This window comes from Nocardia sp. NPDC127606 (assembly GCF_042671725.1).
GTDB lineage: Bacteria > Actinomycetota > Actinomycetes > Mycobacteriales > Mycobacteriaceae > Nocardia.
The window spans coordinates 1,054,342-1,110,149 of record NZ_JBHXWQ010000001.1 but is presented as its reverse complement, the minus strand read 5'-3'; the positions used below and the strand labels follow the sequence as shown (position 1 = coordinate 1,110,149).

Genomic DNA, 55,808 nt, shown 5'->3' with positions numbered 1-55,808 from the left:
GACGATCCCGCCGCGGACGCATTCTGGCTCGACCACGCCACACTGACCCTGACCACGAAGCCCTCGCTCGACCCACGCGTGGTGACTGTGCCATCGGTCGCCGATGCGCTCGACCGGATCGACCGTGCGTGCACCGAACGCCCACTCGCTGCGGCTGTCTGCGACGACGTGCTGCGTGCCGGGCAGCCCGGAGTGGGGGTCGACCAGGGTCTGCTCATCGAATCGCTGGCGTATTCCACCCTGCAGGGCGGGCCGGAGTTCGCCGCCTGGCTCCGCGAGCGCGAAACGAAACGCCGCACAACCGAATCCGGCGATCCGCTGGTAATCCGCCGCGAGGGTCAGACGCTGCACATCGGCTTCGATCGACCGCACCGGCACAACGCTTTCGACGATCGAACGCGCGCGGCACTGCTCGACGCGCTGGCCATTGCCCGCTGGGACGATTCGATCCGCGCGGTCGAACTCACCGGCAACGGACCCAGTTTCTGCAGCGGTGGCGACCTCGCCGAATTCGGGACCTTCACCGATGTGGCGAGTGCGCATCTGGCGCGCACCCGCTACAGCCCAGCTCGTGCGCTGCACGCACTCGCGCAGCGTCTCGGGCCGAATCTGCGGGCCCACATCCACGGCCGCACCACCGGCAGCGGGCTCGAGATGGCCGCCTTCTGCGGCACCGTGACCGCCCATCCCGACACGGTCGTCGGGCTGCCCGAACTCCGGCTCGGGTTGATCCCCGGCGCGGGCGGAACAGTGAGCGTGCCACGCCGAATCGGCCGTTGGCGTACCGCGTACATGGTGCTGAGCGGGAGCGTGATCGACGCAGCCACCGCGCTGGACTGGGGACTGGTGGACGAGATCAGCGGGGTCACGGCGCGCAGTGGCGAAACGTCGTGACAGCCGCGGACTGGGCGGGCTGCGGGGCGCTGTGGCTGACCGGTGATCCCGACGGCGCACCGGATCAGAGCCGTTCCGGAGTCCTCGACCATGCACGCGCGGTCGCCGACGGGTTCACCGCGCGCACCGGTGTGCCGATCGATGTGGGTGCCGAACTGACCCGGCGGGCAGCTCTGCTCGGGTTGACGCGCCGGGGGCGGATCTCCGCGGGCGGGGCATCGCGGCTGATCGCGACGCGGGACGGGTGGTGTGCGCTCACGCTGGCTCGGGATGTGGACCGGGAGGCGATTCCGGCCCTGCTCGAGACCACCACGGTGACGGACCCTTGGTCGGCGATTTCTCATTGGGCCGCAGACGTTTCCGCCGCGGAAGTCACGGCGCGCGCTCGACTACTCGGGCTGCCCGTGGCGGCGCTCGGTGAGCAGGCTCCCGCCCGGCCGGTCATTCGACGGATCGGGCCCGCCGGACCGCCGCGGAGCCCGTCCGACTGCCTGGTGGTCGACCTGTCCTCGATGTGGGCCGGTCCGCTGTGCGGCAGGTTGTTGCGGGAAGCGGGCGCCACCGTTGTCAAGGTCGAAAGCCCGTCCCGCCCGGACGGTACCCGCCGCACGCCGCGATTCTTCGACTGGATGAACGCTGGAAAGCTCTGCTACTCCCTCGATTTCGATGAGCCCGAGGCGTTGCGATCCCTGCTCGCTCGCGCCGACGTGGTCCTGGAGTCCTCGCGCCCTTCGGCATTGACCCGGCGAGGACTCGGCCCCGATCTGCCTGCCCGACCCGGCCGGGTGTGGGCACGAATCACCGCGCACGGCAACGGAATCGGTGCGAACTGGGCCGGATTCGGTGATGACGCCGCGGTCGCGGGCGGGCTGGTCGGTATTGCCGAGGGTGGTCCCTACTTCTGCGCGGACGCGATCGCCGACCCGCTCACCGGGTTGGAAGCGGCACGGTCGGTCGTCGAGGCGCTGGCTCGCGGCGGTGGTGAACTAGTCGAGGTGTCTTTGAGTGCGGTCGCGGCCGAATACGCCGCGATACCAACGACTCCCACACTCCCCCGCCACGTCGCCACCCGGCCGGCATCTCCGCGGATCAGCGGGCGGGCGTCGGCGCCGGGTGCGGACCGGGACGTGGTCCACGCACTCGCATCAGCGCCGGCTCAGTGAAAACGGGTACTCATTGGAGATGCTCGGCCATCACGGTGGCGAGCTCGATGCCGGCCGCACAGCCATCCCAGTCCGGGTGGGGATCCACGACGGCGTACTCGAACTGGAACAGTCCACCCGAGGCCACCGACACCCAGATCTTGCAATTGCGGTGGCCGCTGTCGCTGCGATCATCAATGAGGAACGCGGGTCGATCCGCGATGGTGAGCGTCCGGAAGTTCTTCTCGGTGCGATTGATTTCCTCGAGCGGCCCGAATTTCTGCCGATAATGGGGAAGGAAATACACTTTGACCTGGCGAAGGTTCCCCGCCGCAGTAATCCACCTACAGTACTTGTCGTGGCCCGACAGGTCGACCGCCCCAGCGTCGGCGAATCCGAAACGGGCGAGGTCGTCGGGCACGAGCACCGTGCACGGGTGATTCACCAGCTGGGCCAGCGTCCACGGCGGGGATACCGGCGGTGGGGTGTCCGGCCCCAGAACTGTCGGCGGGGACGGTGGGGCCGCCGGCTCCGTGGTGTCGCATCCGGTCGTGGCGGCCGCGATGATCGATCCGATCGCCGCGACCATGATCGTGCGCCGCCGACCCTGGGCTCGCTTCGGCATAACCATTCCTCCCGCACACGATCACAACACATCCGGCGCGGATACGCACCTACGCCACCAGAGGTTTCAGTGCCCGAATGTCGCTCTCGGCGCGAGAGAAGTGTATTCTCGCTGACGAAGAGCGTATCCGTTCGAGTGGCCCATGGTTGATCTCCGTGCGCCAGGCAGGAGGCCATCATGGGCCTTTCCCCGCTTCCCGAGGACCAGTGGGATGACGAGGTCGACAAGGCACTGGCGCGCATGCTGCCCGCGGAGCGGCGCAATCCGGCCCAGGCGGGCAATGCGCTGTCGGTGCTGGTCCGCCACCCGGCCCTGACTCGCGCGTTCCTCGGCTTCAACGTGCACCTGCAGTTCAGCTCCACCCTCGAGCCCCGCTTGCGCGAGCTGGCCGTCCTGCGCGTGGCACACCGCCGCGACTGCGACTACGAATGGCAGCACCACGCCGCGATGGGCCGCGCCGCCGGGCTCACCGACGCCGATATCGAAGCGGCACGCCGAAACGGCACCGCGGCAGACGAATTCGATCGCCTGGTGCTGGACGCGGTGGACGAACTGGACGAAAAGTCCGCGCTGTCCGACGAGACGTGGACGGCCCTCGGCGCCCGACTCGACGACCGTCAGCGCATGGACTTCGTCTTCACCGTCGGCTGCTACGCCACGTTGGCCATGGCGTTCAACACCTTCGGTGTCGCACCGGATCCTACAGCTGGTTACCCGTAACCCTGAGCGAGGGATGCGTGCACGGGGGCAGAGCCTTGTACCTGGGATGCTCAGTGGTCGATGCTGGCCATATTCGCCTCGTCATGCCGGGCACCGACGGCCGGTGTCAGCTGGTTGAGCCGCACGATCTGGTCGGCGGAAAGGACGACGGCGTCGGCAGCGGTGTTCTCCTCGACCCGGGTGACTCGGCGAGTGCCGGGAATCGGGGCGATATCGTTGCCCTGGGCCAGCAACCAGGCCAACGCGACTTGGGCGGGAGTGGCACCAACCTCGTCACCGACCGCACGGACTTCGTCCACCAGCCGCAGATTCTGCTCGAAGGCTTCCCCGACGAACCGAGGATTGGTCTTGCGCCAGTCATCGTCGGGAATGTCGGCGGGCGAACGGAGCTGACCGGTGAGGAATCCATGACCCAGCGGGGAATAGGGCACAAGACCGATGCCCAGTTCACGCAACAAGGGCAGGAGTTCGTCCTCGGGGTCGCGGGTCCACAGCGAGTATTCGGTCTGCAGCGCTGCCACCGGGTGCACGGCGTAGGCCCGGCGGATCGTTTGCGGCGCGGCTTCGGACAGTCCGATATGCAGCACCTTGCCCTCGGCGACCAGCTCGGCCAGCGCGCCAACCGTCTCCTCGATTGGGGTATCGGGGTCCACGCGATGCTGGTAATAGAGGTCGATACGGTCAGTACCCAGCCGTTTGAGGGAGCCCTCGATTGCGGCCCTCACATTCCCCGCACTGCTGTCGATGACTCCCGGACCACCGTTGGAGTGCGAGACAATGCCGAACTTAGTAGCGATGACGACCTCGTCGCGGCGGCCCGCGATCGCCCGCCCGACGACCTCTTCGCTGTGAAAGGGGCCGTAGATCTCGGCGGTGTCGATGTGGGTGACACCCAGATCCAGCGCGCGGTGGATGGTGCGGATCGACTCGTCGTCATCCAGGCCTCCGCCGGTTGTGTAGGTCCCGGCCATGGTCATGGCACCCAGCCCGATCCGGGACACCTGTAGAGCTCCGAGAGAAGCGTGCTTCATCAATCGACTCCTTTGATGGTGGTTGTGGACGGGACGACCATCTCGGCCTGCCGAGGGCAAAGTAGCGCGACCTCGGCGTTCTTCCCTGCCTCCAGACAACACCGCGTTGCGCAGTCGAGACAGATCCTGTCGAGGGAGGTACTCACAGTGACCCCTTCAGCGTCCAGCCTGCATATACGCTCGACAGCATGGACGAGAAGGAGGCGGCGCGCACTGCGGTTCGTGAATTCCTCAGCACGCGCCGTGACCGAGTCTCGCCCGCCGATGTCGGTCTTCCGGTGACCGGTACCCGCCGCCGGGTGAAGGGGCTGCGGCGCGAAGAGGTAGCGCTGCTGGCCGGGGAGAGATGTTCGTTACACACTCCATGTGCCGCGACAGCGCATCACGCGTGAAGTTATGACCGTGATTTGTGGCAAGCCCCGAAGGGGTGCGGCAGCGGCTCTGTTTGGACGGCGAGGCGGGCGCGTGGTCTGGGAAGTAGTCATCGCGTGCCCGACTGCCTCGCCGCGTAAACGAGCATAGCTCTCGCCGAATCGCGGCTCGTCGGCCACGTCCGGCCCTGAAGGGGTGTGGCAGATCCCCGATGCCACGCCGGTGGTTCGACTGCGGAACAGGCGCGGGGCTTGCCCACAGTCGAACCAGCGATCAGCCGATTTGCTCGGCTGCGTTGAGTGTCTCGGCGGAGATGACTGCTCGTGCGCCGATGACCTCGATCCCGAGCAACATGTCATCGGTTCCGAAGTCCAGCACGAGGTCCGCCACTTCCAACGTGACGGTTTGCTGCCGTACCGCTTCCCCCGGTTCGATACGGCCGTTGAGGTAGATCATCGCGGCGTTGGCTTCCGCGTCGTAGGTCATCCGCACGGGTTCGACTCCTGTCGGGTTGGTTGCATCTTTTAGTTCCATCCTGTCGACACGACTGCGCAGCTTCCGTTCAACACAACCCATACTTTGTCCCCGACGTATTTGATCGTGTCCTCGCCTTTGCGCTTGTACCTCTTGCCAGTGCGGTTGGCCTGGGCGATGGCTTGGTCCATCATGTCTTCGGAGATGCCTCGCGATTGTGCTTGCTGGCGACCGTGGTTGGTGAAGCTGGCCACGCTGTTGCACAGCGCAATGAACGACAGATCCTCGCGCGCGACCACTAGCGCCGATGCGCTCGTACCAGACGACGGGCTTGCCTGGACGGGCGCGCCCGTGACAACTATGGCCCCTGCCGCCGCGATGACGGCGGTGGCGGCCCATTTCATGATGTGCATCGGTTCTCCCCTCGTTCTTCCACACCAACGGTGTGGAAGTCCCTTCAACGGCTTAGACGCCGCGAAGGTGGTTTCGGTTCCCTCGCAGTGGATATCGGTACGGGTCGGGCTGCGGTCGGGTCCAGTAGGTGGAGTGGTCGACGGTGCCCGGTTCACGATGGTGCGGGGCGTCGTCGTTGCTGCTGCGAGCGTCTACGGTCGATGGAGCTGGCCTACTGCGGCATACGCGCTCAGCTCCCACGCCGCGCGATGTCGTGGCGTGGAGGCGGAAAGTGGGGGCACCCCGTTGCCGTCGCTGTCGATGGGCGTGGGTGTCCAGCGGTGCGGGGCGATCAGACCGGGCGCGAGTAGCTGGTACCCGGCGAGCATGGCCGTGATCTCGTCCCTTCCGCGTGGGTGGTAGGCGATGCCCGCGCGACGCAGGGTTTCGGCGGCGGCCCGGACATGGTCGGGATAGAACTCGTCGGTGACATGGGTGAGCACGAGCCATGTCCCGACCGGGAACCGGGCGGTCAACGCGGCGAGCACGGCGGGGGCGTCGGGAATCCATTCCGCGGTGCCCGACACGCACACCGCCAACGGTGCCGTCATGTCCATCACGGCGGCGATATCGCTCAGGATCGTGTCAGTGTCGGTGATGTCGGTATCGGTGAAAAACCGGGTTGGCGGGTCGTGCAGCTTCGCGCGACCGTGCGCGGCTACGACGATGTCGGAGTCGACGTACAACGCCCGCGTGGTGCTGTTGTGTTGTTCGGCGATGTCGTGAATTTCGGGGGTGTGGGGCAGACCGCACCCCAGCTCTACGAACTGCGACACTCTGTGATGGTCGGACAGGTGTTCGACCGCGCGTCGGGTGAACCGCCGGGATTCGGTGATCGCGGCCCTGATCGTGCTACTCGCCAGGTTCTCGGCTAGCGCCTGGTCGGGTGCGTAGTGGTCTTTCCCGCCGAGGAACACGTTGTGCAGGCGTGCGGCGTTGGGCTGGCCGGGGTCGATCACGTTGGGTGGGCGGGTGGTCACGGTGGGGGCTCCTGCCGCGTCGTATGCGACGGAAGGCCCCCGACCGACTCCGGGTGTCCGTGGCGAGGGGCGCACGGTGCCGGAGTTGGTCGGGGCCTTCCAGTTACCAGTCATGTGGGTGGTGTGGGTGCTCCCGGAGGCCGGGCGTTGGCGGCCTCCGGGAGCGTTTCCCCACCCTCGAACCGGCGCGGCTCGGGGGGTCGCGGGTGTGGTTCGAGGTATTCAGGTGGTCTTGTGCCGTCACGGCCGTGCTTATGGCGGGCGGGTGGTCGGGCTGGGCGGTGTTGCGAGGTCAGGGATTGAGGTAGTCGAAACCGGCGTCGAGGTTCTGCGCGGCGGCGCGGCCTTTGTCGGTGAGGACGTATTTCTGGTCGGTGCGGTCGGGGCCGATGACGACGTATCCGTCCTCGCCGGTCACGGGAGCGAGGTAGCCGTGTCGGTACAGCCAGCCGAGTGCGTGAGCGGCGCTGTTGCGTCGTGGCATGGCCAGTTGTGCGTAGAGGCGTTCGGCCCACTGTGGCTCGCCGTCGTGCAGTGCCTCGAGGACCGCGCGTTTGTTGGGGGTCCAGGGTGCCCGGCGATGCGCTGTGATGCTCACGTACTTGCTGTCTCCGTTCTCCGGTTGAGCGAGGAGGAAGGTTGGGTGGCCCCGGAAATCGCCAGGAATCGATTCCGGGGCCGCCCTCGCGCAGCGGGCCGGTGGGGCACTGGGAGGCCGACCGGGGCGCATCGCATCGAGGGCATTCGGTTGGTCGGGGAACATGCGGTGTTCGCACGGTCAGGGTTGGAGGTAAAGCCGCTCGTTGGGCAGCCTCGACAGGCCCGCGCAGTGGCTGGGATCGACGGTGACGGTGCCGGGTCGGCGGGCGGTCACCTCGCAAACGAACACCAACGCGGCCGTGAGACAGGCGACGAAATCTATTCGGACACTGGTGAATTGGACTGTGAGGTGGATGTCGGGTTCCTCGGGGCACGGTGACCGGGGCGCGGGTGTGTCGGCCTGCGCGGTGGCTGGTTGTGGGTGGTTCACGGTGCCCCCTGGGTGCCGGTGCCGGGTGGCTAGTCGGTGGTGTGGGTGGACAGGGCACGGGTGAGGATCGTGCGGGCGTCGTTGCCGTAGACGGCCTGGGTGACGAGGAGTCGAAAGCTGCGGTCGGCGTGTCCGGCGTCGCCGCTTCTGCGCGAGACCGATACCTCGAGGAATTCTTCGGTATCGACGAAGACCGCTTCGCCTTCCGGTCCCCAGATTCTGAAATTCCTGATAGGAGTGACGAATCGGGCGTCCAGTGGAATGATCCCGATCTCGATGTTTTCCTTGGTGGTTGCCGCGAGGAGCGCGTGTATCTGTTCGGTCATCACCTCGGCGCTGCCCACGGTGCGCAGCAACGCGGCTTCGCCGATGAGCCAGTGGTATCGGCTGCCGGGAAAGTTGAGGGGGTCTTGCTCTTCGAGGTAATCGGCAAGGGTTTCCTCGATGTCGGGGTTGTCCACCCCGATGGCGTGTCCCTCGGCGACGATGTAGGCGCGCAGGTAGCCGGGGGTGCGTAGCGGGTCCGGCACGAGATCGGGGTGGTAGGCGCGCTCGATGCGCGCCAAATTGCACTGGCACAGGTCGTCAAGGGTCGACATTGTTTCCTCTCGGCAGTCTCTTGCGGGCCAGGGGTCAGTAGGGGCCGTGGTTGCGCGGTTTCGCCGCGTCGAGGACGTGGCGCACGCAGGCCAAGACGGTGCTCCCGGACGGCCGGAAGGGCGTGGTCGCGGGGACTATCCACGTTCGGTGGGTGTGGTGGCCTGGGCTCGGTGTCGGCAACACGATGGTGCCGTCGCGGATCACGACCACGTGCGCGCGCCAGAGTGCGGCGAGCGCGGCGGGGTCACCGATCGGGCGCATGTCGGCAGTACGGATGAGGTAGGACCATGCCCGCGCCCGAGGGTGGCCGATGGTCGGGCACGGGCCGACGTTGCGGCGCTGCAACTCGACCTTGACCCGTTGGGCGAGATCGGTCGGCATCATGACCGCGCCGGTCGATCCGGCCGTCATCATGATCTGGCCTGTCACCGTGTCCACGAACGTCGGCAGGCTACAGATTCGCCGGTAGAACATGCTGCGCGAGAGCGGCGAATCATGCATGGCGGCAGGACTTTTCGCGTACGTCATCGCTACCCCTCGGGTGATGGGCGGCCTGGGGTCGCGGTGGCGAGTGCGACGATGCGGTGAATATCGGTGACTTCGCACCCGAAACCGGCGACCTCGAGCAGGTCGGTGAGTTCACCGACGGTGAGCGGCCATTCGCCGTAGGTGGACAGCAGCCCGACCGCTTCGGCGTGGGGCAGGTGCGGGTAGAACGTTTCGGCTACTGCCGCGCGCATCGCCTCGACCGACAGGGGTGGGTCGGGCTGGATCTGGTCGGCCAGGATCAGCATGCCGTCCTCGCCGAGCACGCGCCGCAGCTCCCGCAGTACCGCCAACTGTTGGGTGGGCGGTACATGATGCAGGGTGAACGTCGACACGACCAGATCGAACCCGCCGTCATCGAACGGCAGCGCGCACAGGTCGGCGTAGACGAACGAGAGCGACCCGCGTGCTTTGTGGGGTGCGTGGATTCTGGCTTGGTGCAGCATCGCTGGTGAGAGGTCGCAGCCGACGATGTCGGATTCGGGGTGCAGGCCCTGGATCAGTCGTGCCATGGTCCGGCCGCTGCCGGTCCCCGCGTCCAAAGCGATACAGGGCCCGGTGGGCAATTGCCGCGAGATCTGGTCCAACACCAGTTCGCGCACCGGGGCGTGGGTGAAATCGGTGTCGAACCCGTCCGCGCGGCGGTCCCAATGGGCCTCGCGCGCGTCGATTCCCGGATCGGCGGTCTGGGTGGTGTCGTATTCGGTACTCATGGCTGGGCCTCGAGATCGATCGGTGGCTGTGCGCCGAAGTGCTCGGCCAGCAGGGCCGCGAGTCGGCCCTTGGCGGTGGTGAGGTCGGCGCGGTCGCGGCCGGGGCCTGCGTGGATGATGAACAGGGCGTCGCTGGTCTGCGGGGTCGCTTTGGACTTCTCGCACTGACGGACCTCGAGACGACACAGCACGTCTTCGTCATCGAGGTAGGCATATTCCCCGGCGGGCACCGGTACCGGGCCGGTCGAGCCGAGGGGCACGAATCGTTCATCACCTGTCGTCATCGCCAACCGCACACCACCGGCGATCGATGCCAGATCGTGTGCGCCGAACGCGAACCGGGTTTCTGCCGAGACCAGGTTGTAGATGTCGACGAGCGGGTTGATGCGGGGCAACCGTCCGGCGCGGTGCAGCAACCGCAACAGTGTTTCCGGTGCCGCGATTTCGCTTTTCGCGGCCTTGCCGACCTGGGTGTGTACTGCCCGGAACGCTCTGAACTCGGGTTCGGTCTTGAGGGTCTTCGGATCGGTCGCGGCGAGTATGGACTTCTCCGAGGTCTCGATTTCATGGTTGAGCGCGGGGCTGGTCTCTGCTGGCACGGTGATGCCGGGAACGATGAACGCGATGGCTTGGATACCGAGATCGCTGACCTGTTGATCGATGCTGAACGACTTCATTTCGTCTCCTCGTTCGTTGGATGAAATGTGTTGCGGGGGTTAAGTACTCGTTGATCGCGCGGCGCGTTCGCATCGTCTGTGGGTGTGGCGGGTGTGGTGGTGATGAAACCGGCTTCGCGCATGGCGTCGAGTGCTCGGGTGAGGTCGGCGAAGGTGTGTTTGAGGGTGACGGGGATGAGGTCGGTCATCGCGCGGCCTGCCGTGCCGGGCGGCGCTGTCCGGCCGCGATCTGCCATTCCGCACGCCGGTTTCGGAAAGCGTCGCCGTTGTCACGCAGGGTGTGCAGGACGCGCACTACGCGCCACCTCGGGGCGTTCAGGTTGTGGGCGATCGTGTCGGCGGTGAGCAGTCCACCGGGTCGGAGGAGGGCGAGAACATCGGATTCGAGGGTGGTTGTCATCGGGTCACCTCGTTGGCTTGCCAGTAGTAGTCGCGGCATCTGCGGACAACCTGACAATCGCGCTGGAATGCAGCTATGGGCAACGCGCACAATGAATAACGCACATACGCGCGACGCATACCGGCAGGCTGAGCTGGTGATAGCGTCGACATATTCGCGTTGTGTGTGGGGCACCGATCGAGGGGAGCGGAGACGATGACGCACACCATCAACGGACGCACGTGCGCAACTTGCGGGGGTGTGCTGAGTCGGCTGAATCCTGGTCCGTGGTGCGGCAAGTGCGCGCAAACCGGGCCCGTGGACGGTCCCCCTGACATGCCGCCTGAGTTTTGGGCGCACGGCCCGTTGCGAGTGGCACTCGTGAACTGGCACATGGGCTCCGTCATCGAGGCGTATCGCAACCACCCCGCCCACGGGCAGCCACTCAGCCAGATTCAGGTGGCCCAGTGGTTGGGTCTGAGTCAAGCTCAGTTGAGCCGGATCGAGAACGGCCCGCCGCCCGAGATGCTGTCCAAGCTGATCAACTGGGCGACCATCCTGCGCATCCCGCCAGACTTGTTGTGGTTCAAGCTTCCAAACGCCGCTACCGTGGACGCCGTGGACCGTCAAGGATTTCTGCGGGCAGCCGCAGCTACCGCTGCAACAGTGGTGATTTCGCCGGACCGCCTGACCCAGATGCTCAGCGAAACTCGCGCAGTCGCCAACCCGACCCGAGTAGGCGTCGTAGAGATCAACCAGATTCGCGAGGCCGCGCAGCTATTCGCAAGGTGGGACGCCACCTACGGCGGCGGTCTTGTGCGTGACGTCGTTATCGCGCAACTGCGGGTCGCGGTTGCCTACCTGCGTGCCGATTGTTCATCCAGCGACCGTGCAGCACTACAGATGTCGGTCGGATCACTCGCGCACACCGCCGCGTTCATGGCCTTCGACGCGTGCACGCACAAGGACGCTGAATCCATGTTCGCGCTGGCGCTGGATTGCGCCGAGGAGTCAGGCGCGGTGAACCTACGAGCAAAGATCCTGTCCTCGATGGCCCGGCACGCGATCTGGACCGGTCGCCACCACGACGGGCTCCGCTATGTGCGACGGGCATTCACCGAAGCCGATCAGCTCACCGCGACAGAGCGCGCGATGCTGCATACAACGGAAGCGCGCGTACACGCCAAACTTGGAGACGTTGCCGCGACCCTGACCGCAGTTGCCAAAGCGGACCGCGATTTCAGTCGCTGCGTGCCCGGCAACGATCCAGCGTGGATGCGGTACTACGACAGTGCGCAGCACGCGGGCGATACTGGTCACGCCTTGTTCGATATCGCAGTTCACGGCAGTTTCGTGGGAGAGGCCCGCGAACGTCTGTCCGCTGCGGTCAACGGCCACGCCGACGCAGCAGCGCGCTCACGCACGATGTCAACAATCAAGCTGGCATCGCTGGTCATGGCGACCGGCGACCGTGACGAGGCTCTGTCGATCGCGGGCCAGGCGATCGGTCGCGCCCGCGAGCTCAAGTCCCAGCGAGCTGCCGAGGATATTGCCGAACTTCGACGTTATGCCCATCGCGCCGATGTCAAGATTCCGATGTCGCCACCAAAGCATGAATGAAGAGCAGCTTGCGGAGATTGCCCGGCGTGCGTGCGCGGCGGCCGGTCTGACCGTTAATGACATCGTCTCCATCAAGGTTGCCGAGAACGCGATATTTCGCGTGCCTGACCAGCAGTTGGTGGTTCGCATAGCTCGTGCCGGTCAGGACGAGGCAGCGCGCCGTGAACTCGACTTCGCTACATGGCTTCAAGGCCACAACATTGCGGCCGTTCAACCGATGGGCAGCCGTTGTGATTTCGCTGTTGTAGATTCGCGGCCGGTTACCTTGTGGAAGGAACTGCCACCGCATCGCAACGGGACCGAACGCGAGATTGGTCGAGCGCTTCGCAAGCTGCACAGCTTGCCGGTGCCTTCTTTGTTGTCGAATCTCGAGCCGTTCGTTCGGCTCGAACAGCGAATCGACGGTGCGTCGTCTTTGAGCGAATCGGATCGGCAGTGGTTGCGTGAGCGAGTCATTGAGCTGCGCGCAGGTTGGGGCGAGTTGCCGTCCGGCATGTTGTGGTCACCGATCCACGGCGATGCATGGGAGGGAAACGTGGTCACCACAGACGCAGGGGTGACCACGTTCCTCGACCTGGAAAGGGCTTCAGTCGGGCCACCGGAATGGGACCTAGTATCTACGGCGATAAAACACAGCTCGTTCGGTTGGGTCGCAGCTGCGCGGTACGCCGAGTTCTGCGACGCCTACGGCCATGATGTCGCTACATGGGGCGGGTTCGTACTTCTGCGAGACATTCGCGAATTGCGCATGTGCTGTATGGCCGCGCAAGCAGCCGGGACCAACCTGAAGCACGTATCGCAGGCACAGCATCGCGTCGACTGCTTGCGTGGGAGGGCTGGCGCTAGACCCTGGTCAGGCTGGGCCCCGATCGCCTAGCGAGCAAGCTCGGCATCTCGCCGTGGGTTACAAGTCGACTTCGTAGCCGGTGTCTGGTTCCCAACCGGTGGGTTCGAACTCGTCGGCGGTGGTGTCGGCCTCGGACCAGTCGGCGTAGGTGTTGCCCAGCGCGGCGTCTACTGCGTTGGTGATGGTTCGCGCTTGCGGGTCCGGTTCGTAGGTGTGTTCGGTCGAGTCGGGTCCGGCGTGGGTGGTGTCATCATCGGGTGCGGCGACGAGGTCGGTGTCGGTGATTTCCAGGCGTGCCCAGAGCGCGGCGGCGGGCATCTCGTCAGGCAAGGGGCGGGCGCCGGCGGCATCGGTGAGCTGGTCTTCTATGTCGAGGCCGGCGCGTGCGGCGGCGTCGATGTTGGTGGCGATGATCGGCCACGTGGGGTCGGTGCTGATGCGGGGGTCGATACGGTCGACGGCGGCTGCCCACCGGTGTTGCGGTAGGCGAGTATTGCCGTCGACTTCGAGGATGCGGCGGTGCAACTGTTGTTGGTGCGTGCGTTCGATCGTGATGTATCGGGCGGGCCCGGTCGGGCGGGGGTCGGACTCCGGGACATGCAAACCAGCACGCCAAACGGCAAGGTCGGCAATGAGTTCGGGATCGGTACCGAGCAAGGGTCGCGCCCATTTCGGGGCGGTAGCCGTGGTCCAGGCGCGGGCGGTATCGCTGATCTGCTTAGCGAGTTCGGCCACGATCCGTTCCCGCGCTCGCACAGGGGCGGTCTCTGCGTCGGCGGTCGGGACCTCGGTAGGCAGTCCGGGCGTCCACGCCAACGGTCCGGGTCCGGCCGAATGGTTGCCGCTCGGGTCCAGTCGCCAGTCCAACACGGCGGCCGGATCTGTCACCGTGTCGAGTTCACGCGCGGCGATCGCGGTGCGCAGTTCGGTGACCGGGTCGGCACCGGACAGGGCGAGCATCGCCAAGTGTTGGCGCAGGACCGAGTACGCGGGGCTGTCGGTCAAGCCCGGTACGAGCCGTTCGGCGATACGGTCGATGGTGTCGAGTCGTGTTGTGCCGATAGCATTTTCGGCGGTCATACCGAGTGTGTCGAGATAGATGTCTACCGCGCGGCCGATCCGGCGTGCGGGGTCGAGCGCGTCACGCAGTTCGGTATGGGCGGATGTACGCGCGCCGTCGCGGTCCAACACGTGGTGCAAGTGCTCGACTGCGGAACGTGGATAGTGCGCGGGCACGGTGTAGATGTCGCCTTCGTCGCCGTCGAGCGCGGTCGCGATGTAGGCGTGGTTGGCGTGGCGTCCGCGTGTCATCGCGACGTAGAACTGTTGGCGCGACTCACGCCCGGACATGGCGACGTGGCAGGAATCCGCGGTGATGCCTTGCGCGGAATCGATGGTCGCGGCATAGCCCAGGTGCAGGTGTTCGTGCACGTACTCGCCCGGCAACCGCACCACCGCGTCGGTCTCGCGGCCGTGTACGCGGCGTGCGACGGTGACCGCGCCATCGGAATGGACTTGCCGGATGGTCCAGGAGTAGCCGTTGCGCACCCAATCACGGGCACCGACCCGCAATCGGGGGTCGTTGCGGCGCGTGCGCACGATGTCACCGGCTGAGGCCACCAACCTGTCAGCAAGGAACACATGCGGGTCGGGTACACCGGCAGCCGTGATCGCGGGATCGGTGCGCGCGATCCGGTCCGCACGCGCGCGCACGTTCAACGCGGACACGATGTCGTGAGTCGGTGCCAACATCACCGCATCCCACCCGTGCTCGATGTCAGCCGCCCACGCCCGGTAAGCGTCCGCGTAGATAGTGCCGAGGTGTCCGGCGTGGATGCGGCCGTTGTCCAGATACCACGCCAGCGCGAGCGGATCGCCCTCACGCAGCCCGGTTGACGCCAGCGCTTCGCCGCGTTGGGCGAACCGCACCACCTCGGTGAGCGTCGGTGCTTGCTCGGGTGCGGCATGGGTCATGTCGGCATGGACGCCACCGGCATCGATCGCCGAGAGCTGCCGGTCGTCACCGATGCACCGCACGGTCGCGCCGCGCCCGGCCAGATACCGCAGCAATTGCAGGCGTTTGGTGGTCGGCAAGGTGACGTGTTCATCGACGATGACCAACGTGGTGGTGTTGATGTCGAGGACCCATTGCGGCAGAAACGGCAGGTTCTCGCTGGCGTTGTCGGGGCGGTGGGCGTCGATGACGTGGAGAAGTTTGTCGACGGTTTCGGCGCGTGCGCCGATCGAGTCGCCGAGAACGGACGCGGCGGCGGCTGTGGGTGCCATTCCGAGCACGGTTCCGCCGCTGGATAATTTCCAGGCGGTGGCGAGGACTTGCATGGCGGTGGTTTTGCCGGTTCCGGCGGGGGCGTTGGCGGTGTGGACACGCATTCCGGCGCTGGCGAACGATTCGATGACCCGAATCTGACCAGCGTTCAAGGGCTGATCGGGGTGAGTGGTGTTGTATTCGTACACCGCGAGCGAGACCAAACCGGGGTTCAAGATGACTCCGCCGGGCTCGACCGACAGCGCGATCAGCTCAGCTTCGGCGGCCAATGTGGATTCGGTGGTGTAGATCTGGGAGTTCGCGCGGGTGTGGATCGGGGTGCCGTCGCGGCGACGCAACCACGCCGGTACCGCGCGCAAGTCGGGTTGCTCGGTGACGTCGGGGTCACCGCGTGCGACCGATGACGACGGCGATAATGCTTGTGCCAGCACTTTTTCGGTGGCTTCGGCCCATTCGGTGGGGGCGATGTTCCCGCGGATTTGTCGTTCGACTTCGGCTCGGAGGTTGAACTCGCGCCAGGTCGCGCGCTTGTCCGACACGGCCGCTAGGGCTTGGTCGGCGAGGTGGGTGATGAACGCATGATCGAGTTCGCGGCGCGGGACGTGCGGGGCAGCGAGGGCACGCACGAAAATGTCGTCTACCGCGTCGGGCCCACCGAGCAACGTCTCTGCGTCCGCGCGCCAGAACGCGCGTTGTTCGGCGCGTGAAGCGGGCGCGTGCTTGCGGGGACGGGTTTCCAGGGTGGCGCGTTGGCCGAGGTCGTGCACTTCACTGGGGGTGGGTTCGCGCCCGAACGTGGTGTGGAACGCGGCGGTGAGGGTGTCGAGTCGGTCAGCGATCACGGCGGTACGTCGCGACCAGTGGTGAATCAACGACAGGGGAACGCCGACGATTTCGCGGACGCGGACTTGGTGGATATTGCGGTCGGGGCGGGTTTCGAACCGCACTCCGATCGCGGTTTCCAAGTAGTGCTCGAGGCGGGTGTCATAGATTTCGGACACCGTGACCACCGCTTCATGAACCACAGTGCCGTTGACGGTGCGCCATTTGCCGTCCTCGGTCCGCACCCTGTTAGCGACCAGAACATGGGTGTGCAGGTCCGGGTCACCCGCGCGCGAATCGCGGTGATCGAATGTCGCGGCGACCGCTCCTTGCACGTCGACGTGTCGAACCCCGTTGCGACCCAACCGGGTGAACAGCGCATTGTTCTCCAACCACGACAACGCGTCGGTGATCGCGGCGCGGTGCGCGGTCTCGATCTTGTGCGCAAGCTCCGGTGTCGCGATCGCCCATAACGCCGACACCGACTTGACGGGGCTGAACGTGAAATCGAAACCGGCCACCGCTGTGCGGTCCGGGCGCGAATTCTTTGCGACCCATCCCGACAGTTCGCGCGCGTCCAACGGGGCACGCTCGTACTCGGTGGTGAACATTTCGGTGGCGACGTCGGTGCGGATCTGCGCGCGGATCTGGTCGGGAATATGGGCGGTGACGCACTCGCCGTGGCTGGTGTTGTAGTCGCGGTATGCCTGGGCCGTGGCGGCGGGGAACCCCGAAGTAGTCGAATAGACGGCGAACTTGTTGCCGAGTTTGGTTGCTTTCTCGGCCAATCGGGCGGCATAGGCGGGACGCACCCCTGCCGCGAGGTGGTGCGCTTTCACGCGTTCGCGGACCTGATCGGCGTTCGGGTGCATCCCGGCACCGAACAGAAACTTCATCTGATCTTCGGTGACTTCCGCACCGGGGGTGATCTCGAGGGCGGAAAGTCCGCTGCCGTGCCAGGTTCCGGGAGCTTCGCCGTGCTCGTTGTAATAGTCGGACAGCGATGCTCGCCCGCGCGCTGTGGTGTCATTGGCGGCGGTATTGCGCAGGTAGTACTCGTAGCCGTTGCCTGCGGCGACCTTGTGCATGGTCGCGACCATGCCTCCATGAGACACCCCGAAACAGGCGAATTCAAGGCGGCCTAGTCTGTGAAGCCTTGCCGCAGACAGCGTTTCCGCAGGACGTTATCAACTCGTTATCCTGGGATGCAAGATGTCTGAATGTGAAGGAGCGGAAAATAGGGGTAGGGGGTATATGGAAGTAAGGGTGAGTTTAGTTGCGGGGGTTAGGCATTGATGAGGTGGGGTGAGATGTATTGCGGGGGTATGGGTGTGAATGGGATGTGTTGAGTACCGATGGGATGGGGTCGGTCAGGTTAAGGCGTTGAATCCGCCGCGCCACTGGATGACCCGCGCGCCGACCGGACGCGGCCCGCGAGCGGCGGCACCGAGCGGGCCCCGCTCGAGGTGCCGAAAATTGCATACCTAACCGACCTTCGAACAATGGCACACTAGAAAGCGGGAAAGAGCCGCTGGATCAGGGGACACGTCGATCAACTGAAAAGGAACGCAAATGTCCCTTCACAACAGAAAAGTTCGTCCACACACCGGCCGGTCCGGTGTCTCTCAGTCGGGCCGACGTGACAAGCAGGCTCCGCCGGTCACCGACTCCGACTCCCCGGCAGCATCGGCACCAGCCGACAACTCGGAAGCCTCGACACCGGCCGACAGTGCGACCACAGATGGCGCGGGCTCCGATGCCGCAGCGACGCACCGGCGATCCGCAGGCCGCAACAACACTGATAGGCACGGGCCCGCGCTGATCGGACCGACCAGCGAAGCCACCCGCCGCTGGGTCGCCGAAAGCCGGATGCGGCAAGGGCTCCCGCCTCGCATCACCGATCCCGTCGTACTCGATTCACTGGCGCTGTTCCTGCGCAACGCGATCGACTCCATCGACCGCGACGACAGCTGAGACGCTCACAACGGACGCCACACGATTTCGACTGAGGACGTATCGAAACGCCACACGCGCCCGTTCTGGTCTTCCCACTTCGCGGCGTAGATGTTCGCCGTCCGCACGATCACTTTCTCGATCACGCGGGCGGCGGCTTCGTGCCGCCATCGCGAACCCTTGGTCGTCCATGCCTTGCGCAACTCCCCCGGTGTGGAACCGATGTCGGCCAACACCGCCAGCGCCTGACTCGACCGCAACGAATCCTGTTCGGCCCGCATGGCCTTCAAGCTGGCTTTGAGTCCGGTGATGGTGCGGTCGATAACGCGCAAGTCGAACTCGTCGCCCGCACCGCTCAACACCTCGGTGCGGTGGTCGGCCTCGGCGTCGAGATTGCCTGCGGTGGTCTCGATCCGTTTCTGTAGTGCCGCGATCCGTTCGGCGTTGTCGTTGCCGCGATCCAGGCGTGTGAGGATCTCGGGGTTCTCGTACTCGGCGATCACCGCTTGCCCGACGAATGTCTCCAACGCGTCCGCGTCACGGAACACTCGCCCGCACGCGCACGCGATGTTGAACCCGTCTTTGGACCGGCACCCGTAGCGGCGCTGAACCACCGGGGGCCCGGTCTTGCGTTTGCGTTCCAAAGCTGAGCCGACCAACCATCCCCCGCAGTACTGTCCCGCGCGGTCGGTGTCGTCTTTCCACGTGCCGCCGCATTCGGCCAACCCGGTCAACCAATATTCGCCGTTGCGTTGGCGTGGCCGGTCGGGGTTCTTGGACCGGCGGTGCGCGGTCACTGCCGCGCGCATCGCGTCGTGTTCGGCGCGGGTGAAGATCGCGGGCCACTGCCCGCGATGGCGGGTGCCGCTGCGCTCGTGGACGCGGATGCCGTTGCCTTCGGGGTTGTTCAGGCATTCGCAACGGTCGCCGTTGGCGTCGGTGTGCTCGCCCAGGTCGTAGGCGACATAGGCTTCCAACAGCAATTGCTTGGACAGCTTGCCCATCCGCCACCGATCACCCTCGGACGTGGTCACACCCCGCTTGTTCCAATCGGTAGCGATCGAGGTCTGTGTCTCGCCGTTGATCAACCGGTCGCGGCCTTCGTGCAACACCGCGACTTCCTCCTCACGCAACGCGCACCGGTCCAGGATCTCGTCTCCGGTGATCGGGTGCATCCCGGCGACCTTGCCGTAGCCGAAGCGACGCGAGCCGCCCTGCATGACACCTTTGGCGGCTTCCTCGCTCATCCGCTCCAAAAGGTTTTCGGTGTTGACTTCGCGGTACTCGACCGCTTCGGCGACGGCGACCATGAAATTCTTGCGACCCGCACCGGTGGTCAGGTCGTAGTCGGTGGCGTTGACGAAGCAGTACCGCACACCCTCATCGCGACCGAGCTTCATCAACTCGTTGCCCAGGTCGTAGTCACGGGTCAACCGGGCCACGTCACGAGTAAGCACGACTTTGGCCGGACCACCGGTCACCAACCCCAACACTTCCCGCAACGCTGGCCGCTCCGTGTCGGCCCCGGACATGTCGTTGTCACACCAGATCCGCGCCAGCGCCAGCTTCTTGCGCTTGGCCAGTTTGACCTGGTTTTTGGCTTGCAGGTGCACGCCTTCGGCGCGGTCCTTCTCGTCGCGGGAGATTCGCACGTAGCCGTACACCAACTGAGCGGGGTCGACATCGGCCACCGCAGCCGCCAAACCAGTGTTGATTTCGGTGAGCCACGCGGGCTCTACCTGGGTCTTTACCTTCGATCGCGTCATGACTCAATTCTAGAAAGAGGAGTGCATAAGCACTACCTTTCGGGGGTGAGCCCCGAGTACTACATCCGCCTCGAGCGGGGCCGCGCCACGGGCCCATCACCGGCCATAGTGGAAGCCATTGCCACCGTGCTGAGACTCGACGAGGACGAACGCGCGCATTGGGAGCGGTTGCTGGCCGCTCTCGCTCCCGAGGCTCGTAAGCACCGCAAGGTGATGGTCGAGGACGACGTCAGCACTGGAATTCGGGTACTGCTCGACTCGATGGACCACCTTCCGGCCGTGGTGTTCAACAGCCGCCTCGACATCCTTGCCGTCAACGACCTCGGCCGAACCCTCTACACGACGGTCCTCGACACCGAAGGTCCAGTGAACACAGCACGTTTCATGTTCCTGGACGAGGATGCGGCCCGGGAACTGTTCCCCGAATGGGAACAGATCGCGAACGACACAGTCTCGATACTGCGCATCGAGGCCGGCCGAAACCCTGACGACCCGGCACTGATCGCCCTCATCGGCCAGCTCTCCACCCGCAGCCAGTCATTTCGCACCCGCTGGGCCGCACACGATGTCAAGACACACAGAGCAGGTGAGAAGACCTTCCGGCACCCCTTGATCGGAGAGGTCACCCTGCCGTTCGAGAACCTCACTGTTTCTGCGGCAAGAGATCAGGTGTTGACCGTGTTCACCCCGCAGCCGGGCTCACCGGAGAACGATGCGATCCGACTGCTTGCCAGCTGGAACGCTCACTCCCCGAATACCACGAAAGCCGAGTTTTCCCCCGATACCTGAGCGCTTCGTCCTTGTGCGGGCCGCACCGCCGCCACGGCGTGTGAAGATCTCGCCGACCATCTCGCGGAATACCACTGCTCGGGGTCAGGATCGGGGTAGGCCGAGGACTCGTTGGGCGATGATGTTGCGCTGGATCTCCGAGGTGCCGCCTGCGATGGTGCCTGCGAAACTGCGCAGGTATCGCTCGAACCAGCTGCTGGTGAAGCATTCGAGGTTCAGGGGGTTCGGTGGAGCGCTCACCGCAGGATGAGTCAGGCCGACCGGGCCGGCGTTGTCCAGGGCTCGTTCGGCTGCCGCCTGCACTGCCTCGGAGCCGAGCACCTTGAGTACGGACAGGGTCGGTACGTCCTGTTCGCCGCGTGATTCCCGGCCGAGGGCGGCCGAGCCGAGCAGGCGGAGCGCGAAGCTGTCCATCACCAGGCGGGCGTAGGCGTCGTTGTCGAGCGTGGTGTGCGGGCGGAAGTCGACGAGCATGTCCTCGAGGCGGTTGGCGAAGCTGAGCCACAGCAGGGTGCGTTCGTGGCCGAGCGAACCGTTGGCCACCGACCAGCCCTCGTTCTCCGGCCCCACCCGGTTGGCCACCGGCACTCGGGCGCCTTCGAAGTAGACCTCGTTGAAATCCAGGTCGTCGGCGGCGCAGGCCGACGGGAACGGCCGCACCGTCACGCCCGGGGTGTCGGTCGGGATCAGCAGGACGCTGATCCCCTTGTGTTTGGGTGCGTTCGGGTCGGTGCGCACGAAGGTGAGCAGGACGTCGGCATCGTGGGCGCCCGACGTCCAGACCTTCTGCCCGTCCACGACGTAGTGGTCTCCGTCGCGCACCGCCCTCGTGCGCAGGCCTGCGAGATCGGATCCCGCGCCGGGTTCGCTCATTCCCAGTGCCGCGGTGAGCTCGGCGCGCAGGATCGGCACAGCCCAGTCACGCTGCTGTGCCTCGGTGCCGAACGACAGCAGCGAGGCGGCGATGATCCCGACGCCTTGCGGATTGAAACTGTGGTAGATCCGCCGCTTCGACAGTTCTTCCAGAAAGACGTACTGCTGCAACACCGAGGCGTTGCAGCCACCGAACTCCGGTGGGTTGGTCGGCAGCAGCCAGCCGCTGTCGAACAGCAGCCGTTGCCAGCGCCGCGCCCAATCCGGTACGTGCGCACTGGATTCGGATCGCTGGGAAGCCTCCGCCTCGCTCGGCAAATGCTCGGTCAGGAACCCGACGAACTCGGCACGGAATTCCTCGACGTCCGGATCAAAGGTGAGTTGCACGGTATTCCTCCGCCACGATGGCCCGATGCTCGGCCGCGCCGCCGAGCAGCAGTTCGCCGGCCTTGGCGCGTTTGAGCGCGAATTGTAGGTCGTTCTCCCAGGTGAAACCCATGGCTCCGAACAGCTGCACGCCGTGCTTGAAAACCAGCGACTGGCATTCTCCCGCAGCGGCTTTGGCCATCGACGCGGCCAGTTGGCGCCGCGGGTCGTCGGCGGCCAGGCACAGCGCGGCGAAGAAGCCGAGCGCGCGCGCCCGTTCGATCGCGACGTGCATGTCGGCCGCCTTGTGCTGCACCGCCTGGAACGAACCGATCGGCACGCCGAACTGGTTGCGGCCGCGCACGTGCTCGAGCACCAGGTCCAGGATGCGCCGGCAGGCACCGACGGTGGTCAGCGCCATGCCGGTGAGCGCGGACTGGCGGGCGCGCGCCACGTCGGCGTCGACCCGGTCCGTGGCGGCCACCGCCACGGCGTCGAACGTCACGTCGGCCACGTGCAGCACCGGGTCAAAAACCGGTGTGCGGCGGGCACTTACCGCGTCGGCGTCGACCACGAACACCCCGGCGTCGGTGACCACTGCCAGGCGCTCGGCCCGGTCGCCGTCGAGCACGTGCCGTGCGGTGCCGTGCAGGCGCCAGCCCGCGCCGTCGTGGGCGGCGGAGATCCCGCCGTACACCGCCGCGCCGGGACGGTCCACCCGGCCCACGACCCCGGCCAGCGGGGCGAACTGCGTCATCGTGGCCAGGAACGGGGTGGGGTCGGTGGCCCTGCCCAGTTCCTCGCACACGATGCCGAGTTCGACCGCCGCGGCGGGATCGGCGAGTTCGGTCCAGCCGAGGCCGACATAGGTCTGCCACAGCGCGGCGGGATCGGCGCCCTTGTCGACGACGTCCCTGATCAGCGGCGGCGGACACTCCTTCGCCGTGACGTCACGGACGATCTCGCGCAACAACCGCTGATCGGAGTCGAACTCGAACAGCATCCAGGCCTCCTGGCTACTTCAGCATGCTGCCGGCGTCGACCGGCAGCGATACGCCGGTGACGAACCGGGCCTCGTCGGAAACCAGGTAGAGCACCGCATTGCTGACATCCACCGGATCCACCCACGGCGTGGGCAGGGTGTGGAACATCCGGCAGATCGGCTCGAGGTCGGCCGGGCCCGGGTTCTCCAGGTCGGGGCGGAACAGCTTGTAGGTGCCCTCGTTGAGCAGCATGGAGGTGCTCACGTGTGTGGGATGCACCGCGTTTACCCGGATGGACTGGTGCCCGTGTTCCACGGCGAACGTGCGCATCAGGCCGACTACCGCGTGCTTGGCCGCGACATAGTGCCCGACGTTGGGGTAGGCCTTGAGGCCGCCGACCGAACCGGTCAACACGACGGCACCGCCACCAGCCGCGATCAGATGTGGCACACCGGCTTTCACGGTCTTCCAGACGCCGCCGAGGTTGACGGCGATCATGTCGTCCCAGAGCGTCTCGTCGAGGTCGGCCAGCGGACCGCCCTCGTTGCCGATGCCGGCGTTGGCGACGATGATGTCGAGCTTGCCCAGCTGCTCGACACCGCTGTCCACCGCCTGCTTGAGCGCGTCGTAGTCGCGCACGTCGACCTCGGCGGTCACCACCCGCCTGCCCTCGGCCTTCACCAGTTCGGCGGTCTCGGCCAGGTCCTCGGGGGTGGACATCGGAAAGGGCACATTGTCGAGCTGCTTGCAGACATCGATGGCGATGATGTCGGCGCCCTCCTGGGCCAGCCGTACCGCGTGGCTGCGACCCTGGCCGCGGGCGGCACCGGTGATGAAGGCGACTTTGCCGTCGACCCGTCCGGTCATGGTGAACCTCTTCTCGTTCAAGGGAATTCAGGGATTGGGAGTGAAGGTGATGTGCAGATCGCTGAGCCCGCGCAGGATGAACGTCGGCTCGTAGCGGTAGGTCCGGTCATCGGGTGCGCCGTGGTGGGCTTCGTCGATGCCGATGTCGAGCATCCGGTCCAGAATCCGCTCGATCGACACCCTGCCCTCGACGCGCGCGAGGGGGCCGCCGGGGCAGGAGTGCACGCCGCGCCCGAACGCCATGTGCTCACGGAAGTTGGCGCGGTCGAGGCGGAATTCATGCGGATCTTCGAATCGGCGCGGGTCGCGGTTGGCCGCACCTGGGCAGAACATCACGGTCGATCCGACCGGGATGTCCACGTCACCGACGGTGGTGGCGCGCGTGGCCAGCCGGAAGCCGGACTTCACCGGCGAGTCCATCCGCAGGGTCTCTTCGATGAACGTCGGGATCAGGCTCCGGTCGTCGCGCAGCGCCTGTTGCACCTCGGGATTGTCTGCCAGCACGCGCATCGCGGCACTGAGCAGTTTGGCGGTGGTCTCCTGCCCGGCGGCGAAAAGGAAGGTGGCCGAACGCACTACGTCGATCACCTCGGGGGTGGAACCGTCCGGGTACTTCGCCAGCGCGAGCGAGGTCAGCACGTCGTCGCGGGGCTCGTCGCGGCGTTCGGAGATGTAGCCGACGAACTTGTCGTCGAGCCAGGCGAGGGGGTTGGTGGCCAGGGATTCGCTGTCGAGCGCGCCGACTCGCTGGCCGGGTTGCGCCGCACCGAGCACGATCCGGAACTGCTGGTGGTCTTCTTCGGGCACGCCGAGCATGTCGGCCACCACCAGCAGCGAGAACGGTTTGGCGTACTCGGACAGGAACTCCGACTTGCCCGCCGCGAGGAACTCGTCGAGCTGGCGGTCGGCCAGCCGCCACATGAAGTCCTCGTTCTCCTTGAGCCGCGCCGGCGTGAGCAGCCGGTTCAGCACGGACCGCGCGAAGGTGTGCCGCGGCGGGTCCATCGTCACCATGTGCTCGAACATCGGTAGTTGCGCGCGATGGGACTCGATGAGATCGGTGATGTCGTCGCCCTCGATCGCGAAGGGCAGCGGTGGGAACGGGCCGCCGACGGCGACCGCCGAGGAGAAGAGGTTCGCGTCGCGCAGCACCTCCACCGACTCGTCGTAGCCGGTGACCGCGTAGACCCCGTAGTGCGTTTCCTTCTTGACTGGGCACTGCGCGCGCAGGTGGTCGAAATAGGGGTGCGGATCCGGCACCAGCGCTGGATCGGCGAAATAGTCGACGGTGTCGAAATCGGTCATTCGGATCCTCCTCGAAAACTACATTATCTATATGTGAGAATATCATTCTCTCAAGGCAATAAGGGGGTGCGGGCGAAATGAATACCGACTAATTCAGGGCAGGTAGACCCGGCTCGCCAGCCAGCGCCCGTCGACGAGCTGCATCGTCATCAGCACGCGGCTGCGATCCACGCGCGGATCGGTGGAGGCGGCGTTGGTGACGGTCTGGTCGATGAACAGCAGCACCTCGACCTCGGTCTCGGTCGCCGACTTCACCGCCGCGTCGAGGACCGCGCCCTTACCGGTCGCCTTGTTCTCCTGCAGCAACTGGCGCAACTGGCCGCTCGAGCGGGTGTACATGTCGCGGAACTCGCCGGTCGAACCGTCCAGTACCGCGGTGAAGTCGCGATCGAGGTTGCTGGAATCGACGCTGGTCAGGGTCACCGCGTACGCGCGGGCGGCCTGCAGTGCCGCCTCGGACGCGCTGTCCACCGCCCGCTCCTCGCGCAATTGCCAGCCGAGTACGCCCGCGCCGACGAGGGCGGCGACAGCGATGAGGGCGAGCGCGGGAACGGCCGCGCGACGCGCGAAACCCGCCAGGCGCCTACCGCGGTCGGCCGATGCAGCGGGCTCCGATTCCGCGGTCGTGGTGTCGCCGGACTGCTTCGGCGACCGCGAATCCTGCTTCTCGGCAGTCTCTTTCACCTCCTCGTCGGACGGCAGGTCGGCTACGGCAATGTCGGTATCACTCATGGTGTCGTTCCTCGCGGTAGGGGTCGGCTGTCGGTCATCGGTGCGGCGCGGGCGGCGGGTCGGGCAGCGGCGGGCCCGCGAAGGTCAGCGGCAGCGACAGCGGTCCGATCGGTGTCTGCATCGTCTGCCGGACCGCGGGTTCGCCGGGCGGCGGCGGGCCGGCGATCGCGGCACCGGACGGGCGTGGAGCGTTGGCGGCGCCGCGGATCAGCACCGACGGGTCGGTGTTCGGGCAGTACGTATATCGGTACGGCTCAGGGAAATCCGGCAGTGACGGCGACCGGCGCGGCAGGTCGTAGTCGCAGGAGTAGCGGGGATACAGGTTCACCAGCCCCCAGACGCCGCCGTCGTGGAAGGCGACCGCGATCGCGTCGAGGGTGGATCCGCCGCGTTCGGTCGGGAAGAAGAATTCCTGGAAGGCAGGCACCCGGGCGCCGGTGACGTCGGCGACCACCCCGAGGTTGTCGAGCAGCTTCGCGCCACCGTCGGCGTTGCGGGCGAGCACCGCGTCCAGCGCGCGCAGCGTTCCCGGCGACGCCTCGAGCAGGGCCGCGTAGCCACCGGATTTCGCACTCACCCCGGTCATCACCTGGTTCATATCGGTGGCGAATTCGCCGAGACCGGGGCTGAAGTCGCGCACGGTCCCGAGCACCTGCCTGCTGTCGCGCAGCAGGCTCACCGTTTGCGGCAGTACCGCGTCGAGCGTGGAGATCAGGAAGATTCCGCCGTCGATGATGTCGGCCAGCTTCGCCGGACCCTGCGGTCCGACCCCGAATCCGTCGACGACCGCCGCCAGCTGAGCCGGATCCACTTGGGCCAGTGTGGAATCGAGCTGACTGAGGGTTTGCCACAGCGGAGTCGGTGTGCTGGTGCGTTCCACCGCGATCTCCGCGCCGTCGGTGAGGTAGGGACCGTCGTCGCCGGTGGGCCGGAAGTCCAGGTACTGCTCCCCCGCCAGCGACAGGCTCGCCACCCGGACCTCGCCGTCGGCGGGTACCGCGGTGCGGGAGTCGATCACCGCCACCGCGACCAGCCCGGAACCGCTGAGTTCCACCGATTCCACGGTGCCGATCGGCACCCCGCGCAGGGCCACGGTCCGGCCGGTCAGCAGTCCGCCCGAATCGGCGAGGTGGACGCGAACCCGATAGGTCGTCGCGGCCGGATTCACCCCCAGCGCACCGAAAGTCAGATAGCCGACGCCGATCACCAGCGTGAGCACCAGCGATATCGCCGAGGCCGCCGCCCGCCGCGCACGGACCGCCTCCACCACGGCGACCACCGCGCGGGCCAGGGCTTCGCCGACTCCGCCCGTCATCGGCCCGCTCCGGTGATCCGGCCCTGCAGGCGAAGCAGGGTGTAGGTGAGGGTGCCGATGAAGTTCGTCCAGTCGCGGGCGTCGGGCAGCCTGCTCTCCGGATCGCCGGGATGGTTCACGTCGGGCAGCACGCCGAGCGCCAGGTCCTGGAAGTCCGCGTCGGTGCTGGCCGCGGTGCTGGTGGTGACCGCGATGACCGGGCCGAGCATCGAATTCATCGCCGCCACACTGGCTTCGGGGTGGGTCGCCGCGGCGTTGAGCTGTTCGGCGATCCGATTGATGTCGGCGATCATGCCGGTGGTCTCGGTGCCGTCGAGGCCAGGGAATCGGGCGAGCTGTTCGGAGATCCGGCCGACCTCACCGACCAGCGACAGCGCCTGGTCGGAGTTGGCGCGCAGGGTGGTCAGCGCGGGGCCCGCGGTGGCGAGGACCTCGTCGATGGTGCCGGATTGCGCGTGCACGGTGCGGGCGAGTTGATCGACTTCGGCCAAGGTCGCGCGGATGTCGGCCGAGCGTGCGGCCAACGCCTGCACCACCCGGGTCGACTGCGCGATCAGGTCCGCCATGCGATCACCGCGGTCGCCGACCGCATGGCCGAGCCCGTTGACAATCGTCGTGAGATTACGCAGGGCACCGCCGTTGACCAGCAGCGATGCGGTGGTGAGCAGTTCCTCGACGGTCGCCGCGGCGGAGGTGTGTTCGCGGGCGATGCGATCGCCGTCGGCCAGGGCGGGCGTGGCGGGTGTTGCTTCAGCGGGCGCGGTGAGCGAGACGAAGATGTCGCCGAGTGGGGTGGCCGAGCGTAATTCGGCGGTGGAACCCAGGGGCAGGCGAACCTCGCGCCGGATGCTCAAGGTCACGACGGCGGTGTAATCGCGCACCACCATCTCGGTCACTTCCCCGACATCGGCACCGGCCAAGCGCACCTTGGCTTTGGCAGGCAGGTTCAGCGCGTTCTCGAATTCGGCGTGCACCGTGTAGCTTTCGTCGCTGCCGCCGGGCGCGGGCAGTGGCAGGTCACCGAGCCCTACCGCGCAGCCGGTCCCGCCGACCAGCGCCGCCAGCGCGAGCGCCGCGATACGACACCAGGCGCTCATCGCGGCAACCTCGACATCGCCTCTAGCATGTCGGTGATCCCGAAGTCGGGACCGAAGTCCTGGAATGTCCCTGTCGCGCAACCGAGTTGGCGCAGCCCGAGGATATTGCAGAATTCCTTGACCAGCTGGCCGTCGAAGAAGACCTTGTCCAGCAGGGCGTGCACGCGCACACCGCGGTAGTCGAAGTCGACCGCGTTGTAGGCGTTGTTCAGCAGCAGCGGTGTGACGTCGATGAACTCGGCGAGCTCGCTGCGATAGTCGGCCATCGCCTTGGTGATGGTGGCGCCGTCGGACAGGGTGGCCGACAGGGTGTCCGCGTTGGCGGTGAGCAGCGCGTCGGTCTGCCGCATGATCTCGACGATCTCGGCGCCGGTACCGCCGGTGCCGATGCCGAGGTCGGCCACCACGTCACCGAGTTGCCGTGTCGCGGTGCCGAATTCGCCGATGACGCGGTCGTTCTCGGCGGCGGCGCGCAGCAGTTCGGCGAGTTGGTGCACGAGCTGGGTGATCGTCTCGCGGGTGGCGTCGCCACCGTCCTCGCCGAGTTTCAGTGCCACGGCGAGCTGATCGAGGGTCTCTCGCAGCGGGGCACCGCTGCCGGTGGCGATCGCCGACGATGCGGTGAGCAGCCGGGCGACCGGGCCGTCGCCAGGCCGCTCGCCTTCGAGTTCGCCCGCCATTCGATCGGCGGCGCCGAGCAACCGGTCGAATTCCACCGGGGTGCGGGTGCGGTCGAGGCCCAGGCGCGCACCGTCGGGCAGCGTGGGCCCACCTCGGTAGACGGGTGTGAGTTCCACGTGGCGGTCGGTGAGCACCGATGTCGACAGGGTGACTGCCCTGACATCGGCGGGGATCGAAACCTCCCTGTCGACGGCCAGGGTGACCTCCACCTGGGAGCCGCGCGGCTCGACGGCGGTGACCTCCCCCACCGGCATGCCGAGCACCGCAACGGCATTGCCCACGTACAGGCCGGCGGCATTGTCGAACATCGCGGTGACGGTGGTTCTGCGCTCGCCCCGGATCGGATTGTCCGCGAAGCCGGCGGCGACGCCGATCCCCAACACCACAGCGGCGGCCAACAGCGCGCGTCCGGCTCTCATCGACAGTCCTTGAAGTAGGGGGGCAGGTTCGCCATCTCCGCGCGCCCGCCCAGCGCGCACATCCACGAATCGATCAGCGGCCCGGCGGGCGCGGTGAAGTCGACTTCATTGGCGGTGCCGGAGGCATTGGCGAAGTTGCGCACCGGAATCGGCAGGATCTCGAGCGTGCTGCGCAGGAGCTCGTCGTTGCGCGCGAGGCTGCCGAGCAGGCCCTCGAGACCCGTCAGCAGGGCGTCTACGGCGGGGCGGTCGTGTACCACCAGGGTGCGCACCTGGTCGGCGAGGTCGCGGGTGGCGGTCATCAAGCGCACCACCGCGTCGCGGCGTGCCACGATCTCGTTGAGCAGGTCGGTGCCCTGGGTCATCACGGCCGCGAGGTCGGCTTGCTGGCCGTGGATCACCGAGGTGAGTGTGGCCGTGCTGGTCAGCAGTGCGCTGGTTTCCCCGCGCCGCTCACCGATGACGGATGCCAGCGCGCGCAGGTTCGCCAGCATGGCTGGCAGTACCGAGGGCATGCCCTCGAGCTGTCCGGCCAGGGTGGTCAGCGAGTCGCCGATCTGGGCGGTGTCGATCCGGTCGAAGGTGACGGTGGCGTTGTCCAGTGCGGTCTGTAGGTCGTAGGGCACTTCGGTGTGTGCCAAGGGAATCCGTCGATCCGGGAGCGCACCCTCGCCCGCTGGCCGGAGCTCGACGTAGCGGGCGCCGAGCAAGGTGGTCAGCTTGATGGCCGCACCGGTCTGGGCGCCGAGCGGCACCGACGCGTCGATGTTCAGCGAGACCAGCACTCGATCGCCGACCAGCCGCGACCCGTCCACCGTGCCGACCCCGACCCCCGCGACAGTCACCGAGTCCCCGTTGCTGATCCCGGCCGCCTGGGCGAACTCCGCTTCGTAGCGCACCGTCCCGACGCCGACCGCGCTGACGCCGACGGCGCCGATGGTCGCCGCGAGCAGGAGCACGACCGCGATCAGCCCGAGCAGGCCGCGCGGATGCTCCTCGATCGGGCGCTGCGCCAATCGGATCCACTGTCCTACAGGTCGTTTCATCGTCGCCTCACCGGCAGATCGGGGAATACTCGGGTTGCCCGCTCGGCGTGGCGAGGCCGACAACGGTCGGCACCAGCGCCTTCAGCGACGGCAACAGGGTGATGTTGAAGTTGCACAGGTAGGTGCTCAGGTACGCACCCTCTTGGCTGACCCTGGCCAGCCCCTTCATCAGCGCGGGCAGGTTGAAGCCGAGGTAGGCGAACGTCTCCTTGTTTTCCTCGAAATGCCGGGTGAAGCCGGGCTCGCGGTAGAGCATGGCGTCGAGTTCGGGCTGCACGCCGCGGAGCAAGCCGGCCATCCGGCCGGTGACGAGCGCCGTCGAGTCCAGCGTGCCGAGTAGTTCGTCGCGGTGCGCGGCCAGCCCGCCGATGATCACCCGCGACTGGGTGATGAGCCCGCTCACCTCGCCGCTGTGGCGCGCCAGATCGCCGACCACCTGGTTCAGATTCCCGATCACCGCGCCGAGCACCTGGTCGGGCCCGGCGAGTGACTGCGCCAGTTCCGATATCTGCTCGATCAGTAGGACCAGGGAGGTCTGATCACCTTGCAGCGCTTTGATCAACGCGCCGGTGACGTTGTCCACCTGGGCGGGGTCGAGGCCACCGAACAGCGGCTCGAAACCGTTGAGCAGTGCGGAGATATCGAAGGAGGGTTCGGTGTGTTCCACCGGGATCTCGGCACCCGCGGCCAGTGGTGTGCGCGCACCGAAGTCGGCGAGTGCGAGACCGAGGTAGCGCTGCCCGATGACGTTCTGATAGGTGATCGAGGCTTTGGTATCGCCGTAGAGCACCTGCTCGTCCTGCACCCGGAACCGCACCCTGGCCTGGATGCCTGCCAGTTCGATGCCGTCCACCCGGCCGACCCTGACCCCGGCCATCCGCACGTCGTCGCCGACCCGCAATCCGCTGACATCGCTGAAAATCGCGGTGTACCGGTGTGTTTCGCCGTTGATGTCACGGTCGAGGGTCACGTAGGTCACCCAGATCAGCGCCATCGCGACCGTCACGAACAGACAGACCCCGATCAGCGGGCGGCGGTAACTCATCGGGTACCTCCCATGGGAAAGGGGCCGTCGGCGAGCAGCGGCACGAGCACGGATTCGGCACCGTTCTGGTCACCGCGCAGCGCGCGCTCGATCAGTGCGGTGATCTCGGGTGGCAAAGCGGTGACCCCGGGATGCGATCGTGGGTCCATGACCGGCGGTAGCTCCTCGATCGGCACCGACGTGGGTGCTGTCGCGCAACTCGGGCCTGCCAGCTGCCCGTAGCGCGGGCAGTCGGCGCGGGTGTAGGGCGTGTGTGGAGTCATCCGGAACTGGAACTTGCCGCGTCCGCGTGGGTTGTCGGCATTCCAGAACTCCTGGTACCACAGGTCGGAAAGTTTGCGGATACTCACCACGACCTGGCTGAAAGCTGGTGAGCCCGCGGCGAATACGTCGAGGACCGGGCCCATGTTGTTCGTGATGTCCACGGCCTGGTCGGTGCGGCGGTCCAGCGTGGCGCCGACCGTGCCGATCGTGGTGCCACCGGCGGTCAGCAGGTTCGCCAGCTGGCCGTCCTGTTCGGCGAAGGTGCGCATCGGGAGCACCGAGTGATGCAGGGCGTCGAGCAGTTCGGGGGACGCGGCGGTCAGGCCGCGGACCGATTCCGCGAGCAGCGTCAGGGTCGGTGGGCCGCCGTCGGCGGTGAGCAGCGCGTCGAATTCCTCGGTGATGCGCTCGAGCCTGGCCCCCGCGCCGACCAGATCGGTTCCGCGCCGGTCGGTGGCCTCGGCGACCGCGGCGAGCACACCCACCGTACCCGCGGATCCGATCCGCGCGGTGGCGGCGATGATCTCGCGCAGTTTCGTCAGGGCGGTCTGTAGCTGCACGGTGGACAGGCTGGTGTCCTGGCGGATCTCGGAGTGCGCCGTGAGCGCCGGGCCCGGACCGTTGTCGACCAGCTGTACCGAGGAGACCGCGAACACGTTGCTGGGCACGACCCGTGCAGTGACAGTGCGCGGAATACGTTCGGCCACAACAGGATCGAGCAGCAAGCGGACCCGGTTGGCCGAGCCGGCACCGGCCGGGGACACCCCGTCGACGATGCCGACCAGCATCCCGCGGAACTTCACGTCGGAGCGGGCAGGCAGTCCGTCGCCGAGTTGTTCCAGAACCGCTGTCACCTCGAGCTTTTCGTCGAATCGCCCGGTCGACTTCAGCAGCAGCGCGCTGACGCCCAGCGTCACCACCACGATCACCACGACACCGCGAAGGAGCAACGCCCATCCGGCGGGACCGCGGCCGTCCTTCTCGAAGAGCACGGACATGAGCTCAGCCCCCCAGCCTGGCACTGGCGCCGATGCCCCAGAGCGCGATCGTGAGCAGCAGATTCACGATGATCATCAGCGAGATCGCCGCGCGCATCGCGCGTCCGGCGGCGACGCCGACGCCCTGGGGCCCGCCCGCGGCGTAGTAGCCGTAATAGCACTGCACGGTCGAGGTGATGATCACGAAGAGCACGGCCTTGCCCAGCGAATACGCGATGTCCGGACCGTTGAGCACCAGCTGGAAATAGTGCTGGTAGGTGCCCGCGGAGAGCCCGCCCGACAGCCCGACGACCGCCTCCACCGCCAGGTAGTTGGCGGCCAGGCAGACGAGATAGAGCGGGACCATCGCCACGATCGAGGCCAGCAATCTGGTGCTCACGAGATAGGGCACCGAGCGGATGGCCATCGATTCCATGGCGTCGATCTCCTCGGCGATACCCATCGCGCCCAGCTGGGCGGTGAACCGGCAGCCGGCCTGGGCCGCGAAGGCCAGCGAGGCCATGATCGGCGCCAGTTCCCTGGTCGAGGCGGTCGAGGCGATCAGGCCGATGGTCGGTTCCATCCCGAGCAGGTGCAGCGCGTTGTAGCCCTCCAGGCCGACGATGGCCCCGCCGGCCGCGCCGAGCACGATGATCACCCCCGCGGTGCCGCCGCCGACGACGATCGAGCCGTTGCCCCAGGTGATGTCGGACAGGATCCGCAGGAACTCGCCGCGGTAGTGCCGCAGCATCACCGGGATCGAGAACAGCGCGCGGAACAGGAACGAGAACATGTGCCCGATGCGCATGATCGACACACCGGCGTGCCGCGAGACCCGGACGACAGTGCGCGTGCCGCGCGGACGGTACGGACTCGCCATCACAGGCCCTGCCGTGGGAACAGAATCATGGCCAGCTGGGTGAACACGACGTTCACCAGCATCAGCAGCAGGATCGAGGACACCACCGTCGAGTTGACCGAATTCGCGACGCCCGCGGGCCCACCTTCGGTGTGCAGACCCTTCTCGCAGGCCACGACGGCGACGATCATTCCGTAGATCACCGCTTTGACCAGGGTCAACCACAGATCTCCGACGGTGGCGAACGAGGCGAACGTGGTGACGAAGCTGCCCGGGGCGCCGTTCTGCGCGAAGACGTTGAACAGGTAGCCGGCCAGAAATCCCACGAAGCACACCACGCCGGTGAGCGAGACGCCGACCAGCACGGCCGCCGCCACGCGCGGCACCACGAGGCGCCGCACGATCGAGACGCCCATGACTTCCATCGCGTCCAGCTCGTCACGGATCTTGCGCGAGCCGAGGTCGGCGCAGATCGCCGAGCCCACCGCCGAGGCCATCAACAGCGCGGCCACCATGGGCGCGCCCTGGCGGATCACCGCTAGCCCGCTGGCCGCGCCCGCCAGGGAGGTCGCGCCGACCTGCCCGGCCAGCAGGCCGAACTGGATGGACAGGGTGACCCCGATGGGTAGTGAGACGAAGATGGTCGGCAACACCGCCGCCGAGGACATAAACGCCGACTGCCTGACGAACTCCCCGAACGCGAAACGTCCCGTGACGATATCGGTGACGAGGTACTGGACAGCGCGGACACCGAGGATGAATTGCCCGCCCACCGTCGCCAGTGCGGCGCCGGGGTGGCGCCGCAGGTAGCCGTGCCACCACGCGACGATCGCCCGGGTCGCGGGCTTTGCCTGCGGGGTCGGGGCATCGACTCCCGGGTTTTCCCGGGCCGCAACTTCGCGGTGGATCGTCATCGCTGGTCTTTCGGGTCGGCTGGGCCGCGACACAGCGCGGCGAGAAGGAGCGGACATTCGCTGCACCACTACCCGGAAACGTGCTTCTCTATTGTGACCATCATTACTCGCACTCGTCAAGAGTCGAGTCAAACCAATGGGAGAATGCAATTCTCATCGCGGTAGCCGACGACGGTCACCCAGCAAGGACCGAGCCGACCAAGCGAAGGCGCGCCAACCGCGGACTACCGCACGTTGACGCGCCTCTCGGCACCGCCGAGCCAACACCGCCGGAACCAGTCGACAGCGGTGATCACACGTCGAGTCCGCCCGGGACTCGACCTCAGGAACTCTCGCTACGCGAGCGGCACGAGATCGCGCATCCGCTCCCGGTACGAGGGCGGGAACAGAGCGCCGGACCGGAAAGACTCGATCGGCGACCTCGCCTCGCCGGGGAATCCGGCAGCGGCCAGCGCGCACGACTTGAACGCCTGCGCGGCCACACTCACGCGGTGACAGGACGCGCCCACCCGCGCTTCCAGCTCTTCGGGAAGGCTGTCACCCCAGACTGCGACCTCGGTCAAACCGTTGTCCAGGCAGTCGAGCACCCCGGCGCGCACCTCGGGTTCGGTCAGGTAACTCTGCACGGACACTGCGACGGCGGTGGGCCACAAATCGTGGGGCACCTCCGCCAACGCCGGTCGCAGCTCGAGCACGGTGGCGCCGAGAATCTGCAGCGCGCCCACGTTGTGAAGATCGGAGACGAGAACGGTGACCTCCCACCCCGCCGCGGCCCGATCGAACAACCAGCCGCCCGCGTGCCGAACGACGTCGGCGGCGTCGGGGCCGACGACCGCCAATCGGTGACGGAGCGGATGCTGGTGCGCGTGCGCGCGCCACCGAGTCGCGGAATCGACGGATCGTGTAGCCATATCTTCCATCCCGTTATCGCGTAGGAAAGCCGAAACGGTCGCCTCGAGGGTGACCTGGCAGCGCCCGCCTGTTGTGACGCAGCACTACCGGTCTCGCGGAACGCAACTGCCGCCCACAGTAATTCGATTCTCCTCGGCGCGATGGACATTCTCTGATTACGTCGAAATGTGATCCACCTCACGAATACTGCCACGGGGATCGCCACCTTGTCGCCACGCTTTCGGACCTTGTTCGCTGTGCGGAAATATGCTTCTCTGTCTGAGAGAACGCTGGAATCGTCCAGCTGGCCCGACCTGCCGGAGATGGAGTTCGACCGATGCGCACGATTCCGCCAGACCTGGTCCGTCACTACCGGGAACAGGGCTGGTGGACCTCCGAGACCCTCGGCGATCTGCTGACCAGCGGCCTCCGCGCCGCACCCGATGCCGCCTTCCGGGTGCATTCCGCGACGCGGCCGTGGTCGGGCACCTTCGCCGAGGTCGAACGGACCGCCCGGCGGCTCGCGGCCGGCTTGCACCACCGTGGCGTCGAGCCCGGCGATGTCGTCGCGTTCCAGCTGCCGAATTGGATGGAAGCCGCGGCGACCTTCTGGGCGTCGGCGTTCCTCGGCGCCACCGTCGTGCCGGTGGTCCACTTCTACGGCAGGCGCGAACTGACCCATATTCTCGAGACCGTCCGGCCCAAGGTCTTCGCCACCGCGGACCGGTTCGGCAGCCTGGAATTCCCCGTCGAGGTCGCTCGCGATGTCCCCATCGTCGGCGTCGTCGGCCGTGACTTCGACGACTTGCTCGACGACGAACCGCTGGCAGGCACGCTGCCGGTGGAGCCGGATCGCGCGGCACTCATCGCGTTCACCTCCGGCACGACGCGGGCCCCGAAAGGGGTCGTGCACAGCCATCACACCCTCGGGCACGAGACCCGGCAGCTGGCCGGGATCTATCCCGGCGATCGCGGGGACCAGATCACCGCCGCACCGGTCGGCCATTTCATCGGCATGATCAACGCCTTTCTGATCCCGGTACTCGACGGAGCACCGATCAACCTGGTCGACGTGTGGGATCCGGCGAACATCCTGCGCCTGATGACCGCCGAGGGCCTCGATGTCGGTGGCGGCGTTCCGTATTACGTCACCAGCCTGCTCGACCATCCCGACTGGACCGACGCGCACCTGCCGTACCTGCGCTACGCCGGACTCGGCGGCGCCTCCGTTCCCGCCGCACTCACCACCCGCCTGGCCGGCGTCGGTATCACCGTCTACCGCTCCTACGGCAGCACCGAACACCCGTCGATCACCGGCTCCCGCCACACCGCGCCGGCGGACAAGCGGCTGTTCACCGATGGTGAGGCACTGCCCGGCGTGCAGATCCGGCTGGCCGAGGACGGCGAGATCCTGAGCCGAGGCCCGGATCTGTGTCTCGGCTACACCGACCCCGAGCTCACCGCTGCGGCCTTCGACGCCGACGGCTGGTACCACACCGGCGATATCGGCATCCTCGACGACGACGGCTACCTGACGATCATCGATCGCAAATCGGACATGATCATCCGCGGCGGCGAGAACATCAGCGCGCTCGAGGTCGAGGAGATCCTCCTGACAGTGCCGGGAGTGGCCGAGGCGGTCGCGGTCGCGGTGGCCGATCCGCGACTCGGCGAGCGGACCGCCGCAGTCCTGCGCCTGCTCCCCGGACACGCGACACCCACGCTCGACGACCTGCGTACGCATTTCGCCGCGGCGGGCATGGCCAAACAGAAGTGGCCAGAACAGGTGCACGCCGTCGCCGATTTCCCGCGCACGGCCAGCGGCAAGATCCAGAAGTTCGTGGTGCGCGCCGACCTCGCCACACGCACCGACAGCGTTGCGATTACCCCTGAAAGAGAATACGATTCTCACAAGGTGACAAGGAGGATTTCATGACGAAGATCGAGCTGCCGTACCAGCTTTTCGATGCCGACAACCATCTCTACGAGACCAAGGAGGCGCTCACCCGGCATCTGCCCAAGGAGTACGCGGGAGCCATCCAGTACGTGGAGATCAACGGCCGCACCAAGATCGCGGTGCTCGGCCAGATCAGCGAGTACATCCCCAACCCCACCTTCGATGTGGTGGCCCGCCCCGGAGCCATGGAGGACTACTTCAAGAACGGCAATCCCGAGGGCAAGAGCAAGCGCGAGATCTTCGGCAAGTCGATGAAGGCCATCGACGCGTTCCGCGATCCGGTAGCGCGGCTGCAGGTGATGGACGACCTCCAGCTGCAACGCGCGCTGATGTTCCCGACCCTGGCCAGCCTGGTCGAGGAACGGCTGCGCCACCACCCCGAGCTGATCCACGCGGTGGTCAAGTCGCTGAACCGGTGGATGCTCGAGGAATGGGGCCAGGACGGTAACTTCGTCCACTCCGATCGGATCTTCACCATTCCGGTGATCACCCTGCCGATCGTCGAGAAGGCGATCGAGGAATTGAACTGGGCCGTGGTCGAACACGGCGCGAAGGCGATCCTGGTTCGCCCGGCGCCGGTACCCGGCTTCAAGGGGATGCGCTCGTTCGCGCTGCCCGAGTTCGATCCGTTCTGGAAGCGGGTCGTCGAACTCGACGTACTGGTCACCATGCACTCCTCCGACAGCGGCTACTCGCGCTTCGACGCCGAGTGGGACGGCAACCAGCTGGAGATGCTGCCGTTCAAGACCAACACCTTCGCCATGACCAACCAGTGGCGCCCGGTCACCGACGCGGTCGCATCCTGGGTGTGCCACGGCGCGCTCAACCGGTTCCCCGACCTGAAGATCGCGGTGATCGAGAACGGTTCCGCCTGGCTGGAGCCACTGCTGCAGCAGCTGACCGACGTCTACAAGAAGGCGCCGGAGGGGTTCGGTTTCCGCAACCCGATCGAGGCCATCAAGCAGAGCCTCTACGTGAGCCCGTTCTGGGAGGAGGATCTGCAACGGCTCTCCGACGTGATCGGCGTCGATCACGTGCTGTTCGGATCCGACTGGCCGCACCCGGAGGGTCTGGCCGAGCCCGCGCGCTACATCCACGAGATCAAGGACATGCCGCTGGCCAACCAGGCAAAGATCATGGGCGGCAATCTGGCGCGGCTGCTGAAGGTATGAACTGGGAATCCATCCCGCAGATGGTCTTGAGTGCGGCGGATCGTTTCGGCGATGCCGAAGCGGTCGTCGACGGCGATCTGCGGTTGAGCTTCACCGAACTCGCGGCCCGGATTCGCCGGGCCGCGGGGGCGTTCGCCGAGGCTGGCATCGACTCCGGCGACCGGGTCGCGCTGTGGGCACCCAACTCCGCGGAGTGGATCATCGCGGCGTTCGGCCTGCTCACCGCGGGCGGTGTGCTGGTTCCGGTGAACACACGGTTCAAGGCCGAGGAAGCCCGCGACATCATCGCCCGCAGTGGCGCCAAGGCGGTGGTCGTGGAGCAGGGCTTCCTCGGCACCGACTACACCGGCATCACCGACGTGCCGATGATCGATCTGAAGTCCGGCTTCCTCGACAGCGGGCAGCCGCTCGAACGCCGAGTGGCCGGCACCGATATCGCCGACATCGTGTTCACCTCGGGGACCACCGGCCGCCCCAAGGGCGTCATGATGAACCACCAGCAGACGCTGCGGCTGTACTCGGAGTGGTGCGACCTGGCGGATCTGAGGGAGGGCGACCGGTATCTGATCGTCAATCCCTTCTTTCACATCTTCGGCTACAAGGCGGGGCTGGTGGCCTCGCTCATCCGGGGCGCGACCATCCTGCCGGTGGCGGTCTTCGATGCTGACGTGGTCATGGACATCGTGGAACGCGAGCGCGTGACGATGCTGCCGGGGCCGCCCACGCTGTACCACTCGCTCCTCGAGGCGAAGGGCTCCCGGGATCTGTCCTCGCTGCGGGCGGCGGTCACCGGCGCGGCCGATATCCCGGTGGAACTGATCCGCCGGATCACCGAAGAGCTTCCGTTCCAGTCAATCATGACCGGTTACGGACTTTCGGAAGCGGGCACGGTCACCGCCTCGCGGCCCGGCGACAGTTTCGAACAGATCGCGACCACCGTGGGTCATCCGTGCGCGGGGGTCGAGGTCAGCATCGCCGACGACGGCGAGGTGCTGGTCCGCGGATACTCCGTCATGCTGGGCTATCTCGACGACCCCGACGCGACAGCCGCCGCGATCGGCGCCGACGGGTGGCTGCGCACAGGCGATCTCGGTGAGCTGGACCCCGAGGGCAGACTGCGCATCGTCGGACGCAAGAAGGACATGTTCATCGTCGGCGGATTCAACGCCTACCCGGCGGAGATCGAGGGCTTCCTGCTCGAACATCCCGCCGTGACCCAAGCCGCGGTCGTCGGCGTGCCGGACGAGCGACTCGGCCAGGTCGGCCGGGCCTACGTGGTGGTCAAGGCCGAGGTCACCGAGGCCGAGCTCATCGGGTGGAGCCGGGATCGGATGGCGGGGTTCAAGGTGCCGCGGTCGGTGCGTTTTCTGGATGCCTTGCCACTCAACGCGACCGGCAAGGTGATGAAAGACCAACTGCGGTGAGCCGTTCCGGGCCACGGCGCGGATTGATCCGTGGCGCCACCGTCTTCGGGCGGTCGTGCACCGATGTGCGGTGGTCGGACGGACGGATCACCGCCTGCGGTACCGGGTTGCGCGCCGAGCCGGGTGAACCGGTGCTCGAGGCGGGCGGTGGCTGGCTGCTGCCGGGTCTGCACGATCATCACGTCCACCTGCGCGCTCTCGCGGCCAGGGCAGGGTCGGTTCCATTGGGGCCGCCGGGGATTCGTGGCCGGGAGGGGTTCGAGGCGGCGGTGCACCAGGCGTGCGCACGCCTGCCGCGGGCGGGCTGGCTGCGCGGTGTGGGTTACCACGAGAGTGTGGCCGGACCGTTGGATCGCGATGTCCTCGACCGGGTGGCGCCGGATCGCGCGGTGCGCGTGCAGCATCGTTCGGGGGCGTTGTGGATGCTGAACTCGGCGGGCTGCCGGGCTGTCGGGGTGGACTCGTGCTCGCTGCCCGGCGTCGAGCGCGATGCCGCGGGCCGGGCCACCGGTCGACTGTGGCGGATGGACGGCTGGCTCGGCGCGAGAGTGGGCGCGGGGCCGGTCGATCTGCGCGCGATCGGGGCGGACGCGGCAGCAGCCGGTGTCACCGGATTCACCGACGCCACACCGGATCTGACGGTCGAGGCAATCGACAGCATGGCCACCGACATTGCAGACGGTGCACTCTTGCAGCGCGTGCACTGCATGGCACCGCCGCACATTCCGCACCGAACCGCGCTCCGATTCACCCTCGGCCCCACCAAGATCTTGCTGGACGACACCGACCTGCCCACCCTGCCCGACTTCATCGCACGCATCCGGGCAGCGCATGCCGCCGGGCGGCCGGTGGCCGTGCACTGTGTCACGCCGGTGCAACTGGTACTCACCATCGCCGCCATCGACGAGGCCGGGGTCCTGCTCGGCGACCGCATCGAGCACGGCGCCATGATCCCCGCCGACACCCTGCCGTGGCTGCGCCGCACGGCGATCACCGTCGTCACCCAGCCCCATTTCCCCGTGGAGCGGGCCGCGCAGTACGCCGCCGAGGTCGATCCCGCCGACCGCGCCGACCTGTGGCGACTCGGCTCCCTGATCGCCGCCGGGGTCGGTGTCGCGGGCGGAACCGACGCACCCTTCGGCGACGCCGACCCGTGGGCGGTGATCCGTGCCGCCACGGAACATACTGACCCGGAACGAATTTCGCTCACCGCGGCGGTCGGCCTCTTTCTCGGCGAACCGGAGCACCCCGCGCGCCCGCGCCGGATCACCGTAGGCGCGCCGGCCAACCTCACGCTGCTGCGGCTGCCACCACAGGACATCACCGAACCACATCGCGACCTCGTCGGCGCCACGGTGATCGACGGAGATGTCGTCTTCACCGCGTAGCGCCGCGCTCAGGCGGGGCGTGCGACCGCTGGTGCCGCCGGGCAGCCGGTCACCCGCGTGCGGTCGAGCGATCGAGAATGCCGCCAGATCCCGATGAATCCACCCTCGTCGCGCACGGTGCCGACCGGCGCCCGGCGAGCCATCGGGCAGGCGAACACCGCGCCGGACGCATCGATCAGGCAGATGTCGGCTCCCCCGCCGCAGTACTCGGCGAGGTCGCCGGTCGGGTGGATACCGAGGGTCACCTCGTCCCGGTGGCGTTTCAGCCAATCCGCCAGTGCGCGACGCTGACTCGCGTCGGGCGCGACTTCGGGCAGTCGATCACCGGTGAGGCGCAGGCGGGCGCCGAACAGGCCCGCCACCGCCAGCAGCGCATCGAGGCGGTCGGCACTGTGCCTGGTGAGCGGTACCGAGACCTCGAATTCGTAGTCACCGGTGGAGGCGAGCAATTCCATGGCTCGCAGACTCGCGCGGAACGCGCCGCGGCCACGCACGGCGTCGTCGTCGGTCTCGGTGGGCGCGGCCAGCCGGACCCTGGCCGTCAGCCGGTGGTCGCCGGCGAGCCTGCGAGCCATCGCCGGGGTCAGCCGAGTGCCGTCGGTGTCGAAGGCGAGAGCGATCCCCTGCCCACGCACGTGGTCGGCGAGGTCCCAGAAGTCGGCGCGCGCGGTGGGTTCGCCGCCGCCGATCTCCACACCGCACACCCCGAACCGGGCGAGGTCGTCGATCACCGCACGACACTCGTCGGTCCCGAGCACGGGGCCGCGAGCCAGGTGATCAGGCCCCGCGGCGAGCTCCCAGAAGACCGACATCGGCGGCGAGACGGCGATCGAGTCCGTCCCGTTCAGACACAGTTGAGCGTCCATGCTGCCTCCTTCTGAGAATCTAATTCTTACCGAGAATAGGTCATCTAACCCACACTGAACAGCATTTAGATCGAATCCGAGTCCGAATGCACCATGGAATGAGGCGAGAACCTTCGCTATGATTACCGCAACGTGAGAATATGATTCTCGTCAGGATTGTCGCGCGGAGAGATCGCGCGGCCGCCGCGCAGCAGATGACAGACCGAGGAGTCCAGTGAAGACCGACGACCTGATACTCGTGAGCATCGACGACCACGTGGTCGAGCCACTCGACATGTTCGACCAGCACGTCCCCCGCAAGTGGGCCGACTACGCGCCCAAGGTGGTCGCCGACGAGAAGGGCATCGACCACTGGATCTACCGCGACCGGCCGACCGGTGTGGCCGGACTCAACGCCGTGGTCACCTGGCCCGCCGAGGAATGGGGCCGCGACCCGGCCGGTTACGCGGAGATGCGCCCGGCGGTCTACGACGTGCACGAGCGCATCCGCGATATGGACGTCAACGGCGTGCTCGCGTCCATGTGCTTTCCCACCTTCACCGGCTTCAGCGCGGGGCACCTGAGCCGTGGCGGTAAGGACGAGATCACCGTCGCCATGATCGCGGCGTACAACGACTGGCACATCGAGGACTGGGCCGGTGCGTACCCCGGCCGTTTCATCCCGATCGGCATCCTGCCCATGTGGGATCCGCAGCTGGCGGTGGCCGAGATCGAGCGCCTCGCCGCGCGCGGCTGCCACTCGGTGACCATGCCGGAACTGCCGCACATCGACGGACTGCCCAGCTATCACGACATCGACTACTGGGCACCGGTGTTCCAGTCGCTGCAGGACAACGCGATGGTGATGAACCTGCACATCGGGCAGGGCTTCGGCGTACTGCGGCTGGCGCCGGACGCGCCGATCGACAACCTCATGGTGCTGGCGCCGAGCATCTCGCTCATCGCGGCACAGGACCTGTTGTGGGGACCGGCGTTCCGGCGCTTCCCCGGCTTGAAGGTCGCCTTGTCCGAGGGCGGTGTGGGCTGGATTCCGTTCTTCCTCGACCGCTCGGACCGCCACTACACCAACCAGCGCTGGCTGCGCCGCGACTTCGGCGGCAAGCTGCCCAGCGAGGTCTTCCGGGAGCACGTGCTCGCCTGCTACGTGACCGACCGGACCTCGCTGAAACTGCGCCACGACATCGGCATCGACAACATCGCGTGGGAATGCGACTACCCGCACTCGGACTCGATCTGGCCCAACGCCCCCGAGTTCGTGCTCGAGGAGCTCGAGTCCGCCGGCGCCTCCGATGCCGACATCCACAAGATCACGTGGGAGAACGCCTGCAGGCACTTCGGCTGGGATCCGTTCCAGCAGATCCCGCGGGCGCAGGCGACGGTCGGCGCTTTGCGGGCCACCGCCACCGATGTGGACATCTCCACCCGATCCAGGGCCGACTACGCGGCCGCTTACACCCGACAGGAAGTCTGATCGACGATGACAGCTCGGCTCATGGTTTTCGCCACCCCGCACGACGGGATGGACGAGGAATACAACCGCTGGTACACCGACGTGCACATCCCGGAGGTGCTCACCATTCCCGGGGTGCTGTCCTGCGAGCGGCACCGGCTCGATCGCGGCGGACCGGACGAGGAGCGCTACCTGGCCGTGTTCGACCTCGACGGTGACCCGACGGCCATCCTCGCCGAGCTTCGCGCCCGGTCGATGGACGGCCGCATGACGATGTCGAAGGCCTCGGACCCCGCACGGACCCGAGTCACGGTGTGGAGCACCCTCTGACAGACAACACAGAGCCCGGTACCTCATCAGGTACCGGGCTCTCGCGTTCACTCAGTGGCCGGCGCCCTCGAGTATGGTGATCGCGGAGACGGCGGTGGGCCCACCCAGGTTGTGCGCCAAGCCGATTCGCGCGCCGTCGACCTGGTTCACCGCGGTGCCACGCAACTGCTCGAACAGCTCGACGCACTGGGCGATGCCGGTGGCGCCCGGCGGATGTCCCTTGGTCTTGAGGCCACCGCTGGGGTTGACCGGCAGCGCACCGCCGACCGTGGTCGCTCCGGTCTCGAGGAGCTTGTAGCCCTCGAATCGTTCGGCGAATCCGAGGTCCTCGTAGCTCATCAGCTCGATGCCGGTGAAGTAGTCGTGCACCTCGGCCACGTCGATATCGGCGGGGCCGAGACCTGCCATCGCGAAGGCGCGCCGGGCTGCCCGCAGTGTCGCCGGGAAGGTGGTCAGGTCGGGGCGGTGTTGCAGCATGACCGAGTCCAGTCCCAGCCCGACCCCGCGCACCCAGACGGGGGCGTCGGTGTAGCGGTCGACCACGTCCTCGGCGGCGAGCACCAGGGCGGCGGCCCCGTCGCTCTGGGGTGCGCAGTCGTAGACTCGGAACGGATCGGCCACGATCGGGGATTGCAGCGCTTGTTCCATGGTGATCTCGAAAGGTAGCCGCACCTTGGGATTTCGCGCGCCGTGGCGGTGATTCTTCACCGCCACCATCGCCAGATGCTCACGCGTGGCATGCGACTCGTGCAGGTAGCGGTTCACGTGCAGGGCGTAGCCGGCGGGTGCGAACAGGCCGAGTTCGTAGTCCCAGGCGCGATGCCTGGTCATCGACTCCCATTCGCGCAGCATGTCCTTCTGGGCGGTCTCGCGCAGTTTGTCCGCGCCGATCACCAAGGCCACGTCCACCGCACCGGAAGCGATGGCGTACAAGGCATTACGCACCGCGTCGTTGCCGGTGGCGCAGGAATTCTCGATGTGGGTGACCGGCAGTTCGGCGAGCCCGAGCGATTCGGCGAGGATCCCGGACCCGAATCCGTCGGTGGTGCGGAGCGCACCGAACCACGCGGCGTCGATCTCGGCCACCCGCAGTCCCTTGTCGATGGAGGCGGCGCATTCGGCGAAGGCCATCGGCAGCAGGTCGCCGATCCCCAACGCGAAGTGTTCGGCGAAGGGGGTCATCCCGGCGCCGACGACTGCGACTCTTCTCATGGCAATTCCCTTTCCTGCCGCGCGAGCTCGGGTTCGAACGCGTATCCGTAGTCCGGGACGCCCGAGCGGGTCGCCATCCGGCGCAACACCATTCGGCCGCGCACCCCGATGCCGGCGGTGCCCGCGTCACCACCGGTCACCTTGGCAAGCGCGCGTACTCCGACATCGTCGAGTTCGACGATGACCAGCGAGTACGGACTCTCGAGCCCCGCCACCGGCATGCGCACCGTGGTCTCGGAATAGACGGTTCCGGTGCGCGGCAAGGGAACCAGGGTGTAGTCGGTGGCCAGTGTTCCGTCCTCGCCCAGCCGGTAGCGCGGGGGAAAATCGAGGGTGTCGCTGCCGTCGTGGCGACCTGCCTCCCAGCGCACCTTGGCCTCGAACGCCCGCTCGTAGGCGGCCAGCGAGATCGGCCGATCGGTCGCGGGTTCGACGACACCGTCGAGCGGCGGACGCGCCTGAGCTTCGTTGCGCCGCAACGACACCGGACCGGGCACGACAGCGACACCCGACAGGCCCGCCTGCTCCACCCCCACCAGCAGCCCGGCCGCGCCCGATTCGGCCATGGCGGCCAGCGCGAACAACGCCGAGGAGGCCCCGGAGGTCGGCAGCCGCGGCGGCGCCTGACACAGCGCGACAGCCTGCTTGTGCTCCACCCCCGCCACCGCGACCGGGGTATCCAGCCAGGCGGCCGACAGCGAGGCCACCACCCCGCGCTCACGCAACAGCCGGGGATCGCCGTAGTCGGTGACCCCGTTGGCATTTCGCGTGCGCACCGGCAGGCTGCGCGCAACCCGCGCGGTGGTGCGGATCTGCGCGCCACCGTGGTCGGAGATCCAGGCGGCCGCGGCCCCGGCGGGCTCGACGTCCACGCCGATCACCAGGGTGCGTGGCCTGGCCGAACTCAGCGCGTCCAGCGTGGCGGGGGCACCGCCGAGGCGCTCGATCACCTCGAGCTCGGGATCCAGGCCCAGCCCGGCGAGCAGGACCGCGGTGTTGCTGCTTTCCACCAGGGGCAGATCGCGGCTGACCACCACCACCCGCTCCACCGTCTCGCCCTCGGCGAGCGCGGAGCGACCCGCCGCCACCGCGAGGGTGACCGCGTCCTCGTCGCCCCCCACGATCCGGCGGTGCTGCTCACCCCAGCACGGCAGATATGTCCCTATCGATGCGACATGCGGCATGTCCGCTCCTTCCGGACGCTCAGGTGACCGCGCCCGCGGTCTTGAGCGTGATGATGCGATCCCAGTCGAGTCCTAGCTCGAGCAGGATCTCTTCGGTCTGTGCGGCGAACTCCGGTCCCGGCCGCACCGCGGGCGGCTCGACATCGAACTGCACCGGGCTGGCGACCAGCTCGAGCTCGCCCGCGGGCAGCACGTAGTCGTTGGCCCTGATCTGCGCGTCGGAGAGCAGCTGCAGCGAATCCTGCACCGGCGCCCACGGGCCGGCCAGTGTCGCGAATCGCCGCGTCCACTCGGCCAGGGTGCGTCCGCCGATCACCTCGCGCAGGATGGCCACCGCCGCGGCGGTGTGCTCGGCGATCGAGGCCGCGTCGCGAAACCTGGGGTCCTGCGCCAGTTCCGGGCGGTCGATGTGCGCACACACATCACCCCAGAACTTGGCGGGCTGCAGCATCACGAACGACAGGTACCGGTCGTCGGAGGTGGCGTAGAGACCCGACAGCGGGTTGGTCGACGCACCGTGGACGCCCGGCTGGGGCGCCACCATCGGCTGCTGCTGATGCGCCGAGAGCGCGATGGTGTGGCCGAGGGCCCACAGCCCGCTGCCGAGCAGTGACACGTCGACGACCGAAGTTTCGCCCGTGCGTTCACGTTTCAGCAGCGCGGCGGCGATTCCGCCCGCCAGATTGGTGCCGGAAATGGTGTCGCCGAACGCCGGACCGGGTGGCGGGATCAGTCCCTCCACCCCGGGCGGGGTGATGCTCGCGGCGATGCCCGCCCGGCACCAGAAGGCGGTCATGTCGTAACCGCCACGCCCGGATTCGGTGCCGCGGGGGCCGAGTGCGCTACCGCGGGCATACACGATATTCGGATTCACCGCACGGATGTCATCGAGGTCGATGCCGAACTTGGCCCGCGCCGAGGGCAGGAAGCTGGTCAGGAACACGTCCGCGTCCTTGGCCAGCGACTGGACCACCTCGCGTCCCTCCGCTACCGACATGTCGATGCCGATACTGCGCTTACCCCGATTCGCGTGCTCCACATTGGGATTCGGTTCGCCCTCCACGGTGAAGTTGCCGACCCGGCGCAACCCGCGCTGCGGGTCTCCCCCACTCGCGTGCTCCACCTTCACCACGTCGGCACCCCAGTCCGACAGCACCGCACCGGCCGAGGGCACGAATCCGTACATGGCGACCTCGAGCACCTTGATGCCCGCCAGCGGCCCGCTCACGCGAGGACTTCCGCGAGAGTCTTGCGCTCGAGGAACTCCTCGAATCCGTCCTTACCCATCTCCCGGCCGATCCCCGATTGCTTGTACCCGCCGAAGGGGGCATCCGGGTGAAAGTAGTTGCCGCCGTTGATGCTGAAGGTCCCGGTGCGCACCCGGCGCGCCACGGCTTTGGCCCGGTCCGCGTCAGCGCTGAACACCGCACCGGACAGCCCGTAGATCGAGTTGTTGGCGATGCGGACCGCGTCGTCGTCATCGGTGTAGGAGATCAGCGCCAGCACCGGACCGAACACCTCCTCCTGCGCGATCTCGCTGTCGGGGTCGACATTGGCGAGCAGCGTCGGGGCGTAGAAGAACCCAGGGTCGAGCTTGCGTCCACCCGTCACCAAGGTGGCGCCCGCCGCGACGGCGCGCTGCACCATGGCGTCCACCTTGTCGCGCTGCTTTTCGCTGATGAGCGGTCCCATATAGGTTTTCGGGTCGTTCGGGTCACCGTGGCGGACATGGCCGAGGTTCGCCGCGACCAATTCGGCGACCTGATCGTGGGCGTGTGCGGGAACCAGCAGCCGGGTGGTGAGCGCGCAGCCCTGGCCCGCGTGGGTGACCACGCTGAACGCCGCGAACATCGCCGCCGTGGTGAAGTCGGCGTCGTCGAGCAGGATCATCGCCGACTTGCCGCCGAGTTCGAGGAACACCTTCTTGAGGGTGGCGCTCGCGGCGGCCATGATCTCGCGGCCCACCGGGGTCGACCCGGTGAAGGTGACCACGTCTACGTCGGGATGGGTGGTCATCCGCTTGCCGACCTCGATGTCGGAGGACGCCAGGACATTGACGACGCCGGCCGGGATCTCGGTGTGGTTGGCGATGATCTCGCCCAGCGCCAGCGTGGACAGCGGAGTGTCGGGCGCGCCCTTGAGCACCACGGTGCAGCCTGCCGCCAGCGCGGGCGCCAGCTTGGCCAGCGCGAGCTGGTGCGGATAGTTGTAGGCGGCGATCGCGGCGACCACACCGGCCGCTTCCTTCTCGACCCACCGGTGGTGCTGCTGACCCCGAATCTCGACATTGCCGAGGTCCTCGGACCACTCGTAGCCGTCGAGCAGGTCGGCGTAGTAGCGGACGATCTCGAACGGTGACTCGAGCTGATTGCCCTGGGTGAGCGCCCGCGTGGCACCCACTTCGGCGATGGTCAGCGCGCGCAGGTCCTCGACATTGTCACGCAGTGCGCGATAGAGCTGGTTGAGGCAGCGTCGGCGGAACCGGGGGTTGGTCGCCCAGGTGGTGTCGTCGAAGGCGCGGCGCGCGGCGGCCACGGCGTCGTCCACGTCGGCGACCCCGGCTTCCGGCGCGTAGCCGTACACCTCGCCGGTCGCCGGATCGAGCGAAGCGAGCGTCTGCCCGGTCTCCCGGAGCTGCCCGTCGACGAGCAATCGACGTGTCACCGTCCCCGCCACTTCCTGCGTTGACATCCCGCCTCCTCGCTGGGGATCGACTCCCCATGGAAATACAATTCTCTTGCGGTGAGAATGGTACTGCCGTCGAGCGGATCACGGCAAGGATCCGCCGATACCGCCCGATCGGGCGCGATTTCCGAACGCGCCTGACACGCGCCGAATCCCGGCCAACTCTTGCGAACCACGACTTCACGAGAGTACGGTTCTCACATTCGGAAGGGAGATTCTTGTGTTCCGCATTACACCGGCAGACAACGCCGGAACGGAGGGTCGCGCGTGAAGACGGCGGTAGTCACCGGAGGCGCGTCCGGCATCGGGCTCGGGATCGCCGAGCGCCTGCGCAGCGGCGGATTCCATGTCGCCACCCTGGATCTCGCCCCGCCCACCGACGACGACTTCGCCTATCGCGCCGACGTCACCGACCCGATCCAGATCGCGGCGGCACTCGAGGCGATCCGGACGAAACTCGGCCCGATCACGATCCTGGTGAACTCGGCCGGGCTCGACGGGTTCCAGCGCTTCAAGAAGATGTCGTTCGAGGAATGGCAGCGGGTCATCAACGTGAACCTGCACGGCGTTTTTCACACGATTCAGGCCGTGCTGCCCGACATGCTCGACGCGGGCTGGGGCCGCATCGTCAACATCTCCTCGTCGAGCACGCATTCGGGCCAGCCGTTCATGGCGCACTACGTGGCGGCCAAGTCGGCGGTCAACGGCCTCACCAAAGCCCTTGCGCTGGAACTCGGTCCGTCGGGGATCACCGTGAACGCGGTGCCTCCGGGCTTCATCGACACCCCGATGCTGCGCAAGAACGAAGAAGCGGGCCGGCTCGGCGGGACGGTCGAGGACCACATCCAGCGCACGCCCGTGCGCCGGATCGGCACACCGGCCGATATCGCCGCCATGTGCGCCTTCCTGATCTCCGACGAAGCCGCCTACATCACCGGACAGATCTTCGGTGTCAACGGCGGCCGCAACACATGAGCACCCATCATTTTGAACGAGAGGACAACCCGTGGGACGCGTAGAGGGCAAGGTCGCCTTCGTCACCGGAGCGGCACGCGGCCAAGGCCGCAGTCACGCCGTCCGGCTGGCCGAAGAGGGCGCCGACATCATCGCTGTCGACATCTGCCGCGATGTCGAGACACTCGGCTACGCGCTGTCGCGACCCGAGGATCTCGAGGAGACGGCTCGGCTGGTCGAGAAGACCGGGCGCCGCATCATCGCCGAGCAGGCCGACGTTCGTGACGTGGGGCAACTGCGGGCGGTATTGGACCGTGGTGTGGCCGAATTCGGTCACCTCGACATCGTCATCGCCCAGGCGGGCATCGCCGGGATGAAGGGCACCCCGCAGTGGCAGGCGTGGTCGGATGTGATCGACACCAACCTGATCGGTGTCATCAACACCATCCAGGTGTCGCTGCCGCATCTGACAGCGGGCGCGTCCATCATCGCCACCGGTTCGGTCGCGGCGCTGATGGACCTCGCCAAGGTGGATCAGCCCGGCCGCGACCCCGGCGGTGTGGCCTACGTGGTGGCCAAGCGTGGTCTGTCCGAGTACGTGCACCATCTGGCCCTGCACATCGCGCCACAACAGATCCGCGCCAACGTGATCCACCCGACCAACTGCGACACCCCGATGCTGCAGAGCGAGCCGATGTACCGGTCGTTCCGCCCCGATCTCGAGCATCCGACCCGCGCCGACGCCGAGCCCGCGTTCGGTGTCCAGCAGGCCATGCCGATCCCCTTCGTCGACGCCCGCGACATCAGCGAGGCCGTGCTGTTCCTGGCCTCCGACCAGGCGCGCTTCATCACCGGAACGCAGTTGCGCGTCGACGGCGGCGGCTACCTGAAGTGGCACGAATACCACATCTGAGAGGAATCACTGTGAAGGTCCACGTCGATCAGCAGCGCTGTCAGGGGCACACATTGTGCGCCATGATCGCGCCGCAGTCGTTCGAACTCAGTGACATCGACGGCCATTCCTCGCCGCTGAGCGAGGCCGTGCCGTCGGATCAGCAGGAACAGGTGCGCGAGGCCGTGCACTCGTGCCCCGAGCGCGCGATCACCCTGGCGGAATAGAGGTATGACATGACCGTCGACGACATCGGCCACGACGCCGAGCGCAAACAGCCCACGTTCCACTTCGACCGCTACGCACCGGAATACCGCGAGGGGTTCGCCGAGATCACCGAGACGATGCAGCGCGAGTGCCCGGTCGCCTGGACCGACACCTACGACGGTCACTGGGTCGCCGCGGGCAATCGCGAGGTCTTCGAACTCGCCCGCTGCCCGCACGTGTCCAACGATCACGACACCCAGGGCGTCCGGAAGGGCTACCGCGGCATCTCGATTCCGCCGGCGCCGCGCGCCAGGGGTATTCGCGGCGGGATCCTCGAGATGGACGAACCCGAGCATCGCGAATTGCGTTCGGTGCTCAACCCGTATCTCTCCCCCGCCGCCGTGCAGCGCTGGGTGCCGTTCGTGGACGAGGTGGTGCGCGCGGCGATCGACGAGCACATCGAGAGCGGGCGAATCGATTTCGTCGACGATCTGGCCAATGTCGTGCCCGCCGTGCTCACCCTCGGCATGCTCGGTATCCCGCTGGCGAAGTGGACCATCTACAACGAGCCGGTGCACGCGGCGGTGTACACGCCACCGGACTCCCCGGACTACCCGCGCGTCGCGGAGATGCACCGGGCACTCGGTATCGACCTGCTCACCAATATGGCCGAGATCCGGCAGAACCCACGGCCCGGGCTGGTGCACGCGGTGCTCGGTGCCACGCTCAACGGTGAGCCCCTGCCGGACATGGAAATCCTGGGCATGCTCAGCCTGCTCATCGGCGGCGGGTTCGATACGACCACCGCGCTCACCGCCCATGCGCTGGAATGGCTTTCGGAGAATCCGGCCGAGCGCGAGATGCTCAGCACCGAACGCGACGTGCTGCTCGACTCGGCCACCGAGGAGTTCCTGCGCTACTACACGCCGGCACCGGGCGATGCGCGCACTGTCGCGGCCGACTGTGAGGTGGCGGGCGCGTCCTTCAAGGAAGGCGAGCGGCTGTGGCTGTCGTGGGCGATGGCCAACCGCGACCCGGCCGCGTTCGAGGATCCCGACAAGGTCGTGCTCGATCGGAAGGGCAACCGGCACTATAGTTTCGGGCTCGGCATCCACCGGTGCATCGGTTCCAATGTGGCGCGCGTGGTGTTCAAGCGGATGCTCGTCGCGGTCCTCGATCGGATGCCCGACTACCAGGCTGTCGCGGCGGAGACCGTCCACTACGACACCATCGCGGTGATCCAGGGCATGCGGCATCTGCCCGCCACGTTCACGCCCGGCAAGCGGCTCGGGCCCGGCCTGGACGAGACGCTGGCGAAGTTGCAGAAGGTGGTCGACGAACAGCGGCTCGCCGAGCCGGTGACGATCAATCGCGCCAGCGCGCAAATCTGACCCCACCGCTCGCTCGAGCAGAAACAAGGAGGCGCCCGTGGCGGCGGACAGCACCGGAGAGCACGGGAAGGCCACGGCCGCACCCGTGTCCGGGCGGCCCCTACCCCTGCTCGGCTTGGACACCGAGTTCTTCTGGACCGCGGGCGCCGACGGCGTGCTGCGGATCCAGGAGTGCCTCGGCTGCTCCGCGCTCCTGCATCCCCCGCAGCCGCGGTGCCGCTACTGTCGCGGCCACGAGCTCAGCATCCGCGCGGTGTCCGGCTTCACGACGCTCATCAGCTTCACCGTGAATCATCGGTTCGCCGTCCCAGGCCTCGCTCCGCCGTATGTGGTGGCCACGGTCGCGCTGACCGAGGATCCGCGAGTCCGGTTGACCACCAACATCATCGAGGCCGACCCGGCCACCCTCGAACTCGGGATGCGACTCGAAGTGGTGTTCCAACCGGACGGCGACGTGTGGCTGCCGCTGTTCCGGCCGGTCGCCGACCAGCCGGCGGTAGCCGAGCTGCCCACCGACGAGATCGCCCCCGACTCCTTCGCACGGCACGTACGACCGATGTTGCGCGGCAACAAGTTCGAGGACGAGGTGGCACTCACCGGCATCGGGATGTCGGAGATCGGCCGCAGGCTCATGGTGCCCGCCCTGTCGCTGACCGTGGCGGCCTGCGAGCGCGCGGTGGCCGACGCCGGACTCACCTTCGACGATATCGACGGCCTGTCGTCCTATCCCGGCGGCGGTAATCTCGGCGGCTTCGCCGAGGGCGGCGTCACCGCACTCGAGGCGGCCCTCGGTATCCGGCCGACCTGGCACAACGGCGGAATCGAAACGTTCGGCCCCGGCGGCGCCGTGATCGCCGCCATGACCGCGGTGGCCGCCGGGCTGGCCCGCCACGTCCTGTGCTTTCGCACCGTCTGGGAATCCACCTTCAGCGAGCTGATGAAAGCGGGCCGGATCGGCGCCACCGGTGGCCGGACCACCAGCTGGCTCACGCCGTTCGGCGCCACCTCAGCCGCGCACACACTGGCGCAGAAGGCGCAGCGGCACTTTCACGAATACGGCACCACCAAGGAGACGCTCGGCTGGATCGCGCTGAACCAGCGCGCCAACGCCGCGCTCGACCCCAGCGCGGTCTATCGCGACCCGATGACCATGGACGACTACCTCAACGCGCGTCCCGTCACCACCCCGTTCGGACTCTACGACTGCGACGTGCCGTGCGACGGCGCGGTCGCGATCATCGTCTCCGCCACCGATACGGTCGCCGACCTGCCGAGCACACCGGTGTTCGTCGAAGCGGTCGGCACCCAGATCCTAGAGCGCATCGAATGGGACCAGAGCACCCTCACCCATGAACCGCAGGTCCTCGGCCCGGCCGCGCACCTGTGGACCCGCACCGACCTGCGCCCCCGCGATGTGGACGTGGCCGAACTCTACGATGGTTTCACCTTCAATTGCCTGTCCTGGATCGAGGCGCTCGGCTTCTGCGGAATTGGCGAGGCCAAGGACTTTCTCGACGGCGGCAAGAACATCGCCCGCGACGGGCTGATCCCGGTGAACACCCACGGCGGCCAGCTCTCCCACGGCCGCACCCACGGCATGGGCCTGATCCACGAGGCGGTGGCGCAGTTGCGCGGACAGGCCGGGCCGCGACAGGTGGCCGGCGCCAGGGTCGCGGTGGTGTCCAGCGGCGGGCTCACCCCCGGCGGCGCGATGCTGCTGCGCACCGAATCCTGATGGCCAGAAAGCGAGACATCGTGACGCTCATCCACTCCGAACTCCGTGACCTCGGCGACGATGCCCCGACGGCCGTGATCACCGAGGTCGGTGGGATACCGATCTCCGGGCTGCTGGCCGAGGCACCGTCGCCGCGCGCGGTGCTCGTCGCGCTGCACGGCGGCTCGACCACCTCGGCGTACTTCGACTGCCCCGGCTATCCGGACCTGTCGCTGGTCCGCCTGGCGCACCGGCTCGGCTACACGGTGCTCGCGCCGGACCGACCCGGTTACGGCAGCTCGGCACCGTACGCCGATCGGCTCGCCGCACCGAATGTTCGCGCGGACGTGATGTTCGAGGCGATCAGCGCGTTCCTGCGCGACCGCTCGCGCGGCGCAGGCGTTTTCCTCACGGCCCACTCGGCCGGATCCGAACTCGGAATGCGGATGGCGGGCGATCCACGGTTCGCCGACCTGCTCGGCGTGGAACTGGCCGGGACCGGCTTCCGCTACCACCCCGACGGCGCGGGCATCCTGCGCACCGTCGGCCCCGACAGCCCACGGCCACCCGGCGTCGGTGACCTCATCTGGAATCCGGCGCGGCTCTATCCGCCGGGCACCCACCGTGGCGCGTCGATCGCCTCGCCCGCCCCGCCTGCCGAAACCCAGGCCGTCGTCGACTGGGGTTCGAAGGTCTTTCCCGAGCTGGCGGCCGGAATTCGGGTGCCGGTGCGTTTCACCGCGGGTGATCACGAACGGGTCTGGTCCAACGACGCCGCGGCGCTGGCGGAGGTGGGGGCGCTGTTCACGGCCGCACCGCGCGTCGTGCTCAACAGCCAGCCCAATACCGCACACAACATGAGCGTCGGCCATACCGCCGTCGCCTATCATCTGGGCTTGCTCGCCTTCGCCGAGGAGTGCATAGTCGCTGCGGAACACGGTGAATTCACCGGTCCCACACCACAATTCGACGGTGGCTCCGTGCCGCCGAGGGAGTGAACGCCATGGACGCGACCGATGTCGCCCTGTTGTTGCTGCGAGTAGTCCTCGGCGGCACCATGATCGCGCACGGAGTCAATCATTGGCTCGGTGGTGGTCGGATCGCGGGCACCGCGGGCTGGTTCACCGGACTCGGGCTGCGCAACGGTCTGCTGCAGGCGAGGCTGAGCGTGATCACCGAGATCGGTGCCGGGGCACTGCTGGTCCTCGGACTGTGCACGCCGCTCGGTGCGGGTGCGGTGGTGGGCGTGATGCTCGTCGCCGGGCTGCTCGCGCACCGCACGCACGGATTCTTCGTGTTCAAGGAGGGCTACGAGTACGTCCTCGTGCTCGCGGTCGCCTCGGTCGCGCTCGGCATCCTCGGACCCGGCCGGATCTCGCTCGACCACGCCCTCGATATCGCGGTCATCGGATGGTGGGGCGGCGTGGTCGCCCTCGGCCTGGGGATCGCCTCGACCATCGCCCTGCTCGCGGCGTTCTATCGCCCGGCGGCCACCGGACAGGAGGCGCACTGAAATGCGCGTCGGATTCATCGGATTGGGCAGTCAGGGCGGGCCGATGGCGCGCCGCATCATCGATGCCGGATTCACGACCACGCTGTGGGCGCGTAGGGCTGCCACGCTCGAGCCC

The 55,808-nt window shown here is 67.2% G+C and carries 54 protein-coding genes and 1 pseudogene (2 of these 55 only partly in view); 22 read left to right on the top strand and 33 right to left on the bottom strand.

Translation table 11 applies throughout. From position 1 onward, the window contains the following. Both ACFVJ5_RS05260 and ACFVJ5_RS05255 read left to right on the top strand, forming a co-directional pair. Positions 1-894 carry the 3' portion of an enoyl-CoA hydratase/isomerase family protein gene (locus tag ACFVJ5_RS05260; protein WP_379218617.1) on the top strand. Its footprint begins 81 nt before the window's first position, so the window shows 894 of its 975 coding nt (coding positions 82-975); the start codon falls outside the window, past its left edge; its stop codon occupies positions 892-894. Then, positions 891-2,057, top strand: a complete 1,167-nt coding sequence (locus ACFVJ5_RS05255; RefSeq protein ID WP_379218616.1) for a CoA transferase — start codon at positions 891-893, stop codon at positions 2,055-2,057. The genes ACFVJ5_RS05260 and ACFVJ5_RS05255 overlap by 4 nt, the downstream gene beginning before the upstream one ends. A 10-nt stretch (positions 2,058-2,067) precedes the next feature. Here the strand turns inward: ACFVJ5_RS05255 and ACFVJ5_RS05250 are convergent, their stop codons facing one another. Beyond that, positions 2,068-2,625, bottom strand: coding sequence for a DUF3558 family protein (locus tag ACFVJ5_RS05250; RefSeq protein ID WP_379218615.1), 558 nt, complete (start codon positions 2,623-2,625; stop codon positions 2,068-2,070). Between the two features lie 213 nt (positions 2,626-2,838). Here ACFVJ5_RS05250 and ACFVJ5_RS05245 point away from each other — a divergent pair, with 213 nt between their 5' ends. Further along, the gene (locus tag ACFVJ5_RS05245; RefSeq protein ID WP_379218614.1) at positions 2,839-3,381 is read left to right on the top strand and encodes a carboxymuconolactone decarboxylase family protein; all 543 of its coding nucleotides are present in this window, start codon (positions 2,839-2,841) and stop codon (positions 3,379-3,381) included. Between the two features lie 50 nt (positions 3,382-3,431). On the opposite strand, the gene ACFVJ5_RS05240 is transcribed toward ACFVJ5_RS05245, so the two are convergent. Next, positions 3,432-4,412, bottom strand: coding sequence for an aldo/keto reductase (locus ACFVJ5_RS05240; RefSeq protein ID WP_379218613.1), 981 nt, complete (start codon positions 4,410-4,412; stop codon positions 3,432-3,434). A gap of 188 nt (positions 4,413-4,600) precedes the next feature. Between ACFVJ5_RS05240 and ACFVJ5_RS05235 the strand changes: the two are divergent. Further along, positions 4,601-4,753 (top strand): annotated as a pseudogene (locus ACFVJ5_RS05235) (transcriptional regulator); the annotation flags it as partial. Between the two features lie 304 nt (positions 4,754-5,057). Here ACFVJ5_RS05235 and ACFVJ5_RS05230 read toward each other — a convergent pair. The 10 genes from ACFVJ5_RS05230 to ACFVJ5_RS05185 form a co-directional block, all read right to left on the bottom strand. Continuing rightward, entirely contained in the window at positions 5,058-5,270 is a 213-nt protein-coding gene (locus tag ACFVJ5_RS05230) for a DUF2283 domain-containing protein (RefSeq protein ID WP_379219785.1), read from the bottom strand. 38 nt (positions 5,271-5,308) lie between these two features. Continuing rightward, on the bottom strand, positions 5,309-5,671 hold the full coding sequence (locus ACFVJ5_RS05225; RefSeq protein WP_379218612.1) for a hypothetical protein: 363 nt from the start codon (positions 5,669-5,671) through the stop codon (positions 5,309-5,311). Positions 5,672-5,863: 192 nt separating this feature from the next. Beyond that, positions 5,864-6,691 (bottom strand): SAM-dependent methyltransferase, encoded by an 828-nt coding sequence (locus ACFVJ5_RS05220; protein ID WP_379218611.1) that lies wholly within the window; start codon positions 6,689-6,691, stop codon positions 5,864-5,866. Between the two features lie 292 nt (positions 6,692-6,983). Further along, positions 6,984-7,289 carry a hypothetical protein gene (locus ACFVJ5_RS05215; protein WP_379218610.1) on the bottom strand — a complete coding sequence of 102 codons (306 nt, stop codon included), beginning with the start codon at positions 7,287-7,289 and terminating at the stop codon, positions 6,984-6,986. Between the two features lie 461 nt (positions 7,290-7,750). Further along, positions 7,751-8,320, bottom strand: coding sequence for a Scr1 family TA system antitoxin-like transcriptional regulator (locus ACFVJ5_RS05210; protein ID WP_379218609.1), 570 nt, complete (start codon positions 8,318-8,320; stop codon positions 7,751-7,753). A 34-nt stretch (positions 8,321-8,354) separates the two neighbouring features. After that, the gene (locus ACFVJ5_RS05205) at positions 8,355-8,849 is read right to left on the bottom strand and encodes a DNA-directed RNA polymerase subunit beta (RefSeq protein WP_379218608.1); all 495 of its coding nucleotides are present in this window, start codon (positions 8,847-8,849) and stop codon (positions 8,355-8,357) included. A 2-nt stretch (positions 8,850-8,851) separates the two neighbouring features. Further along, on the bottom strand, positions 8,852-9,580 hold the full coding sequence (locus ACFVJ5_RS05200) for a class I SAM-dependent methyltransferase (protein WP_379218607.1): 729 nt from the start codon (positions 9,578-9,580) through the stop codon (positions 8,852-8,854). Continuing rightward, positions 9,577-10,257 (bottom strand): B3/4 domain-containing protein, encoded by a 681-nt coding sequence (locus ACFVJ5_RS05195; RefSeq protein ID WP_379218606.1) that lies wholly within the window; start codon positions 10,255-10,257, stop codon positions 9,577-9,579. Before ACFVJ5_RS05195 ends, ACFVJ5_RS05200 begins: the two co-directional genes overlap by 4 nt. Continuing rightward, on the bottom strand, positions 10,254-10,445 hold the full coding sequence (locus tag ACFVJ5_RS05190; protein WP_379218605.1) for a hypothetical protein: 192 nt from the start codon (positions 10,443-10,445) through the stop codon (positions 10,254-10,256). Before ACFVJ5_RS05190 ends, ACFVJ5_RS05195 begins: the two co-directional genes overlap by 4 nt. Then, positions 10,442-10,657: a hypothetical protein gene (locus tag ACFVJ5_RS05185; protein WP_379218604.1), complete on the bottom strand. Its 216-nt coding sequence runs from the start codon at positions 10,655-10,657 to the stop codon at positions 10,442-10,444. The genes ACFVJ5_RS05190 and ACFVJ5_RS05185 overlap by 4 nt, the downstream gene beginning before the upstream one ends. A 360-nt stretch (positions 10,658-11,017) precedes the next feature. On the opposite strand from ACFVJ5_RS05185, the gene ACFVJ5_RS05180 reads away from it, so the two are divergent. Further along, positions 11,018-12,256, top strand: coding sequence for a helix-turn-helix domain-containing protein (locus tag ACFVJ5_RS05180; RefSeq protein ID WP_379218603.1), 1,239 nt, complete (start codon positions 11,018-11,020; stop codon positions 12,254-12,256). After that, a complete protein-coding gene (locus ACFVJ5_RS05175) occupies positions 12,249-13,133 on the top strand; it encodes a phosphotransferase enzyme family protein (RefSeq protein WP_379218602.1) in 885 nt (294 codons plus the stop codon). The genes ACFVJ5_RS05180 and ACFVJ5_RS05175 overlap by 8 nt, the downstream gene beginning before the upstream one ends. Before the next feature lie 27 nt (positions 13,134-13,160). Here the strand turns inward: ACFVJ5_RS05175 and mobF are convergent, their stop codons facing one another. Further along, the gene (gene mobF, locus ACFVJ5_RS05170; RefSeq protein WP_379218601.1) at positions 13,161-17,312 is read right to left on the bottom strand and encodes a MobF family relaxase; all 4,152 of its coding nucleotides are present in this window, start codon (positions 17,310-17,312) and stop codon (positions 13,161-13,163) included. Between the two features lie 472 nt (positions 17,313-17,784). On the opposite strand from mobF, the gene ACFVJ5_RS05165 reads away from it, so the two are divergent. Then, the gene (locus tag ACFVJ5_RS05165; protein ID WP_379218600.1) at positions 17,785-18,186 is read left to right on the top strand and encodes a hypothetical protein; all 402 of its coding nucleotides are present in this window, start codon (positions 17,785-17,787) and stop codon (positions 18,184-18,186) included. A gap of 5 nt (positions 18,187-18,191) precedes the next feature. Here the strand turns inward: ACFVJ5_RS05165 and ACFVJ5_RS05160 are convergent, their stop codons facing one another. Next, entirely contained in the window at positions 18,192-19,931 is a 1,740-nt protein-coding gene (locus ACFVJ5_RS05160; RefSeq protein WP_379218599.1) for a recombinase family protein, read from the bottom strand. Between the two features lie 45 nt (positions 19,932-19,976). Here ACFVJ5_RS05160 and ACFVJ5_RS05155 point away from each other — a divergent pair, with 45 nt between their 5' ends. Beyond that, positions 19,977-20,720, top strand: coding sequence for a helix-turn-helix transcriptional regulator (locus ACFVJ5_RS05155; protein ID WP_379218598.1), 744 nt, complete (start codon positions 19,977-19,979; stop codon positions 20,718-20,720). A gap of 84 nt (positions 20,721-20,804) precedes the next feature. On the opposite strand, the gene ACFVJ5_RS05150 is transcribed toward ACFVJ5_RS05155, so the two are convergent. From ACFVJ5_RS05150 to ACFVJ5_RS05085, 14 genes are all read right to left on the bottom strand, one after another. Continuing rightward, positions 20,805-21,980, bottom strand: coding sequence for an acyl-CoA dehydrogenase family protein (locus ACFVJ5_RS05150; protein ID WP_379218597.1), 1,176 nt, complete (start codon positions 21,978-21,980; stop codon positions 20,805-20,807). After that, positions 21,964-22,962 carry an acyl-CoA dehydrogenase family protein gene (locus ACFVJ5_RS05145; protein WP_379218596.1) on the bottom strand — a complete coding sequence of 333 codons (999 nt, stop codon included), beginning with the start codon at positions 22,960-22,962 and terminating at the stop codon, positions 21,964-21,966. Before ACFVJ5_RS05145 ends, ACFVJ5_RS05150 begins: the two co-directional genes overlap by 17 nt. Before the next feature lie 13 nt (positions 22,963-22,975). Beyond that, complete coding sequence (locus ACFVJ5_RS05140; protein WP_379218595.1) at positions 22,976-23,809, bottom strand: mycofactocin-coupled SDR family oxidoreductase; 834 nt, start codon at positions 23,807-23,809, stop codon at positions 22,976-22,978. A gap of 27 nt (positions 23,810-23,836) precedes the next feature. After that, positions 23,837-25,114, bottom strand: coding sequence for a cytochrome P450 (locus ACFVJ5_RS05135; protein WP_379218594.1), 1,278 nt, complete (start codon positions 25,112-25,114; stop codon positions 23,837-23,839). Positions 25,115-25,207: 93 nt separating this feature from the next. Then, entirely contained in the window at positions 25,208-25,846 is a 639-nt protein-coding gene (locus tag ACFVJ5_RS05130; protein WP_379218593.1) for a hypothetical protein, read from the bottom strand. A 34-nt stretch (positions 25,847-25,880) separates the two neighbouring features. After that, entirely contained in the window at positions 25,881-27,161 is a 1,281-nt protein-coding gene (locus tag ACFVJ5_RS05125) for an MlaD family protein (RefSeq protein ID WP_379218592.1), read from the bottom strand. Continuing rightward, positions 27,158-28,258, bottom strand: coding sequence for an MlaD family protein (locus ACFVJ5_RS05120; protein ID WP_379218591.1), 1,101 nt, complete (start codon positions 28,256-28,258; stop codon positions 27,158-27,160). The genes ACFVJ5_RS05125 and ACFVJ5_RS05120 overlap by 4 nt, the downstream gene beginning before the upstream one ends. Continuing rightward, positions 28,255-29,358, bottom strand: a complete 1,104-nt coding sequence (locus tag ACFVJ5_RS05115; RefSeq protein ID WP_379218590.1) for an MCE family protein — start codon at positions 29,356-29,358, stop codon at positions 28,255-28,257. Before ACFVJ5_RS05115 ends, ACFVJ5_RS05120 begins: the two co-directional genes overlap by 4 nt. Beyond that, positions 29,355-30,404, bottom strand: coding sequence for an MCE family protein (locus ACFVJ5_RS05110; RefSeq protein WP_379218589.1), 1,050 nt, complete (start codon positions 30,402-30,404; stop codon positions 29,355-29,357). The genes ACFVJ5_RS05115 and ACFVJ5_RS05110 overlap by 4 nt, the downstream gene beginning before the upstream one ends. A 7-nt stretch (positions 30,405-30,411) precedes the next feature. After that, positions 30,412-31,449 (bottom strand): MlaD family protein, encoded by a 1,038-nt coding sequence (locus ACFVJ5_RS05105; protein WP_379218588.1) that lies wholly within the window; start codon positions 31,447-31,449, stop codon positions 30,412-30,414. After that, positions 31,446-32,711, bottom strand: a complete 1,266-nt coding sequence (locus ACFVJ5_RS05100; RefSeq protein WP_379218587.1) for an MlaD family protein — start codon at positions 32,709-32,711, stop codon at positions 31,446-31,448. The genes ACFVJ5_RS05105 and ACFVJ5_RS05100 overlap by 4 nt, the downstream gene beginning before the upstream one ends. A 4-nt stretch (positions 32,712-32,715) precedes the next feature. Beyond that, entirely contained in the window at positions 32,716-33,570 is an 855-nt protein-coding gene (locus tag ACFVJ5_RS05095) for an ABC transporter permease (RefSeq protein WP_379218586.1), read from the bottom strand. After that, on the bottom strand, positions 33,570-34,463 hold the full coding sequence (locus tag ACFVJ5_RS05090; protein ID WP_379218585.1) for an MlaE family ABC transporter permease: 894 nt from the start codon (positions 34,461-34,463) through the stop codon (positions 33,570-33,572). Before ACFVJ5_RS05090 ends, ACFVJ5_RS05095 begins: the two co-directional genes overlap by 1 nt. A 335-nt stretch (positions 34,464-34,798) precedes the next feature. After that, a complete protein-coding gene (locus ACFVJ5_RS05085; protein WP_379218584.1) occupies positions 34,799-35,374 on the bottom strand; it encodes a hypothetical protein in 576 nt (191 codons plus the stop codon). Positions 35,375-35,691: 317 nt separating this feature from the next. Between ACFVJ5_RS05085 and ACFVJ5_RS05080 the strand changes: the two genes are divergently transcribed. The 4 genes from ACFVJ5_RS05080 to ACFVJ5_RS05065 are packed head-to-tail and all read left to right on the top strand — an operon-like array spanning position 35,692 to position 41,295. Continuing rightward, positions 35,692-37,290, top strand: coding sequence for an AMP-binding protein (locus tag ACFVJ5_RS05080; protein WP_379218583.1), 1,599 nt, complete (start codon positions 35,692-35,694; stop codon positions 37,288-37,290). Then, entirely contained in the window at positions 37,287-38,483 is a 1,197-nt protein-coding gene (locus ACFVJ5_RS05075) for an amidohydrolase family protein (protein WP_379218582.1), read from the top strand. Before ACFVJ5_RS05080 ends, ACFVJ5_RS05075 begins: the two co-directional genes overlap by 4 nt. Beyond that, positions 38,480-39,907 (top strand): FadD3 family acyl-CoA ligase, encoded by a 1,428-nt coding sequence (locus tag ACFVJ5_RS05070; RefSeq protein WP_379218581.1) that lies wholly within the window; start codon positions 38,480-38,482, stop codon positions 39,905-39,907. Before ACFVJ5_RS05075 ends, ACFVJ5_RS05070 begins: the two co-directional genes overlap by 4 nt. Further along, a complete protein-coding gene (locus ACFVJ5_RS05065) occupies positions 39,904-41,295 on the top strand; it encodes an amidohydrolase family protein (RefSeq protein WP_379218580.1) in 1,392 nt (463 codons plus the stop codon). Before ACFVJ5_RS05070 ends, ACFVJ5_RS05065 begins: the two co-directional genes overlap by 4 nt. Before the next feature lie 8 nt (positions 41,296-41,303). Here the strand turns inward: ACFVJ5_RS05065 and ACFVJ5_RS05060 are convergent, their stop codons facing one another. Further along, a complete protein-coding gene (locus ACFVJ5_RS05060; protein WP_379218579.1) occupies positions 41,304-42,161 on the bottom strand; it encodes a radical SAM/SPASM domain-containing protein in 858 nt (285 codons plus the stop codon). 214 nt (positions 42,162-42,375) lie between these two features. On the opposite strand from ACFVJ5_RS05060, the gene ACFVJ5_RS05055 reads away from it, so the two are divergent. Further along, complete coding sequence (locus ACFVJ5_RS05055; RefSeq protein WP_379218578.1) at positions 42,376-43,632, top strand: amidohydrolase family protein; 1,257 nt, start codon at positions 42,376-42,378, stop codon at positions 43,630-43,632. 6 nt (positions 43,633-43,638) lie between these two features. Next, positions 43,639-43,941 carry a hypothetical protein gene (locus ACFVJ5_RS05050; protein ID WP_379218577.1) on the top strand — a complete coding sequence of 101 codons (303 nt, stop codon included), beginning with the start codon at positions 43,639-43,641 and terminating at the stop codon, positions 43,939-43,941. 51 nt (positions 43,942-43,992) lie between these two features. Here the strand turns inward: ACFVJ5_RS05050 and ACFVJ5_RS05045 are convergent, their stop codons facing one another. The 4 genes from ACFVJ5_RS05045 to ACFVJ5_RS05030 are packed head-to-tail and all read right to left on the bottom strand — an operon-like array spanning position 43,993 to position 49,028. Next, complete coding sequence (locus ACFVJ5_RS05045; RefSeq protein ID WP_379218576.1) at positions 43,993-45,153, bottom strand: thiolase family protein; 1,161 nt, start codon at positions 45,151-45,153, stop codon at positions 43,993-43,995. Further along, positions 45,150-46,337, bottom strand: a complete 1,188-nt coding sequence (locus ACFVJ5_RS05040; RefSeq protein WP_379218575.1) for an OB-fold domain-containing protein — start codon at positions 46,335-46,337, stop codon at positions 45,150-45,152. The genes ACFVJ5_RS05045 and ACFVJ5_RS05040 overlap by 4 nt, the downstream gene beginning before the upstream one ends. Before the next feature lie 19 nt (positions 46,338-46,356). Beyond that, positions 46,357-47,565, bottom strand: a complete 1,209-nt coding sequence (locus tag ACFVJ5_RS05035) for a CaiB/BaiF CoA transferase family protein (RefSeq protein WP_379218574.1) — start codon at positions 47,563-47,565, stop codon at positions 46,357-46,359. After that, a complete protein-coding gene (locus ACFVJ5_RS05030) occupies positions 47,562-49,028 on the bottom strand; it encodes an aldehyde dehydrogenase family protein (protein ID WP_379218573.1) in 1,467 nt (488 codons plus the stop codon). Before ACFVJ5_RS05030 ends, ACFVJ5_RS05035 begins: the two co-directional genes overlap by 4 nt. Before the next feature lie 261 nt (positions 49,029-49,289). On the opposite strand from ACFVJ5_RS05030, the gene ACFVJ5_RS05025 reads away from it, so the two are divergent. The 8 genes in view from ACFVJ5_RS05025 to ACFVJ5_RS04990 are tightly spaced (at most 37 nt apart) and all read left to right on the top strand, a layout consistent with a single transcriptional unit that may run on beyond the window. Beyond that, positions 49,290-49,997: an SDR family NAD(P)-dependent oxidoreductase gene (locus tag ACFVJ5_RS05025; RefSeq protein ID WP_379218572.1), complete on the top strand. Its 708-nt coding sequence runs from the start codon at positions 49,290-49,292 to the stop codon at positions 49,995-49,997. 31 nt (positions 49,998-50,028) lie between these two features. Continuing rightward, positions 50,029-50,889 (top strand): mycofactocin-coupled SDR family oxidoreductase, encoded by an 861-nt coding sequence (locus ACFVJ5_RS05020; RefSeq protein WP_379218571.1) that lies wholly within the window; start codon positions 50,029-50,031, stop codon positions 50,887-50,889. A gap of 11 nt (positions 50,890-50,900) precedes the next feature. After that, a complete protein-coding gene (locus tag ACFVJ5_RS05015) occupies positions 50,901-51,095 on the top strand; it encodes a ferredoxin (RefSeq protein WP_379218570.1) in 195 nt (64 codons plus the stop codon). A gap of 9 nt (positions 51,096-51,104) precedes the next feature. After that, the gene (locus ACFVJ5_RS05010) at positions 51,105-52,466 is read left to right on the top strand and encodes a cytochrome P450 (protein ID WP_379218569.1); all 1,362 of its coding nucleotides are present in this window, start codon (positions 51,105-51,107) and stop codon (positions 52,464-52,466) included. 37 nt (positions 52,467-52,503) lie between these two features. Continuing rightward, entirely contained in the window at positions 52,504-54,201 is a 1,698-nt protein-coding gene (locus tag ACFVJ5_RS05005) for an OB-fold domain-containing protein (RefSeq protein ID WP_379218568.1), read from the top strand. After that, the gene (locus ACFVJ5_RS05000; RefSeq protein ID WP_379218567.1) at positions 54,201-55,178 is read left to right on the top strand and encodes an alpha/beta hydrolase; all 978 of its coding nucleotides are present in this window, start codon (positions 54,201-54,203) and stop codon (positions 55,176-55,178) included. The genes ACFVJ5_RS05005 and ACFVJ5_RS05000 overlap by 1 nt, the downstream gene beginning before the upstream one ends. Before the next feature lie 5 nt (positions 55,179-55,183). Beyond that, positions 55,184-55,693: a DoxX family protein gene (locus ACFVJ5_RS04995; RefSeq protein ID WP_379218566.1), complete on the top strand. Its 510-nt coding sequence runs from the start codon at positions 55,184-55,186 to the stop codon at positions 55,691-55,693. Between the two features lies 1 nt (position 55,694). Then, positions 55,695-55,808: the 5' end (the start) of an NAD(P)-dependent oxidoreductase gene (locus ACFVJ5_RS04990; RefSeq protein WP_379218565.1), read on the top strand. Its footprint extends 723 nt past the window's final position; the window shows 114 of its 837 coding nt (coding positions 1-114); it begins with the start codon at positions 55,695-55,697; the stop codon falls past the right edge of the window.

Excerpts from the sequence above, each read along its gene's own strand:
- ACFVJ5_RS05230 (WP_379219785.1), bottom strand. The coding sequence starts at position 5,270 with ATGACCTACGACGCGGAAGCCAACGCCGCGATGATCTACCTCAACGGC.
- ACFVJ5_RS05100 (WP_379218587.1), bottom strand. The coding sequence starts at position 32,711 with ATGTCCGTGCTCTTCGAGAAGGACGGCCGCGGTCCCGCCGGATGGGCG.
- ACFVJ5_RS05210 (WP_379218609.1), bottom strand. The coding sequence starts at position 8,320 with ATGTCGACCCTTGACGACCTGTGCCAGTGCAATTTGGCGCGCATCGAG.
- ACFVJ5_RS05000 (WP_379218567.1), top strand. The coding sequence starts at position 54,201 with ATGGCCAGAAAGCGAGACATCGTGACGCTCATCCACTCCGAACTCCGT.
- ACFVJ5_RS05190 (WP_379218605.1), bottom strand. The coding sequence starts at position 10,445 with ATGACCGACCTCATCCCCGTCACCCTCAAACACACCTTCGCCGACCTC.
- ACFVJ5_RS05070 (WP_379218581.1), top strand. The coding sequence starts at position 38,480 with ATGAACTGGGAATCCATCCCGCAGATGGTCTTGAGTGCGGCGGATCGT.
- ACFVJ5_RS05135 (WP_379218594.1), bottom strand. The coding sequence starts at position 25,114 with ATGACCGATTTCGACACCGTCGACTATTTCGCCGATCCAGCGCTGGTG.
- ACFVJ5_RS05130 (WP_379218593.1), bottom strand. The coding sequence starts at position 25,846 with ATGAGTGATACCGACATTGCCGTAGCCGACCTGCCGTCCGACGAGGAG.
- ACFVJ5_RS05110 (WP_379218589.1), bottom strand. The coding sequence starts at position 30,404 with ATGAAACGACCTGTAGGACAGTGGATCCGATTGGCGCAGCGCCCGATC.
- ACFVJ5_RS05205 (WP_379218608.1), bottom strand. The coding sequence starts at position 8,849 with ATGACGTACGCGAAAAGTCCTGCCGCCATGCATGATTCGCCGCTCTCG.
- ACFVJ5_RS05085 (WP_379218584.1), bottom strand. The coding sequence starts at position 35,374 with ATGGCTACACGATCCGTCGATTCCGCGACTCGGTGGCGCGCGCACGCG.
- ACFVJ5_RS05200 (WP_379218607.1), bottom strand. The coding sequence starts at position 9,580 with ATGAGTACCGAATACGACACCACCCAGACCGCCGATCCGGGAATCGAC.
- ACFVJ5_RS05240 (WP_379218613.1), bottom strand. The coding sequence starts at position 4,412 with ATGAAGCACGCTTCTCTCGGAGCTCTACAGGTGTCCCGGATCGGGCTG.
- ACFVJ5_RS05080 (WP_379218583.1), top strand. The coding sequence starts at position 35,692 with ATGCGCACGATTCCGCCAGACCTGGTCCGTCACTACCGGGAACAGGGC.
- ACFVJ5_RS05115 (WP_379218590.1), bottom strand. The coding sequence starts at position 29,358 with ATGAGAGCCGGACGCGCGCTGTTGGCCGCCGCTGTGGTGTTGGGGATC.
- ACFVJ5_RS05165 (WP_379218600.1), top strand. The coding sequence starts at position 17,785 with ATGTCCCTTCACAACAGAAAAGTTCGTCCACACACCGGCCGGTCCGGT.
- mobF (WP_379218601.1), bottom strand. The coding sequence starts at position 17,312 with ATGGTCGCGACCATGCACAAGGTCGCCGCAGGCAACGGCTACGAGTAC.
- ACFVJ5_RS05090 (WP_379218585.1), bottom strand. The coding sequence starts at position 34,463 with ATGACGATCCACCGCGAAGTTGCGGCCCGGGAAAACCCGGGAGTCGAT.
- ACFVJ5_RS05175 (WP_379218602.1), top strand. The coding sequence starts at position 12,249 with ATGAATGAAGAGCAGCTTGCGGAGATTGCCCGGCGTGCGTGCGCGGCG.
- ACFVJ5_RS05075 (WP_379218582.1), top strand. The coding sequence starts at position 37,287 with ATGACGAAGATCGAGCTGCCGTACCAGCTTTTCGATGCCGACAACCAT.
- ACFVJ5_RS05145 (WP_379218596.1), bottom strand. The coding sequence starts at position 22,962 with ATGCTGTTCGAGTTCGACTCCGATCAGCGGTTGTTGCGCGAGATCGTC.
- ACFVJ5_RS05050 (WP_379218577.1), top strand. The coding sequence starts at position 43,639 with ATGACAGCTCGGCTCATGGTTTTCGCCACCCCGCACGACGGGATGGAC.
- ACFVJ5_RS05245 (WP_379218614.1), top strand. The coding sequence starts at position 2,839 with ATGGGCCTTTCCCCGCTTCCCGAGGACCAGTGGGATGACGAGGTCGAC.
- ACFVJ5_RS05010 (WP_379218569.1), top strand. The coding sequence starts at position 51,105 with ATGACCGTCGACGACATCGGCCACGACGCCGAGCGCAAACAGCCCACG.
- ACFVJ5_RS05195 (WP_379218606.1), bottom strand. The coding sequence starts at position 10,257 with ATGAAGTCGTTCAGCATCGATCAACAGGTCAGCGATCTCGGTATCCAA.
- ACFVJ5_RS05250 (WP_379218615.1), bottom strand. The coding sequence starts at position 2,625 with ATGGTCGCGGCGATCGGATCGATCATCGCGGCCGCCACGACCGGATGC.
- ACFVJ5_RS05160 (WP_379218599.1), bottom strand. The coding sequence starts at position 19,931 with ATGACGCGATCGAAGGTAAAGACCCAGGTAGAGCCCGCGTGGCTCACC.
- ACFVJ5_RS05125 (WP_379218592.1), bottom strand. The coding sequence starts at position 27,161 with ATGACGGGCGGAGTCGGCGAAGCCCTGGCCCGCGCGGTGGTCGCCGTG.
- ACFVJ5_RS05045 (WP_379218576.1), bottom strand. The coding sequence starts at position 45,153 with ATGAGAAGAGTCGCAGTCGTCGGCGCCGGGATGACCCCCTTCGCCGAA.
- ACFVJ5_RS05095 (WP_379218586.1), bottom strand. The coding sequence starts at position 33,570 with ATGGCGAGTCCGTACCGTCCGCGCGGCACGCGCACTGTCGTCCGGGTC.
- ACFVJ5_RS04995 (WP_379218566.1), top strand. The coding sequence starts at position 55,184 with ATGGACGCGACCGATGTCGCCCTGTTGTTGCTGCGAGTAGTCCTCGGC.
- ACFVJ5_RS05030 (WP_379218573.1), bottom strand. The coding sequence starts at position 49,028 with ATGTCAACGCAGGAAGTGGCGGGGACGGTGACACGTCGATTGCTCGTC.
- ACFVJ5_RS05185 (WP_379218604.1), bottom strand. The coding sequence starts at position 10,657 with ATGACAACCACCCTCGAATCCGATGTTCTCGCCCTCCTCCGACCCGGT.
- ACFVJ5_RS05225 (WP_379218612.1), bottom strand. The coding sequence starts at position 5,671 with ATGCACATCATGAAATGGGCCGCCACCGCCGTCATCGCGGCGGCAGGG.
- ACFVJ5_RS05060 (WP_379218579.1), bottom strand. The coding sequence starts at position 42,161 with ATGGACGCTCAACTGTGTCTGAACGGGACGGACTCGATCGCCGTCTCG.
- ACFVJ5_RS05105 (WP_379218588.1), bottom strand. The coding sequence starts at position 31,449 with ATGAGTTACCGCCGCCCGCTGATCGGGGTCTGTCTGTTCGTGACGGTC.
- ACFVJ5_RS05120 (WP_379218591.1), bottom strand. The coding sequence starts at position 28,258 with ATGAGCGCCTGGTGTCGTATCGCGGCGCTCGCGCTGGCGGCGCTGGTC.
- ACFVJ5_RS05040 (WP_379218575.1), bottom strand. The coding sequence starts at position 46,337 with ATGCCGCATGTCGCATCGATAGGGACATATCTGCCGTGCTGGGGTGAG.
- ACFVJ5_RS05140 (WP_379218595.1), bottom strand. The coding sequence starts at position 23,809 with ATGACCGGACGGGTCGACGGCAAAGTCGCCTTCATCACCGGTGCCGCC.